The sequence below is a fragment of the Cronobacter condimenti 1330 genome (genome assembly GCF_001277255.1).
Classification (GTDB): Bacteria; Pseudomonadota; Gammaproteobacteria; order Enterobacterales; family Enterobacteriaceae; genus Cronobacter; species Cronobacter condimenti.
This window is the reverse complement of sequence record NZ_CP012265.1, coordinates 57,672-114,088: the sequence shown is the minus strand read 5'-3', so window position 1 is coordinate 114,088 and position 56,417 is coordinate 57,672. Positions and strand designations below refer to the sequence as shown.

At 55.0% G+C, this 56,417-nt stretch carries 58 protein-coding genes and 1 pseudogene (1 of these 59 only partly in view); 26 read left to right on the top strand and 33 right to left on the bottom strand.

Translation table 11 applies throughout. The features are described from left to right. Window positions 1-316: 316 nt before the first annotated feature. The 4 genes from AFK62_RS20465 (at window position 317) to AFK62_RS20445 (ending at window position 4,773) form a co-directional block, all read left to right on the top strand. Window positions 317-577, top strand: a complete 261-nt coding sequence (locus AFK62_RS20465; RefSeq protein ID WP_053532137.1) for a DUF2534 family protein — start codon at window positions 317-319, stop codon at window positions 575-577. Between the two features lie 805 nt (window positions 578-1,382). After that, entirely contained in the window at window positions 1,383-2,138 is a 756-nt protein-coding gene (gene dsbG / locus AFK62_RS20455) for a thiol:disulfide interchange protein DsbG (protein WP_007679785.1), read from the top strand. An 86-nt stretch (window positions 2,139-2,224) separates the two neighbouring features. Beyond that, window positions 2,225-2,617, top strand: coding sequence for a hypothetical protein (locus AFK62_RS22725; RefSeq protein WP_158408830.1), 393 nt, complete (start codon window positions 2,225-2,227; stop codon window positions 2,615-2,617). Window positions 2,618-2,964: 347 nt separating this feature from the next. Continuing rightward, complete coding sequence (locus AFK62_RS20445) at window positions 2,965-4,773, top strand: toxin-antitoxin system YwqK family antitoxin (RefSeq protein ID WP_007679791.1); 1,809 nt, start codon at window positions 2,965-2,967, stop codon at window positions 4,771-4,773. 326 nt (window positions 4,774-5,099) lie between these two features. On the opposite strand, the gene AFK62_RS20440 is transcribed toward AFK62_RS20445, so the two are convergent. From AFK62_RS20440 to AFK62_RS22500, 5 genes are all read right to left on the bottom strand, one after another. Then, on the bottom strand, window positions 5,100-5,672 hold the full coding sequence (locus AFK62_RS20440) for a TetR/AcrR family transcriptional regulator (protein WP_032984844.1): 573 nt from the start codon (window positions 5,670-5,672) through the stop codon (window positions 5,100-5,102). Window positions 5,673-5,758: 86 nt separating this feature from the next. Beyond that, on the bottom strand, window positions 5,759-6,622 hold the full coding sequence (locus AFK62_RS20435; RefSeq protein WP_007679796.1) for an arginase family protein: 864 nt from the start codon (window positions 6,620-6,622) through the stop codon (window positions 5,759-5,761). A 542-nt stretch (window positions 6,623-7,164) separates the two neighbouring features. Continuing rightward, a complete protein-coding gene (locus tag AFK62_RS20430; protein WP_007679798.1) occupies window positions 7,165-8,154 on the bottom strand; it encodes an ABC transporter substrate-binding protein in 990 nt (329 codons plus the stop codon). 9 nt (window positions 8,155-8,163) lie between these two features. Beyond that, window positions 8,164-10,329, bottom strand: coding sequence for a TonB-dependent receptor (locus AFK62_RS20425; protein WP_007679800.1), 2,166 nt, complete (start codon window positions 10,327-10,329; stop codon window positions 8,164-8,166). A gap of 159 nt (window positions 10,330-10,488) precedes the next feature. Then, window positions 10,489-10,707, bottom strand: coding sequence for a hypothetical protein (locus AFK62_RS22500; protein ID WP_032984845.1), 219 nt, complete (start codon window positions 10,705-10,707; stop codon window positions 10,489-10,491). A 29-nt stretch (window positions 10,708-10,736) separates the two neighbouring features. Here AFK62_RS22500 and AFK62_RS20415 point away from each other — a divergent pair, with 29 nt between their 5' ends. The 3 genes from AFK62_RS20415 (at window position 10,737) to arsC (ending at window position 12,898) form a co-directional block, all read left to right on the top strand. After that, on the top strand, window positions 10,737-11,072 hold the full coding sequence (locus AFK62_RS20415; protein ID WP_007679801.1) for a metalloregulator ArsR/SmtB family transcription factor: 336 nt from the start codon (window positions 10,737-10,739) through the stop codon (window positions 11,070-11,072). Between the two features lie 88 nt (window positions 11,073-11,160). Next, a complete protein-coding gene (locus AFK62_RS20410; RefSeq protein ID WP_007679806.1) occupies window positions 11,161-12,444 on the top strand; it encodes an arsenic transporter in 1,284 nt (427 codons plus the stop codon). Window positions 12,445-12,487: 43 nt separating this feature from the next. Continuing rightward, a complete protein-coding gene (gene arsC, locus AFK62_RS20405) occupies window positions 12,488-12,898 on the top strand; it encodes an arsenate reductase (glutaredoxin) (RefSeq protein WP_007679809.1) in 411 nt (136 codons plus the stop codon). 54 nt (window positions 12,899-12,952) lie between these two features. Here the strand turns inward: arsC and AFK62_RS20400 are convergent, their stop codons facing one another. The 4 genes from AFK62_RS20400 to AFK62_RS20385 all read right to left on the bottom strand — a co-directional run bounded on the left by AFK62_RS20400 (window position 12,953) and on the right by AFK62_RS20385 (window position 16,590). Next, window positions 12,953-14,428 carry a TrkH family potassium uptake protein gene (locus AFK62_RS20400; RefSeq protein WP_007679811.1) on the bottom strand — a complete coding sequence of 492 codons (1,476 nt, stop codon included), beginning with the start codon at window positions 14,426-14,428 and terminating at the stop codon, window positions 12,953-12,955. A gap of 182 nt (window positions 14,429-14,610) precedes the next feature. Then, window positions 14,611-14,934, bottom strand: coding sequence for a four-helix bundle copper-binding protein (locus tag AFK62_RS20395; RefSeq protein WP_007679813.1), 324 nt, complete (start codon window positions 14,932-14,934; stop codon window positions 14,611-14,613). 216 nt (window positions 14,935-15,150) lie between these two features. Next, window positions 15,151-16,089, bottom strand: a complete 939-nt coding sequence (locus AFK62_RS20390; protein ID WP_007679816.1) for a hypothetical protein — start codon at window positions 16,087-16,089, stop codon at window positions 15,151-15,153. An 18-nt stretch (window positions 16,090-16,107) separates the two neighbouring features. After that, complete coding sequence (locus AFK62_RS20385; protein WP_053532136.1) at window positions 16,108-16,590, bottom strand: Hcp family type VI secretion system effector; 483 nt, start codon at window positions 16,588-16,590, stop codon at window positions 16,108-16,110. Window positions 16,591-17,261: 671 nt separating this feature from the next. Here AFK62_RS20385 and AFK62_RS22495 point away from each other — a divergent pair. Next, the gene (locus AFK62_RS22495) at window positions 17,262-17,432 is read left to right on the top strand and encodes a hypothetical protein (protein ID WP_007679825.1); all 171 of its coding nucleotides are present in this window, start codon (window positions 17,262-17,264) and stop codon (window positions 17,430-17,432) included. Window positions 17,433-17,489: 57 nt separating this feature from the next. Here the strand turns inward: AFK62_RS22495 and AFK62_RS20380 are convergent, their stop codons facing one another. Beyond that, entirely contained in the window at window positions 17,490-19,067 is a 1,578-nt protein-coding gene (locus AFK62_RS20380; RefSeq protein WP_053532135.1) for a sensor domain-containing diguanylate cyclase, read from the bottom strand. Between the two features lie 150 nt (window positions 19,068-19,217). Beyond that, the gene (locus AFK62_RS20375; RefSeq protein ID WP_007679834.1) at window positions 19,218-19,565 is read right to left on the bottom strand and encodes a nuclear transport factor 2 family protein; all 348 of its coding nucleotides are present in this window, start codon (window positions 19,563-19,565) and stop codon (window positions 19,218-19,220) included. A gap of 140 nt (window positions 19,566-19,705) precedes the next feature. On the opposite strand from AFK62_RS20375, the gene AFK62_RS20370 reads away from it, so the two are divergent. Both AFK62_RS20370 and AFK62_RS20365 read left to right on the top strand, forming a co-directional pair. Beyond that, window positions 19,706-20,002: a TM2 domain-containing protein gene (locus tag AFK62_RS20370; protein WP_007679837.1), complete on the top strand. Its 297-nt coding sequence runs from the start codon at window positions 19,706-19,708 to the stop codon at window positions 20,000-20,002. Window positions 20,003-20,180: 178 nt separating this feature from the next. Next, complete coding sequence (locus tag AFK62_RS20365; RefSeq protein ID WP_007679839.1) at window positions 20,181-20,900, top strand: GntR family transcriptional regulator; 720 nt, start codon at window positions 20,181-20,183, stop codon at window positions 20,898-20,900. On the opposite strand, the gene AFK62_RS20360 is transcribed toward AFK62_RS20365, so the two are convergent. Beyond that, window positions 20,888-22,087 (bottom strand): enolase C-terminal domain-like protein, encoded by a 1,200-nt coding sequence (locus tag AFK62_RS20360; protein ID WP_007679840.1) that lies wholly within the window; start codon window positions 22,085-22,087, stop codon window positions 20,888-20,890. The genes AFK62_RS20365 and AFK62_RS20360 overlap by 13 nt on opposite strands. A 279-nt stretch (window positions 22,088-22,366) precedes the next feature. Between AFK62_RS20360 and AFK62_RS20355 the strand changes: the two genes are divergently transcribed. Further along, the gene (locus tag AFK62_RS20355; RefSeq protein WP_007679842.1) at window positions 22,367-23,746 is read left to right on the top strand and encodes a PTS transporter subunit EIIC; all 1,380 of its coding nucleotides are present in this window, start codon (window positions 22,367-22,369) and stop codon (window positions 23,744-23,746) included. Window positions 23,747-23,807: 61 nt separating this feature from the next. Here the strand turns inward: AFK62_RS20355 and AFK62_RS20350 are convergent, their stop codons facing one another. From AFK62_RS20350 to AFK62_RS20335, 4 genes are read right to left on the bottom strand one after another with little or no spacing between them, the layout of a single operon-like run. Next, the gene (locus AFK62_RS20350; protein ID WP_007679844.1) at window positions 23,808-24,626 is read right to left on the bottom strand and encodes an alpha/beta fold hydrolase; all 819 of its coding nucleotides are present in this window, start codon (window positions 24,624-24,626) and stop codon (window positions 23,808-23,810) included. A 46-nt stretch (window positions 24,627-24,672) separates the two neighbouring features. Continuing rightward, window positions 24,673-26,292, bottom strand: coding sequence for an MFS transporter (locus AFK62_RS20345; RefSeq protein ID WP_007679846.1), 1,620 nt, complete (start codon window positions 26,290-26,292; stop codon window positions 24,673-24,675). Then, window positions 26,279-26,707 (bottom strand): DoxX family protein, encoded by a 429-nt coding sequence (locus tag AFK62_RS20340; RefSeq protein WP_007679847.1) that lies wholly within the window; start codon window positions 26,705-26,707, stop codon window positions 26,279-26,281. The genes AFK62_RS20345 and AFK62_RS20340 overlap by 14 nt, the downstream gene beginning before the upstream one ends. 4 nt (window positions 26,708-26,711) lie before the next feature. After that, the gene (locus AFK62_RS20335) at window positions 26,712-28,586 is read right to left on the bottom strand and encodes an amidohydrolase (protein WP_007679848.1); all 1,875 of its coding nucleotides are present in this window, start codon (window positions 28,584-28,586) and stop codon (window positions 26,712-26,714) included. Between the two features lie 299 nt (window positions 28,587-28,885). Between AFK62_RS20335 and AFK62_RS20330 the strand changes: the two genes are divergently transcribed. The 5 genes from AFK62_RS20330 (at window position 28,886) to AFK62_RS20310 (ending at window position 36,177) form a co-directional block, all read left to right on the top strand. Beyond that, on the top strand, window positions 28,886-29,572 hold the full coding sequence (locus tag AFK62_RS20330; RefSeq protein ID WP_007679849.1) for a hydrolase: 687 nt from the start codon (window positions 28,886-28,888) through the stop codon (window positions 29,570-29,572). Window positions 29,573-29,631: 59 nt separating this feature from the next. After that, a complete protein-coding gene (locus AFK62_RS20325) occupies window positions 29,632-29,874 on the top strand; it encodes a DUF1427 family protein (RefSeq protein WP_007679850.1) in 243 nt (80 codons plus the stop codon). After that, window positions 29,871-30,149 (top strand): DUF1427 family protein, encoded by a 279-nt coding sequence (locus AFK62_RS20320; protein ID WP_007679862.1) that lies wholly within the window; start codon window positions 29,871-29,873, stop codon window positions 30,147-30,149. The genes AFK62_RS20325 and AFK62_RS20320 overlap by 4 nt, the downstream gene beginning before the upstream one ends. An 11-nt stretch (window positions 30,150-30,160) precedes the next feature. Beyond that, window positions 30,161-30,538, top strand: coding sequence for a response regulator transcription factor (locus tag AFK62_RS20315; RefSeq protein ID WP_007679865.1), 378 nt, complete (start codon window positions 30,161-30,163; stop codon window positions 30,536-30,538). Window positions 30,539-30,606: 68 nt separating this feature from the next. Continuing rightward, window positions 30,607-36,177 (top strand): trifunctional serine/threonine-protein kinase/ATP-binding protein/sensor histidine kinase, encoded by a 5,571-nt coding sequence (locus AFK62_RS20310; RefSeq protein WP_053532134.1) that lies wholly within the window; start codon window positions 30,607-30,609, stop codon window positions 36,175-36,177. Between the two features lie 28 nt (window positions 36,178-36,205). Here the strand turns inward: AFK62_RS20310 and AFK62_RS20305 are convergent, their stop codons facing one another. From AFK62_RS20305 to AFK62_RS20290, 4 genes are all read right to left on the bottom strand, one after another. Further along, window positions 36,206-36,820 carry a response regulator transcription factor gene (locus AFK62_RS20305; RefSeq protein WP_007679868.1) on the bottom strand — a complete coding sequence of 205 codons (615 nt, stop codon included), beginning with the start codon at window positions 36,818-36,820 and terminating at the stop codon, window positions 36,206-36,208. Between the two features lie 335 nt (window positions 36,821-37,155). Then, on the bottom strand, window positions 37,156-37,881 hold the full coding sequence (locus AFK62_RS20300; RefSeq protein WP_007679869.1) for an ArsR/SmtB family transcription factor: 726 nt from the start codon (window positions 37,879-37,881) through the stop codon (window positions 37,156-37,158). Next, a complete protein-coding gene (locus AFK62_RS20295) occupies window positions 37,854-38,252 on the bottom strand; it encodes a hypothetical protein (protein WP_007679870.1) in 399 nt (132 codons plus the stop codon). The genes AFK62_RS20300 and AFK62_RS20295 overlap by 28 nt, the downstream gene beginning before the upstream one ends. Then, window positions 38,245-38,568: an antibiotic biosynthesis monooxygenase family protein gene (locus AFK62_RS20290; protein ID WP_007679871.1), complete on the bottom strand. Its 324-nt coding sequence runs from the start codon at window positions 38,566-38,568 to the stop codon at window positions 38,245-38,247. Before AFK62_RS20290 ends, AFK62_RS20295 begins: the two co-directional genes overlap by 8 nt. 102 nt (window positions 38,569-38,670) lie before the next feature. On the opposite strand from AFK62_RS20290, the gene AFK62_RS20285 reads away from it, so the two are divergent. Then, complete coding sequence (locus AFK62_RS20285; RefSeq protein ID WP_007679872.1) at window positions 38,671-39,192, top strand: GNAT family N-acetyltransferase; 522 nt, start codon at window positions 38,671-38,673, stop codon at window positions 39,190-39,192. A 38-nt stretch (window positions 39,193-39,230) separates the two neighbouring features. On the opposite strand, the gene AFK62_RS20280 is transcribed toward AFK62_RS20285, so the two are convergent. Continuing rightward, on the bottom strand, window positions 39,231-39,779 hold the full coding sequence (locus tag AFK62_RS20280; RefSeq protein ID WP_032984846.1) for a thioredoxin fold domain-containing protein: 549 nt from the start codon (window positions 39,777-39,779) through the stop codon (window positions 39,231-39,233). Between the two features lie 140 nt (window positions 39,780-39,919). Further along, complete coding sequence (locus AFK62_RS20275) at window positions 39,920-40,315, bottom strand: hypothetical protein (protein WP_032984847.1); 396 nt, start codon at window positions 40,313-40,315, stop codon at window positions 39,920-39,922. A 445-nt stretch (window positions 40,316-40,760) separates the two neighbouring features. Here AFK62_RS20275 and AFK62_RS20270 point away from each other — a divergent pair, with 445 nt between their 5' ends. Beyond that, window positions 40,761-42,686: a methyl-accepting chemotaxis protein gene (locus AFK62_RS20270; RefSeq protein ID WP_053532133.1), complete on the top strand. Its 1,926-nt coding sequence runs from the start codon at window positions 40,761-40,763 to the stop codon at window positions 42,684-42,686. Window positions 42,687-42,746: 60 nt separating this feature from the next. On the opposite strand, the gene tehA is transcribed toward AFK62_RS20270, so the two are convergent. From tehA to AFK62_RS20255, 3 genes are all read right to left on the bottom strand, one after another. Then, window positions 42,747-43,751, bottom strand: a complete 1,005-nt coding sequence (gene tehA / locus AFK62_RS20265; protein WP_007670528.1) for a dicarboxylate transporter/tellurite-resistance protein TehA — start codon at window positions 43,749-43,751, stop codon at window positions 42,747-42,749. Window positions 43,752-43,972: 221 nt separating this feature from the next. Continuing rightward, the gene (locus AFK62_RS20260; protein ID WP_032984298.1) at window positions 43,973-44,716 is read right to left on the bottom strand and encodes a MerR family transcriptional regulator; all 744 of its coding nucleotides are present in this window, start codon (window positions 44,714-44,716) and stop codon (window positions 43,973-43,975) included. Window positions 44,717-44,951: 235 nt separating this feature from the next. Continuing rightward, window positions 44,952-46,169 carry a diguanylate phosphodiesterase gene (locus AFK62_RS20255; RefSeq protein ID WP_007670525.1) on the bottom strand — a complete coding sequence of 406 codons (1,218 nt, stop codon included), beginning with the start codon at window positions 46,167-46,169 and terminating at the stop codon, window positions 44,952-44,954. A 404-nt stretch (window positions 46,170-46,573) separates the two neighbouring features. Here AFK62_RS20255 and ycgZ point away from each other — a divergent pair, with 404 nt between their 5' ends. The 4 genes from ycgZ (at window position 46,574) to AFK62_RS20230 (ending at window position 48,477) form a co-directional block, all read left to right on the top strand. Beyond that, the gene (gene ycgZ / locus AFK62_RS20245; protein WP_007670514.1) at window positions 46,574-46,813 is read left to right on the top strand and encodes a regulatory protein YcgZ; all 240 of its coding nucleotides are present in this window, start codon (window positions 46,574-46,576) and stop codon (window positions 46,811-46,813) included. Between the two features lie 166 nt (window positions 46,814-46,979). Continuing rightward, window positions 46,980-47,279: a hypothetical protein gene (locus tag AFK62_RS20240; protein ID WP_007670507.1), complete on the top strand. Its 300-nt coding sequence runs from the start codon at window positions 46,980-46,982 to the stop codon at window positions 47,277-47,279. Window positions 47,280-47,331: 52 nt separating this feature from the next. Further along, on the top strand, window positions 47,332-47,598 hold the full coding sequence (locus AFK62_RS20235; RefSeq protein WP_032984304.1) for a biofilm development regulator YmgB/AriR family protein: 267 nt from the start codon (window positions 47,332-47,334) through the stop codon (window positions 47,596-47,598). A 132-nt stretch (window positions 47,599-47,730) separates the two neighbouring features. Next, window positions 47,731-48,477: a metallophosphoesterase gene (locus tag AFK62_RS20230; RefSeq protein ID WP_053532132.1), complete on the top strand. Its 747-nt coding sequence runs from the start codon at window positions 47,731-47,733 to the stop codon at window positions 48,475-48,477. Here the strand turns inward: AFK62_RS20230 and AFK62_RS22970 are convergent. Then, window positions 48,464-48,656: pseudogene (locus tag AFK62_RS22970) on the bottom strand (hypothetical protein); the annotation flags it as partial. The gene AFK62_RS20230 and the pseudogene AFK62_RS22970 sit on opposite strands and share 14 nt — an antisense overlap. Between AFK62_RS22970 and AFK62_RS23115 the strand changes: the two are divergent. The 3 genes from AFK62_RS23115 to AFK62_RS20220 all read left to right on the top strand — a co-directional run bounded on the left by AFK62_RS23115 (window position 48,585) and on the right by AFK62_RS20220 (window position 50,650). Further along, window positions 48,585-48,806, top strand: a complete 222-nt coding sequence (locus AFK62_RS23115) for a darcynin family protein (RefSeq protein ID WP_226991885.1) — start codon at window positions 48,585-48,587, stop codon at window positions 48,804-48,806. The pseudogene AFK62_RS22970 and the gene AFK62_RS23115 sit on opposite strands and share 72 nt — an antisense overlap. Before the next feature lie 265 nt (window positions 48,807-49,071). After that, entirely contained in the window at window positions 49,072-49,518 is a 447-nt protein-coding gene (locus tag AFK62_RS20225; protein WP_007670486.1) for an NUDIX hydrolase, read from the top strand. 241 nt (window positions 49,519-49,759) lie between these two features. Further along, on the top strand, window positions 49,760-50,650 hold the full coding sequence (locus AFK62_RS20220; protein WP_032984295.1) for a GNAT family protein: 891 nt from the start codon (window positions 49,760-49,762) through the stop codon (window positions 50,648-50,650). A gap of 56 nt (window positions 50,651-50,706) precedes the next feature. Here the strand turns inward: AFK62_RS20220 and AFK62_RS20215 are convergent, their stop codons facing one another. From AFK62_RS20215 to AFK62_RS20195, 5 genes are all read right to left on the bottom strand, one after another. Further along, window positions 50,707-51,084: a VOC family protein gene (locus AFK62_RS20215; protein WP_007670483.1), complete on the bottom strand. Its 378-nt coding sequence runs from the start codon at window positions 51,082-51,084 to the stop codon at window positions 50,707-50,709. Window positions 51,085-51,140: 56 nt separating this feature from the next. Beyond that, window positions 51,141-51,836, bottom strand: coding sequence for a helix-turn-helix transcriptional regulator (locus AFK62_RS20210; protein ID WP_007670481.1), 696 nt, complete (start codon window positions 51,834-51,836; stop codon window positions 51,141-51,143). 47 nt (window positions 51,837-51,883) lie between these two features. Beyond that, on the bottom strand, window positions 51,884-52,426 hold the full coding sequence (locus AFK62_RS20205; protein ID WP_007670479.1) for a hypothetical protein: 543 nt from the start codon (window positions 52,424-52,426) through the stop codon (window positions 51,884-51,886). Further along, entirely contained in the window at window positions 52,423-52,965 is a 543-nt protein-coding gene (locus tag AFK62_RS20200; protein ID WP_053532131.1) for a carbapenem self-resistance protein CarG family protein, read from the bottom strand. The genes AFK62_RS20205 and AFK62_RS20200 overlap by 4 nt, the downstream gene beginning before the upstream one ends. 122 nt (window positions 52,966-53,087) lie before the next feature. Then, the gene (locus tag AFK62_RS20195; protein WP_007670465.1) at window positions 53,088-54,293 is read right to left on the bottom strand and encodes an MFS transporter; all 1,206 of its coding nucleotides are present in this window, start codon (window positions 54,291-54,293) and stop codon (window positions 53,088-53,090) included. Window positions 54,294-54,491: 198 nt separating this feature from the next. Between AFK62_RS20195 and AFK62_RS20190 the strand changes: the two genes are divergently transcribed. Further along, a complete protein-coding gene (locus tag AFK62_RS20190; RefSeq protein ID WP_007670461.1) occupies window positions 54,492-55,022 on the top strand; it encodes a GNAT family N-acetyltransferase in 531 nt (176 codons plus the stop codon). 2 nt (window positions 55,023-55,024) lie between these two features. Here the strand turns inward: AFK62_RS20190 and AFK62_RS20185 are convergent, their stop codons facing one another. Together AFK62_RS20185 and AFK62_RS20180 are read right to left on the bottom strand one after the other, a co-directional pair. Then, window positions 55,025-56,083, bottom strand: coding sequence for a ParB/Srx family N-terminal domain-containing protein (locus tag AFK62_RS20185; RefSeq protein ID WP_007670460.1), 1,059 nt, complete (start codon window positions 56,081-56,083; stop codon window positions 55,025-55,027). A gap of 117 nt (window positions 56,084-56,200) precedes the next feature. Then, window positions 56,201-56,417, bottom strand: partial view of a COG4705 family protein gene (locus tag AFK62_RS20180; protein WP_007670458.1) — the 3' end only. It continues 551 nt past the right edge of the window; 217 of the gene's 768 nt are visible here — the last part of the coding sequence; its start codon lies off the right edge, out of view; it ends in the stop codon at window positions 56,201-56,203.

The window sequence follows — 56,417 nt, the reverse complement described above, 5'->3', positions numbered from 1 at the left end:
GGCGAAAGAAAACAATGTGAATGTTATCAAAGGCGACGGACATGCCGGTAAGCGAGTTCTGTAAATATTGCATCCTGATGGCTACGGCGGATATGCGGTATGGGGGAAACAGAATGACATAAAATGATTCAATCAATCAATTATTTAGCTTTGACAGGAAAATACATGCCTTAACGCCCGCACCGTTCATAACATTCACCTCTCAATTACGATACACTTGCGCCACTTTTAGTCTGTAATCGCGTTCGCGAGTGAGCCTTGCCGCGCTCGCGTATTGGCCGCCACCAGGGCGGAAACGTCTTCTCTGGAGAATGACATGCTCGAAAAACTGCGTTCCCGTGACGGGAAAAAATTCCTGACGGCACTGGTGATTGTGTTCGCCACGGTACTGACGGTCGTCTCCCGTGTCACATTTGAAGGCGTTGAAGAACAGTACAACATGCCGATGGAACACTGGAGCGCGTCGATGTTCATCATGCAGGGGGCATGGGTACTCATTTACAGCGTTCCCTTCTCCTTCATTATTTCGCTGCCGTTCGCGTTCTATTTTTTAGGCCCGAAAGACGATCGGGGCTAACTCTGCGCCTGAGGATAAACCCGGCCCGCAGGCAGCGTTTTATAAAAGCCATGAAAGCGGCCGCCTGCCGGCATGTCATGATTGATTTACAAATCAGCGCTTGTCCCCTCTGAGTGCGCTCACTATGCTTTTGCCGATGATGACGACCGCAGGCTCCGCTTACACAAAAAACAGGCCACTGAAAGGCACACTGCTTTTGGTCATTGCCTGCTGCGTAATGCTTATTTGCCTCACTCAACGGGCCAGCATTCTGCATCAGATGCAGGTCAAGGCTTCGGCGCTGAGCCTTACGACACAAAGCAGCACTTATAAGGCCACGCCCCCCTCCCTCTCGCCTTGTGAACTCAGCGCACATTCACTGCTTTGCGCACAACCCCTGCATTTCGACACGATAATCGTTCTCCCGGGTCTGCTGGTATTAGTGCTGGCGGTACTGGTTAAGATTAACGTCCGCGCCCTGCCGGACGCGATCCCTCGTCCTCCGCTTTTACGAATACACCTTAAAAACTGCGTCTTCCGTGAATGACTGACCGTGCTTGTCTTGTTCGGTTAATGATTTATGGGGAATAAAGATGAAAACGTGTTACGGACGCCTGTCAGCGCGGCAAACCGCAACGGGCGGCTACCGGCTACGCATGCGCAGATTCAGGTGCGCCAGGATACAAGCGGTATCGTTTAACGCCGGATTCGGGCCATCAGCGCCTGGTGGCAACGTGCTTTCGTCCCTGCTTAATAAAAATGACGTGCTTAGCGCGCTGGATAACGCTGGCGCAGCCGCGACTCAAACTATGAAAAAGGATCGATGATGAAAAAAATGCTGATGGCCTGCGCCCTTCTCGCAAGCGTCAACGCACAAGCGCAGACCGATAACTTGCCGGAGCCGGTTAAACAGATGGAAAAACAAGGAATAGAGATCATTAAGCCTTTTACCGCGCCAGGCGGCGTTCAGGGCTGGCTTGGTAAATATCAGGATACGGGCGTGACGCTCTACCTGACGCCCGACAAACAACATGTCATTTCTGGCTATATGTATGATGCCCAGGGCAATAACCTCAGCGAGAAAATCATCCATGAGGAGATTTATATCCCGGCGGGTCGCGAGATGTGGAAAACCCTGGACAAGGCGGCGGGCATTCAGGAAGGCAGCGACAAGGCCGCCTGTAAAGTGGTGGTGTTTGCCGATCCGTTCTGCCCCTACTGCCATAAATTCTGGCAACAGGCGCAGCCCTATCTGAAGGACAACAGCATCAGCCTGAAAACACTGTTAGTCGGCGTGCTCCGCCCGGAGAGCGGACGTTACGCCGCCGCAGTGCTCGCCTCTAAGGCGCCTCTCGCCACCTGGCAGGTCATGCAAAGCTCGAATGGCAAAAATAAACCGGCGCAGCCGGAAAAAACCGCGCCCGCCGCGTTCAGGCAGATCCAGTACAATCAGTATTTGATGGAGCAACTGGGCGCGAACGGCACACCGGCCATTTATTATCTGAATAAAGATAAAGCGCTTCAGCAGATAGTCGGGCTACCAAATGCTGAACAGATGGCCGATCTCGTGGCGTGTAAATAACCTGAGCTGACGCAATCATCGCCCGGGGCGCTATCCTCGACCACGACCGGAAGCTGTCTTAAGCCACGAGCCAGCACACGAAAGGCATGGTGCGCATGGTCAGCCAGAAGTGGCTGACCATCGTGCTGGTTTCCGTGCTGCTGAATGCCGTGGGCGCGGGTATTCTGTGGTGGCAGGGGCAGCAGATGCTCGACACTTACGCGAGCATCCGGGAGCAGAAGGACGCGCTGGAGGCGTCTGAAGGGGGGGCGGCAAACGGTCATAGTGGAAAGAATATCATTATCCGTGATGTTGCCAATCCCGAGCTGGATCGCCAACCGCAGCACTTCCACCTCTTCATTTACTTTTTTCTGCGCGGACCCGAAACAAGGCAATGTCGGATCTGGGCTGCGTCAGCACATGTAAGGGTGAAGGAGAGACGGCAGGAGGGAGTCCAAAGCAAAATGCGAACGGAAGCTATGCTGAGAGCGAATAGCTGACCTTTACCCCATGATGGCTGAGTATATCAATTACAATGAATATAATATCTCGGTAGCAAATTTTGATAATCCACTCGATATATGCCTGGTCTATCAATAAAAGATAAAAAAATTCATTGTAAGAGCGAACACTAAGTTTAAGTGTAAATCATGGTGCGCACGTACGTTATCCTATGCGCAATGCATGGACAGGATCGTCTACCACACCCGGGTCAGTCCAAAAAAATCAAAGCCGTCAATGAAAATTCAGGTAGTTGTCCCTACCTCAACCTAACGGTGATAATAGAAAAAATGCAACGACGTATGACACTCGCTTCAGGTGTTAAATATGAATTTCAGGAGCAGGAATGAAACGAGCGATATATTTACTGTCTGTCATTACTCTGGCGCATTCAGCCTGGGCGGAAACACGCAATGTAACCAGTGAATGGCAACTTGCTATAGAAGGGCAAAAGACTGCCTGGTTACTGGACTGGCCAGCAAAACCCGGAGATAAATTCACACTGCGCTACCCTGATGGTAAGCCCTATCTTCAGGCCACCTTACAAGATATTAACCATGAAGATTTGCTCGCAAGCGAAAATATGACTGGAAAATACCGCTTCTATTATCCTGATGGAAAAATAAAAAAAGAAGGTGAGTGGGATAAAGAGGGAACCTCCATTGGTTTAGAAACGACCAATAATGAGGATGGCTCTCCCAAAGAAGTAAAACGATATCTCGACGGCGGATGGTCCATCATTGAGAGAACGTATTATAAAAATGGCCAGCTTAGTTACGAGGGTCTTAATTATGATGGTGAGAAATATAAAGAATCAAAATATTATTATGATGATGGCAAGCTTAAACAAAAAAATCACACCAAAACCATAAAAAACATCGAAAAAGAGATGGACGATTATTTCGATGAAAATGGGAAATTAATAAAACGCATTGAGAAATATGGCAATGATCCCTCGATAACGATCACCTATGGCGCAGATGGCAAAATTGTAGAACGAAAAACTCTGATGACTGACATGGCCCGTAGCAAAACTGAAACTTTTAACAGTGATGGGCAACTAACTGGTTTAGTACAATATATTACCAATGACCGCTTACAGAGAGAGGGGGAGCAAATCAGTAGCCATGAGGGACAAACTACCTATTCCACCTATAAAAATGGGGTAAAAGAAGGGGAAGAAAAAACGGTAAAAGATGGCAAGGTCGTTCGTTACTCTCAATTTAAGGCGGGTAAGGAAACTGGAGACAGTTTCGCATTTGACGACATTGCGAATGTTATTTTTTTCGAGAAGCACGCTTCGGACAAGCAGAAAACCGCTAGTTATAGCGTAGGACTTGATTACATTACGTATGATGACAAGGGAATGCCGCACGTTAAGATCCCTTTTAATATCGATTCACGGGTTCTGCCGAAACTTGGCACCGTATGGGAATATAGTTCAGATGGCAAACACAGCAGCGCACTGAAATTAATCACATCGGATGATAAGACGGCAACCTGGCGGACAGACCATGGTGAAATAAAAGAAAATCTCGATACCTACACCTGGATCATGCCGAATCAGCCACAGCAGGATCGACACATTCTCTCATTTCCGTTGACGCCGGGTAAGGAGTGGAAGAACAGCTACCAGACCCGGGTAACCGTGCCATGGGATAAGGGGCAGAAGTGGGGATATACCTATAAAGCGACGTCGTTATCAAAAATTGCAGGTATTGAGAAAATCACGGTTGCTGGTGGGACCTTTGATACGCTGCTGATTACCCGTAATATCCACTGGACTAAATCCAGTCCACATCATACTGGCACGCTGGCGTCGGAAATGACCTGTGATACAAAAGCATGCGACGTGTCGGGATATACCGCTGAGAAAATATGGTACGCGCCTGAAACTGGTCGTGCGGTGATGAAAGCTGTTGAAATTAGCGGCTCGCCTCAGGTGCTTATGAACGATGCAGGCAGCATGCTGAATAGCGGTAACGTGCTCATTTCTGAACTGACCTCGTTTGGTCCCGCGTCCGTTAAAGATAAACCTGTCCCAGAAATCCATTATGCGCATCAGGTTTCAGAGAATGCATTCAGCCAGGGGTTCCCGCTGATGCCGAATAATACCTGGGAGTTCTTAATGATCCATAGTCCAATGATTGAGTAGAGTGGTGCTGCACTCAGGACCGCTATGGCAGGGAGGCCATTCACTCCTCGAGTAGAACGACAGGACAACCCCCTGCCCGTATCAATTATTTCTGTAGTCTCGCTCTCTGATATTCTTCACGTTTACCGGGCAGTATTGGAGTTCGACGCGCCGATAATCTCAGAAGATATCACTCACTTGAGCTGCTACCCCCGGATCAGCTTGACATGGAGTTAGCAATGTCCGCTTGTGGCACAAAGCGGACATACGTGCTGCAAGGTCCGCTATGAGCGAAAAGCGGACATTTGCGCTTCGAGCGATATCGTTTTGACTGAACCGGTGTAGCATTATTTCAATAATTTTGACATTAGCTCTAAAAACATAGGCAAATCGCGACTGAAAGAGAAGGATGCGTTAATAGCCTTGCGCGCGATTAAACCGTCAATAAAGGCAAAAAGAATTATCGTGACTTCCTCAAGGTTAATATCCCTGCGAAACTCTCCCGCCGCAATACCGTCCGCGATGATTCCCGCAATACTTTGCCGCATGATGGTATCACTGGAAATGTACGTTTTCTGCAATTCAGGGTTCCGCGCAGACTCCGCCATGATTTCAACCCATAGTTGATGGGTAACCGGATAACCTACATCGCTTACGCACAAAGTAACCTGCGCGCAAAGGCGCTCGTAATAAGTGCCGTCAGACGGAGCACTATGAGCGGTCAACGCAGAATTTTGCTCTTCAAGAACGATTGCCTTGATAAGGTCATCTTTGCTTTTGAAGTACGTGTACATCGCTCCCTGGCTGATTCCTGCCCGAGTAGAAATCTCACGTACGCTTGTCGCATTAAAGCCTTTCTCTGCAAAGCAGGCTGCGGCAGCGGTAATCAGCTTATGGTAGGTTTCGGTTTTCTTTAACATGTTCACTACTATTTTTAATCCACGGCACCGGCGTAAACGCGTTTTTTTCTGGAGCCAGCATTGAACTCTGACCCCAGAATCAGATATTACTTCATAAGCGGTAACGCACTGAGCATATTCTTCAGATTCAGCATATCCCAGGGTAAATGCTCTGCAAGTGTAAGGCCGACAGGTTCCGCTTTTGAGTTTGCCTGAGCTATCAGATTTAGAACATCGTCAATGGATAGTTTACCTTCTGCGACGTCACCAAAGTCATGTTCTCCTCTGCCGGGCTTGGCGAAAAGAACCGAACGGAACAGTGACGGATCGAGAACGTCCAGATCCAAGTGTATCGCCAGATACTCAATGCTTTCCCTGTGAATCCACTCCAAAACTTCTTTCCCACCATTTTTGACTTGTTCAGGGCCGATAGTCGCAATGTCATGACGAGCAAGGTATTCAGCTTCATAAGCCAGTGGATCGTGGATGCCTGCAATCATTATTTTTGAGGGATTAAGCCTGGTGGTTACGTGAGCAACTAAATCTTTATCACCCGTTCCAATTAGTGTTCCAAGAACATGGGCATGAGCGTTTGGATACTGTTTAGCAGTCTGTACGTCAGGGTGAGAGTCAATCCATAGCACCCCCAATTTATCACCGTATTTATTGAGCAGATGTGAAAAAGGAGCCAGTGATACCAGGCAATCGCCACCAAAAACGACAATTGAATCGGGATTATGTTTCTCAATCAAAGTAGCTGCATCGTTGAGCTGCCTGATAATTTGAGGTTTTGCGGTAATGCCATCTACTTCCGCCAGTGACTCCGTTGTGGGCTCATCGACCGGAACAGACTCAAGAGGGCCATCCGATTCGGGGGAAAGATACGAGAGAAGAAGCGACCCAAGGTGATAGGGTGGGTTATTGCCGCCTTGCCATTGGGGAAATAAAAGTCTGAGCGTTTTACTGGTCATAATTTGCCTTTGCTTGTTTTGACAACAGACTGATTTGAAAGAATCACAGATCAGTCATGAATGAACGTTCATTCATTTTTACGTTATTATCGCTTCATTGCAAACAGCACAGCACGTTAAGTTAAAACAAAAGGAAAAAATCATTTTTGCAGCCAGGTTCAATCTGTGTCCGCTTCTGGCACAAAGCGGACGTTCTTCGTTCACGTCCGGGCGATGCACCGTATTTGCTGGTAATCCGCAGAACCACCCGGATTGAACATTACATCTGGGCTGTGCATCGTGGTTAGTAGGCTGCGGTTCCAGATACATGATTCGTATGACCGCCTACGATAGCGGCTACTGTCAGGACACGCGTTTAAGCAGATGGATTGCTAAGCCGCCATTTCGTTCTTCAGTGCGTTCAACTTCATAACCTAATGATGCGTAGGGGTGAAGGTTCACTGCAAACAAAGCGTTCGTATAGGGTCGGACGACATCTAAAGATAGCGGTTTTCGACTGACAGCGTACTTTCCATTACAGTCATGGTTTTTCTCACCCTCCGTTAGCGTGGTGGGTTGAGCACATCGCTCACCTGCGCATCGCTTAACGTCAGGCCAAAGAACTGCTGATAAAACTCACGCGTCTCTTTACGCATATCCACATCAGCAAAGCGCTCGGGATAAAGCGTTTTCGCCAGCCACAAAAATTGCAGCGCCTCTTCGCTGGTTTCGCGACACCACCAGAACATCCCTTTCGGGTTAACGTACACGCGATGATGAATGACCGCGTCCACACTTGCCCACTGCGGAGAACGCAGAATGGTATCCGCGTCGCGCTTGTTCATCGCGACGATAACCGACGGATTAGCCGCCACAATTTTCTCTAGCGCGACCTCACCCGAACGGTTTTGTTGATGACCGCCAAACCAGTTTTCAGCAATATTTTTACCTCCGGCCAGGTCAATCCAGTCCTGGTTGAGCGATGGCCTGCCGGTGGTAGTCAGCGGATTTCCCATACTGTGATAGAGCGTCACGCGTCGGGAAGTGGGAAGCTCTTTCAGGCGTCCAGTGACCAGGGCCACATTACGATCAAAGTAGCGTTGATAGGCGAGCGCTTTCTGCTGCGCATCCGGCCCCAGCACCACCGCCGTTTGCTGTACGCGTTGGGTTAACGCCCGCAGTGAATCCGCTTCAAACGCCAGCACCTGCACGCTTGCCTGTTTCAGCAGATCCTGCTGAGGGACCACCATGTCCTGCGGCACAAAAAGCATATCGACCCCCAGCGCGATAATCTGCTCAGGGTTGATTTCATGCCCGTTGTTTACGCTTACCACTGCGACATTTTCAATGCGCGGCAGGATCTGGCGAAACAGAGGGATCTTTTGGGCAATCATCGACGTTCCGACGATGTTATTGCCATACCCCAGCATGGCGATAATGGTATTTTGCGCCGGCCACGGTGAAGCGATACGCACCTTCTTGTGCGTATTTTCTGCATGCAGGCTGGCCGCCAGCAGCAGCGCCATTAGCGGGAATAAACGGGAGAATTTCATCATTATCCCTTAGAAATCGAAGGTGACGGAAGCACGCACTTCGCGTCCGCTGCCGATGAACGCACTCGGGGAACCGTTATCGCCATCGGTTCCTGATGGGAAGATAGAAGCCCAGTAACGTTTATCAAACACGTTGTTTACCACTACGCGGAAAGTGGTTGGGACGTTACTCACTTTAGTGGTGTAACGCGCTCCCAAATCCCATGTGGTGTAGCTGCTGGCGTAAGACGTATTCGTGTCGTTCGCCGCGCGTTTGCCGGTATAGTGAACGTTAGCGCTGTAAATCCATTCCGGCATAGACGGCAGACTGTATTCCGCCAACAGGTTCGCCTGCACTTTCGGCACGCCGACAACCTGTTTATCACTGGTTGAAGCATTCGCCGTATCGTTCAGTTTCGGATCGAGGAAGGTCACGCCGCTGTAAATATTCAGACGCTGCCAGACATTTCCGGTAGCGGTTAATTCGAGGCCGTTGTTAACCTGATTACCCTGTTCTTTATACACGTTATCCGTATCAAGATAGGCAAACGGACGCTCCAGGCGGAACAGCGCTGCGCCCAGATTCATCCCGCCGACGTCCGCTTTCAGCCCCATTTCATACTGCTTGCTGCGATAAGGATCGAGCGTTTGACCGGCATTTTTTACGCTGTCATCCGACGGTGCTGTGCCGCCCTGTTCCAGCGAATCGGCATAGCTGACGTAGGCCATCGTGTCAGGGGTGATTTTGTACATCAGCGCTACGTTCGGGCTTAAACCATTTTCATCAACCTGGTTGGTTTGATTGCCGTACTTGTCGTAGTTTTTAGTCTGCAGCCAGCTCTGGCTCAGATAGAACATCGCCGACCATTGCGGTGTAAAGGTCACCGTATCACCAAGCGTAATGCTCTGTTGAGTGTTTACGCTGGAGCGATAGCGTGGCCCAGCGGTACTGATTTTGCCATTGCCCTGCTCATCTATCGCATCCGGGTGATAGATATTCGTAGTCCCCCAGCTATAACTGGCCCCCGTCCCCTTCGCACTATAAAGCGACCAGACATATCCCGTGGTTGAAAGCGACAGATCATGGCCGACAGCGCCGGTATCAACGTGGCCGTTCAGCCCGGCCGTGTTGCTCAGCACGCGGAAACGCCCGGCAGCGGTGGAGTCCTTCATCGAGCGCGAAATATCGTCTTGATTATTAAGTATTTTGCTGGAAACGCTGCGCATCGCGCGGTCAGCCTGCTGCCAGCCCACACCCGCGTTCATAGACCAGTCTTCGTTAAAGTAATGGGTCAGGTGGGTGCTGATGGTATCGGTAGTTAAGTCGTTACCCGCTGTACTGAGCGCCAGATTTTTGTCCTTCGGATTCGGCGCAGATGGCAGTTTGACGTTCGGGCCATAGCTAAAGCTGCCGACATAGCCTTTCTGGATAAATTCATAATGGCTGGCGTCGAGCTGTAACTGAGTTCCCGGCTGAATATTCCAGTCGAGCGCCACTGAAATCAGTTTGCGGCGCAGCGTGCTGTCATCAACATTGCCTTCGCCTTCCTGATCGAGCAAATTCAGGCGATAGCCAAACCGTTTGTCCTCGTCAAAATGCCCGCCTAGATCGGCATGGCCGGTAAATGCACTGCGGCTTTGATAGCCCAGCGTCACTTTTCGCAGCGCCTCTTCGGTTGGACGCTTCGCCACGAAGTTAAACTGCCCGGCCGGACTTGCCGGGCCGTACAACGCTCCGGTCAAACTATTAAGTACATCCATGCGTTGAAGCATTTCCACCGGAAACGCGGTGGTAGAAACGATGTTCAACCCATCAAGACGGCTGTTGGCCACCACGCTTCCCTGCATACCACGGCTTTGTGGCCGTCCAACATCCATCCCACCGCGGGCCTGCATTTGCGTACTGGGAGCGTATTTCAGCATTTCGCTCACGCTTTGCGCCTGCTGATTTTCAACCATTTCTTTGGTAACAGTAGTGCTGGAATAAGGCGTTTCAACCCAGGATTTTGTGCCAAGCGGACCGACATTAATATCCGTAGTTTTGAATCCGGCACCGGCGGCGGAATCCGAGGTGTCGGTAGTGGTGCTGCGGGTGACAATGATTTCATCTTCAGAAGTGGGCGCGGCATGCGCATGAAGAGGTGCCAGAGACGCTAAGGCTGGCAAAAGCGCAGCGAAAGTTATTTGAGTTTTCATGTATCAATGATCGTTATATAAAAATTTATATTACGATCATTATGCAGGCAAACTTATGATAGAGATCACACAAAAATGTAAGATATTTACAAATTACGGTAACCGCTGGGTTCCGCTCTTTGCCACATCAAAGTATGACGGCGGGTAACTGAAGCGGTATCAGCTGGGTTGCCAGAACGCGGGTTTGCGCAGGTGTGCTGACGGAGGATCCTGCCAGGGTGCGTCACGGCCCCTTGCCTGCCGGAAGTGCTGTGCGGTCTGCAAGGCGACGCGCGCGACCAACTGCAACGCGTACTCGCGCAACAACGCTATCAGTAACCCGCCACACATATTCGAAAAAATGAATATGTAATTGACGGTGTACGCGTTGCGATCCACACTGCCCTCCTTTGTTCCAGGAGGGCCACATGACGCCAGTGACGCCGTTACAACTGTTTAAACTCCTTGCCGACGATACCCGTCTGCATCTGACGCTGTTGCTGCGGGCGCAAGGAGAATTATGCGTTTGCGAACTTTCGGCCACGTTAAATCTCTCGCAGCCTAAAATTTCCCGCCATCTTGCGCCGCTGCGTGACAGCGGTTTGCTCAGCGATCGCCGCGACGGTAAATGGATCTACTATCGTCTGTCACCGCATATGCCTGCCTGGGCCGCCGCCGTTATCGAACAGGCGTATTTATGCGAGCGGGAAACTCTCGAACGCCTGGTGGCACAGAATGCTCCGCGCACCGGGGTATGCGGTTAAAAATGCAGTCTTACACATATGAAATTTCGTATGCATAAGGGTATTTACCTGCTGGCGTGACGGCGGGTTTTCAGTGAAGGAGAACGGTATGTTTCTGGCGGGTGCAATTTTCATCCTGACCCTGGTGATGGTTATCTGGCAGCCGAAAGGGCTTGGTATCGGCTGGAGCGCAACGGGCGGCGCAGCGCTGGCATTGCTGACCGGCGTCGTGCAGATTAGCGATATTCCTGTGGTCTGGGAGATAGTCTGGAACGCGACTGCAACATTTATCGCCGTAATCATCATCAGCCTGCTGCTGGATGAAAGTGGGTTTTTCGAGTGGGCCGCGCTGCATGTCGCCCGCTGGGGTAAGGGGAAAGGGCGGCGGCTGTTCACCTGGATACTGTTGCTGGGTGCGATGGTTGCGGCGCTCTTTGCCAACGACGGTGCCGCGCTGATCCTGACCCCAATTGTGATTGCAATGCTGCTGGCGCTTGGTTTCAGCCGCGGCGCCACGCTGGCTTTTGTTATGGCAGCCGGATTTATCGCCGATACCGCCAGCCTGCCGCTGATTGTCTCTAATCTGGTGAATATCGTCACAGCGGATTTCTTCTCGCTCGGCTTTAGTGAGTACGCCGCCGTGATGGTGCCGGTGAATATCGCCTCGGTACTTGCCTCGCTGGTCATGCTGCATCTCTTTTTCCGCAACGAAATACCGGCAAGCTATGACCGCGCCCGGCTCCATACACCGCAGGAGGCCATCCGCGATCGCCGCACGTTTGCCACAGGCTGGCTGGTGCTGGTGCTATTGCTGGTGGGCTTCTTCGCGCTGGAGCCGCTCGGCGTTCCCGTCAGCCTGGTGGCCGCCAGCGCAGCGGCACTGCTCTGGCTGGTGGCGCGTCAGGGGCGCGTTATCGATACGCGCAAAGTACTGAAAGGCGCGCCGTGGCAGATAGTGGTTTTCTCGCTGGGGATGTATCTGGTGGTATATGGCCTGCGTAACGCCGGGCTGACGGATTATCTCTCTGCACTGCTTAACACCTTTGCGCAGCACGGGATCTGGGGCGCGACGCTCGGGACCGGTGTTATCACCGCCGCACTCTCATCCGTGATGAATAACATGCCCACGGTGCTTATCGGCGCGCTGTCCATTGACGCCAGCAGTGCTACCGGCGTGATTAAATCGGCAATGGTGTACGCCAATATTATTGGCTGCGATTTAGGCCCGAAAATTACGCCTGTTGGTAGCCTCGCCACCCTGCTCTGGCTGCATGTGCTGGCCCAAAAGAATATTTCCATCAGCTGGGGCTATTACTTCCGGGTGGGCATTGTGATGACAGTGCCGGTTCTGCTGGTAACGCTTGCCGCCCTTGCCCTGCGTCTCTCTTTTTAACCTCAACCCGGGCGCGGCCAACGCGCCCTGACGGAGTTCTGCGATGACCCCGATTACGATTTACCACAACCCCGACTGCGGCACCTCGCGCAACACATTGGGGCTTATCCGCAACAGCGGTGTGGAGCCAACCGTGATTCTTTATCTGGAAACACCGCCCACGCGCGCTGAGCTTGTACAACGCATCACTGAGATGGGCATCAGCGTACGCGACTTGCTACGCAAGAATGTCGAGCCATATCAAACGCTCGGGCTGGATGCGGACACCTTCAGTGATGATACGCTGCTGGACGCGATGCTGGCGCATCCGATTTTGATTAATCGCCCTGTCGTGGTGACTCCGCTCGGCACGCGTCTGTGCCGCCCGTCCGAAGTGGTCCTCACCATCCTGCCCGACCCGCAGCAAGAGCCCTTTACGAAAGAGGACGGCGATATCGTCATTCCACCGGCGTGATGATGAGCCAATAAAAAGGCGCCTTCTGATGAAGGCACCTGGTACCAGCGAATATCAGGAGCGCCAGAAAAAGCGTGAGAGAAGGATAAGGAACGGGTAAATCTCAAGGCGGCCCAGGATCATCGCCAGACACATCAGATATTTCGCGCCGTCATTAAGCGTATCGAAGCTCGCCGCCGTCACGCCGAACCCCAGCCCCATATTGTTAATGCAGGCCGCCACGGTGCCAAAAGCACTCAGCAAGTCATAACCCATTGACGTGAGTGCCCAGATAAACCCGATGCTGACCAGCATATACAGGAAGAAAAAACTGCACACCGAGCGCAGCACTCTTTCATTCACCACGCTTTTACCGACATGCAGGCTGAGTATGGCCCGCGGGTGCGCCAGTTGATGCACTTCATTACGGCTCTGTTTAAAGAGGATAAGAAAGCGCAGCGCTTTAATGCCACCGCAGGTCGACCCTACGCAGCCGCCAAAAAAACTCGCAAGCAGCAACAGGACTATCGTATGTGAGGGCCAGCTCGCGTAATCCCCGGTCGTCAGGCCATTATCGGTGATCATTGAACTTGCGAGAAAGAAAGCGTGCACCAGGCTGCCGGTCAGATCGTACATGCCTTTGTGCCATACCTGCCAGGCCGTCAGCAGAACCACAATCAGCGTAACCAGAAGGAAAAAATGCAGTTCGGCATTGCGGCGAAAGGGTTTTAGTGTGCGCCGGGTAAAGGCAACGAACCAGACGGTGAAGTTGACTGCCGAGAGCAAGGAAAACAGTCCGGCCACCAGTTCGATGGGGTAGCTGTTATAAAAGCCGATGCTTTCGTTACGCGTGGAAAATCCGCCAAGCGAGACGGTAGAAAGCCCGTGACATAAAGCATCAAACCAGGGCATGCCGGCCAGCATGTAAGCGGCGCAACAGGCGATACCCAGCATCAGGTAGGTGAGCCATAACGTGCGGGAAGTATCTGCAAGGCGCGGCGTCAGGCGCTCTTCCTTAAACGGGCCTGGCATCTCCGACTGATAGAGCTTCATACCGCCAATTCCCAGCAACGGCAGTACCGCAACGGCCAGCACGATAACGCCTAACCCCCCAATGAAATTCAGCTGCGCGCGATAATAGAGAAAAGGTTTTGGTAACCCACTGACATCATTAATGATGGTGGCGCCGGTGGTGGTTATCCCGGATACCCCTTCAAACAGGGCCTGTGCGGCATTCAGACCAAGCGCCTTATCAAGCCAGAACGGCATAGCGCTGATGAGAGAAAACAGCAGCCAAAACAGGACGATAATCAGAAAACCATCACGGGTTTTGAGCGGCGCGATATGCCGTCGCGTGGCAAGCCAGGCGGTACAACCGGGAATAAAAAACGTGATAAACGTGACCAGAAACGAAAAGTAGCTGCGATCTTTACAAAACAGCGCCACCACCATCGGCGGCAACATTGAAAAACTGTAGAGAAAGACTAAAAAACCGCAAAGATGAATAACGATAGCTGGACGCGAAACATGCGCGGGAGCGTGACGTAGCAAAACCAGGCCTCAAGAGAGTATTCGCAAGTTATGTCATTAAACCGCGTCACGTATAAAAATGTTGTAAAAAAGGGGAACAAGCTCTGTCAAACGGTGATTTTCAGCGCAACGCCCTGGGCTACGTACATCCCTGTACGGCGTGATAACGATCCTCTCGCACAACGGTCATACAGAGGTTGTGCTTAATTCATGCTGCGGCAGACTTGCGCGCAGTGCAGGCAGGCACGCGAACAGGCCTGGCAGTGATCCGCCTGGTGTTTACCACACGTTTCGCCACATTTCTGACAAATATCGGCGCAGATCTGGCAAAGTGCGCGGGCAAATTCGCTGTCCAGCGCCATAAATTGTGCGGCGAGGCGGCATAAGCTGGCGCACTGCATATCCAGCCGAATGCATTCACGCATCATGTCGAGATCGCTTTCTTTCAGGCAGGATGCTGCGCAATTGTCGCAGGCGGTCGCACAGGCGTAACAGGCTTCAATACATTCCGAATACTGTAATGACATCTTGATTCTCCTGTATCTGTTGAACACAGGCCAAGTGTGGACGCCACACTGGCGTCATGCCATTTTTAAGGGGCGTTATGCGAAATTCATATAAAAATGGGCCGGGTATGATGCAGGGTAATAGAACGGTTGAAGACAGGGTGATGTGGCGGGGCTGACGCCGCCGCCTGATAACGCGCGGGAGATTGCGCCGTGACGGCACCGCAATAGGCGGTGTTACAACCGGCTTGCGATATTCTGCAGAATGGTCATCTCTTCCTGAGTGAACTGCTTAGTGCCGCCGCGAAGCGTAGTGAGCGTGATGTGCCACGGGTTGCCACGACTGATAACCACTTTTGAGCGGATATCATAGTGCTGCGCCGCGAAATCCTCGGTGATGAGCTTTTCGACCGGCGACAAATCGGCGTAAACCGTCGTGCCGCCTGGGCCTGCCGCAAAACGGGCCGGGTGTGAGGCAATACCGGATTCAAGCTGTGTTTTCGCTTTCGCCGGATCTTTCACCACCTTGTTATTGGTCTCTTCGAAAAACTTATTCACTTTATTACGCACTTTCACGGCTTTTTTTACGGTTTCCAGAAAGCGTTTGTTATTCGCCGTCTGCCGGTCTGACAACGTATTGCGCAGGAGCACCAGTACCCCGCCCACGACGCCGCAAACACCCCCTGCGGCCAGAAAGGCAGTGCGCACGCCCAGAGAGGAAGCCGCGTTTGCCGCGGCGGTACCGGATGTGACCGTCGCGGCAACCCCCGCGGAAGCGCCAAACATCCCACCAATCCCTGTGATAATTTTACCGGCAAAATCATAGCTGATTTTAGTGGCCTCATTATAAATGTTGCCCCCACGTCCGCCCATGCGAGGAACGCGAGTATTATACCGGTCAAAGAACTGGCGGTTATTCTGAATAGTATTATTCGTTCCGGAATTGAGTAATCCCATTTCCAGATCGCGCCCGCCGTTATTGATTCCAACAGGTCGGGAGCTGGCCAGTAATTGCTCATAGCTATACATTACGCTGCGTTCTTCAGCATTTTCAAACTGATACAGCATATCATCATCGAGTTCATTCACGAAGTCGATAATGGTATGTATTTCTTGTTCATTAAAGTAAGACCGATCGGAAAGAAGGGCATTTATCATGGAGTTAATTTCTGCCATCTTGCCACTCCTTTCTTATCAGAGTTCTTTATTCTGTTTGATATCCCAACCGGCTTTCGTTTCAGCGCCTTTGGTACCCTGGTTTGACTGTTCCCAGTAATGGAAGTTAACTTTCGCCGCCTGGAAGTAATAATTCACCATTACGGTATCGGTTTGCCCCACGCCGGTAAATTCCGTGCGGGTGACCAACACATCTTCCAGAACGATTTTTGAATATTCCACCTGCTGCCCGCCCGCTTTACAAACGGAAAGCTCAACTTTATTCACGTGCTTACCGCCTGCACAGAATTTCAAAATAGCAGGCGTGCCTTTATCGACAATGGCCTGCACGGCTAAATCCTGAAAGTTAACTTTGCCGGCGCCGCCGCCGCCACCTACCGCCATATTTCCCGGCTGTGCCGCGCCCCAGTTAAAAGAAAGCACGTCGATCCAGTTGGAATGGTTAGCATCTTTGGATTCGCCAGTAACGCCTTCCACTTTCAGGAACATATCAATAGCCATGTAATACTCCTTGTTATCAGATAGCAGGTGAGAATAAGCAGAGCCCGTGGGCAAATAATTCGGATTCACTCTAAGTTTATTCAAATCGCTTAACAATACCGCCCCGGAAATTAAGACGAATCTCATTCGAATTAATTCAGCGTATATCCTGTATCTGTTTCATTTTTATTGCCGATACATGACGACTTTCTGGATAAGGGTGTGTTAATGATCACAAAAATAAAGCTATGGATTTCGGCAAGTTCAAAACAGAAACTTATTACGCGGCAAAATAAAAAATTCTCATAACGTTTGCAGAATACTGGCCACCGAAAATAATACGTTATAAAACAAACCGTTTTTATTAATCGGAATGTTTTGAATAAAACACCGAACCTGCGATTTATCCTAAATGCTGAATTATCCTTCGAATATGAAATATTAGCGTGGTGATTAGTTACGAAGTAAACCGCCCTGGCAGTAATTCAGCCTAATCTTAATCGCCGCGTTTTCCGCATACGCTCACCTGAGGCACGAAGGCACAACGCGGAAAAATCTTTTAATAAAGAACACATAGGTATTGAGCGAGAACCGCTCTGGAGCACAAAAGACGGATGAATACAGTGACCACAAGAAAGCCCTGCGCTCAGGAAATGCATGACGCTCATGGATTTCCTGAGAGCAGGGCTTTCTTGTGGTTACCGCACAGAGCAGCGGCGCGCGCGTGGTTTGCGGGGTTCACCAGCCAGGTACGCGCGGGCAGCGATCCGACCTCGCTCATTGCGCTTAAGAAAACGCATATCGACATGCTGAAATCACAGTGGAATACGTTTCTTGCCCGCATCGCTAATCTGACCCGCTAGCCTGCGTGACCGCACGTGTTGACTGTCTGGCGGTCACGCCTCGTACTCCCCTGCCCGCTACGCGGCATAAATGGATTTGTCATTGCCGGTCGCAATAGTGTTAGGCAGCCGGAACGCCTGATTACGCCCACGATTTTTCGCAAGGTACAGCGCCGTATCCGCACCCCGGATCAGTGCGCTGAAGGCGTCTTCCCGCCCGTTTCCCCAGACGGTATGACAGCCTGCGCTGATAGTCACCACCTGTTCGGGCAGTTCCGTTGATGGATGCGGCAGATGTTTTTCACGGATCATACTGACCGCGCGCGTCGCCAGCACCAGCGCCTCTTCACCGGAGGTATCCGGCAATACAATCGCGAATTCCTCACCGCCATAACGCGCCACCAGATCGCTCGTGCGCAGCGTCACCATTTGCAGGGTATTGCCGATAAGCCGCAGGCAGGCATCGCCAGCCGCATGGCCGCGGCTGTCGTTGTAGCGTTTGAAGAAATCGATATCGAGCATAATCAGCGAGACCGGTTTGCCGGAGAGCGCCGAATCCGCCAGCTCTTTCGCAAGCGTCGTATCGAATTTGCGGCGGTTGGCAAGCCCTGTCAGGCTGTCGGCCATCGCCATCGATTTAAACGTCTGGTTCGCTTTCAGGAGTTCATCGCGCAACTGCTTCAGCTCCTGCTGGTCGCGAATACTGCTGCGCACCTTACGAAACACCACGGAGCTGAACAGCAGAAACCCGACTAACAGCATCAGGTTCGATAACATGCCCGGCAGATTATTACGAAGCCAGTGCATACACACCTCGGCGCGGTCGTAACCGGCTACCACCACCAGCGGCAGTTTTTCAGTGCGGGCAAACCCAAATACCCTTTCCACGTGATCGAGCGAGGCCACCCAGGTGCCGGTGCCGCGATCGGCGCGGAGCAGTTCGCGGGTAAAGAGCGGGCTGCTGGCGATATTGACGTCAATTTTTGCTTCATTGTAGGGGCGCACGCAGAGGACCGAGCCGTCGGTCAGCAGCAGCGCCAGCATATCGCGCGGCCCCAGCTCGAAGTAACTGTAAAAGCGCTGAAAATACTCAAGTTTTACAGTAGCAAGCACGACACCGGCAAAACCACCGCTCAGATCGTTTACCCGCATGGAAACCGGGATCACCCGTTCATCGGTGTTCTGGCTGCGGATGACGCGCCCGATGTGAAGGCCAGTCTGGCGATTCTCATAATGGAACCGGAAATAATCCTGCTGCGTAATGTCGTTCTGCATACCGGCGATGCCGAACGACGAGCCCTTAATGACGCCCTGCGCGTCATAGAAGTAAAGCCCGTCCAGCTGTGGCTGACGCCCTTTCAGGCGCACAAGGAAACTGTGATAGGTCGCGGACTGCCCGGCGGCGACGGCGGCGCGCACATCATCAAGCGTCTGGCCGACCGCCATAAAAGTATCTTCCGCCTGCCGCACCTGGGCGACAGAGAGGTTAACCGCTTTATTCGCGGCCTGGGCAATTTCATCATCAAAGGAGTGTAAGAATACCAGTACGTTCGTGCTGATCCCGCCCACCAGGAGGAACAGAAGTAAGACAGCCAGACTTCGACCCAGCGATGTGCTAAGCCCAAGACGATAAGAAATGAACTGCCTGAGAGTCACGGAACGGTTTCCCCGGAATAACCAATTTTGCTTTAGGGGTTATCGGTACTCCCGGCCGTTTCTGGAGGGCCCAGCCCCCGTCTGATGACAATAATTTAACAGGCTGTGACAAGTCTTCACGGCGTTAACGGTAACATGACAGATCCCGCCTCAGCCCGCCGGTGTTCCCTGATGAAAAATGAGCTGCCAGCGCGACTCGCCGTCTTTTACCCAGTGCGACGAACGCCAGGCGGCGCGACGGCCATCCGGCGCGCAGGTGTGGTAGCGCAAAATCACACTCTCTTCACTCACAGGCAGGAGGGTAAAGTCGCTGCTGACCATCGCCGGCGCGGAAGTCTCCTGTGTCAGCGCCTTGATAGTCTCGTGCCGGCTCACAACGGATCCTGAGCGCGTGATTTCACAAAAGCGTGGATGGAGCACCGCCTCCAGCCACGCCTGGTCGCGCCGTTTTGCCTCATGCAGACTACATTCCAGCGCAATGAGTATCGCCTGTAACATGGTGTCGCCCTTACTCGTCAGCCTGAATAAACGCTATTCACTGCCTTAATTTGGGATATGCCCCGTCTCGCTTAAACGGTATCATTAACAGGAACAGCAATAATTAATTTGAAATTAATAACGACAATAAGGATACAAAAATGTCGATGGTTTTTTGTCGCGGGTGTGGGAAAGAAATTCATGAATCAGCGAAAGCCTGCCCGCAGTGCGGCGCGACGCAGGGTACGCCAGCCGGAAATAAAAACCGGATCAGCGCAGCGTTACTCGCCTTTTTCCTGGGCGGTATCGGCGTGCATAAATTTTATTTAGGCAAAGTCGGACAGGGTTTTCTGTATCTGATTTTCTTCTGGACTTTTATTCCGGCCGTTATCTCGTTTGTCGAATTCATCATTTATCTGTGCGATACCGATGAGAACTTCGCGCGTAAATATGGCTGATTTACGCTGACGCCAGGGCCATTCTTTACGTAATACAATGCGGAATGGCTCTTCTCCCTTTTTCTCTCCCCCGCTTTACGCACCGCGGCTCTGCCTGCGCGAAGACGCTGAAAAAACGCCCCAATGAATGATACCCTTACCGCATGCGGCGGTGAGCAATATCATTCAGGTAAACCTCATGAAGAAAAAAGAGTTTGTGACGCAGGATCTGCTCAGCAAAATTTATCAGGACACGACGCCCGGCCCACGGAAGTTACCGCCCGAAAGACAGCTTGCCGGAGAGTATGGCGTGTCGCGGTTTACTATCCGTCAGGCGCTGGAAAAGCTGGTGAGCATCGGCGTCGTGCGCATCGTGCAGGGGTCAGGCGCGTGGATCAACGAGCAGGCGCGTAATAATCCGCTGGTTTATAACTCCATCACCGAAAAGCGCTTCGACCAAATCCGCTACCGCATGATAAGCCTGCATAAAACGCGCCCGGATCGCGCCGCACAGCAAATTTTCGGTATCGGTGAAGAGAGTTTTATCTGGCATTTCTGTCGCCTGCGCTTTGTCGATGACGCGCCGGTACAGCTTGAAATCTCACGTATGCCGGTGACAGATTTTCCCGATCTGAACCAGCAGGCCATTGAGCGTTCCATTCAGCAATATGTCCTGAGCAAAGGGCTGACGATTTCGCATATGCTGACCACCTACCGCGCCGTGAGCGTCGGCCGTGAACAGGCGGCGTTACTGGGCTGCAAGAAAGGCAGCCCGGCCATGCACATTCATAATCGCGGTATTCTTGAAGGCGGGCGGGTCTTTGAGGTAAGCGATATTATTGATATCAATTATACCTGCACCTACGTTATCCCCCATAACCGCGATAATTTGGCCCTGCGCCAGTCTCAGGGCGTATGAATAGCGCCATCAGGCAGGCGGCTTTGCGTCCATTCATGGGGGCGATAAACGACGGGATGCGCCAGCGCCAGCTCCTCATCGAAACCCACCCCGATCCCGGCATTCACCGGCGGATAAATAAACCCGTCTTTCGCTTCCGGTGCGCCCGGGAACACCGCGTCGGTCAGTGCTGAACGCGGAATAAATTCCTGAATGGCCGCGTTATGCAGGTGAATATTCAGATGCGTATTCACCGCCACACCAATCGGCGTCATATCGCCAGGGCCATGCCAGGCAAGGCGCACGCCAAAAGCCTGACAGAAATGCGCGAGTTTAAGCGCAGGTGTAATACCGCCAATTTGCGAAACGTGGCAGCGGATAAAGTCGATACGGCGATTGACTATCAGATCATGCCATTCAGCGGGGTTATTAAATAGTTCACCCATCGCTAGCGGTACGCAGCTTTGCTGACGCACCTGCTCAAGCCAGGCGCTCTGCTGGGGCGGTAAGATATCTTCAATAAAGTAAGGTTGATAAGGTTCAAGCTGTTTAGCCAGTTGCACAGCCTGCTGCGGGAATAACCGCTCGTGAACGTCATGTAAAATATGCAGCCCCCAGCCATATTTCTCACGCAACGCGCGGAACATATCGACGGTATTGCGCATGTACTCTTGCTGATCGAACCACGCGCCTGGGGTCGGATTTTCCGGCGCGTGAAGCGCCGACGGCGTGCCGCCATAAAAGCCAAGCTGGCAACGAACATGGCGATACCCCTGTGCTATCAGCGCATCGACAGAGGCAAAGAGATCTTCCAGCGTTTCGCCGCTGGCGTGACTGTACGCCGGGATCGCATCGCGGGATTTCCCCCCCAGAAGCTGATACAGAGGCATCTGCGCAAGCTGGCTTTTAATGTCCCACAGTGCCATATCAACACCCGCGATGGCGTTATTCATGACCGGGCCGTTTCGCCAGTAGGCGTTAACGTTCATCATTTGCCACAGATCTTCGATATTATTCGCATCGCGCCCCACCAGCAGCGGGTGTAAATACTCATCCACCAGTGTCTTAACGGCCAGCGGACGCTGCTGAAACGTAGCGCAGCCATGCCCTGTGATGCCCTGCGCGGTCGTCACGCGCACCGTCACAAGGTTATGTCTGTCCGGGCGGGTAATAAAACATTCGATATTTTTGATAATCACAGGCGTCACGAGACAACTCCTTTGCAGCGCTGTGGAATACGTAATAGCAAATATCATCGCCCTAAAAATATTGTCGGGTAAACCCTTTTTTTGACTATTTATTTTGGTCAGTTATCCGGCCGGAATATTATTATAAAACCAGACCAATTCAGGCCGCACACCACAAAATGGCCTCTACTCCCTTAAACCTGTGAACCGTATCAACATTTATTGGTTTGTTTTGTTATCAGGGTTTACTTATGCTTCAGGGCAACATTAAAACGACAACAACATTCGGCGGGAGTCATTATGGGGACGCAAGAAGCCATTACCAAGATTATTCGGCTGGTCGGCGGCCAGGGGAATATTAATAACGTCTGGCACTGCATGACGCGACTGCGCTTCGATTTAATTGATGATGATAAAGTCGATCAGAATGAGATAAAAAAAGTGCCCGGCGTGCTGGGCGCGCAACTGCAAAGCGACCAGTTTCAGGTCATCATCGGGCCAAAGGTGAGCAGCTGGTACGAACAGATCCTCCACGCGCTGGGTGATAACGCGCCTGCCGCTCCCGTCGAGAAAAAAGGCCGTAAAGGGTTAATTTCACTCTTTATGGATACGGTTTCTGGCGTGTTTGGCCCGATCGTTCCGGCCATTGCCGGGGCTGGTATGATCAAAGGGTTGCTGGCGGGGTTGATTGCGCTAAAGGTGATTTCCGCGAAAAGCGATACGGTGATGATTATCGACCTTATCGCCAGCGGCGTGTTTTATTTCCTGCCGTTTTTCCTTGCGGTTTCCGCCGCGAAAATCTTTAAAGTGAATGAATATCTGGCGGCAGCCGTCGCTGCGTGTCTGATGTATCCGTCGCTGATTGATGCCGCCAAAGCGCTGGCTACCCATCAGGAGGGCGCGGTCAGCGCGCTGTGGCTGCTTAATACCATTCCGGTATCGGTCTTTAATTATTCCGCCAGCGTCATTCCGGTCATTTTCTCTATTCTGGCGCTCAGCTATATCTATCGCTGGGTAGACCGCATCATGCCTGATGTGCTGAAAACCGTGTTTACGCCCACGCTGACGCTCTTTCTCGGCGCGCTGGCCGCGCTGGTGGTCATTGGCCCGATTGGGATTTGGTTAGGTAAGGGGCTGGCGCTGTTTGTCGAAGGGCTGTTTGGCGTGTCGGCGAGCTTTGCGGGCTTAATCGTGGGCGCGATCCGCCCCGTCGCGGTGCTGACCGGTATGCACCACGCCATGACGCCGATTGCGCTGCAAAACTTTAGCGAGCGCGGCTATGACATGCTAATGCCAATGATGTTTATGGCGAATATGGCCATTGCCGGTTCAACGTTCGCCATCTGGCGGTTAAGCAAAGAGCGTCACGAGAAAACCGTCACGCTGTCAGCAGCGATTTCGGCGTTGCTTGGCATTACGGAACCCGCGCTGTTTGGTGTCCTGACGCGTTATAAAAAAGCATTTATCTCCGCGACAATTGCCAGCTCACTGGCCTCGGCGTTTATCGCGTTCTTTGGCGTGCGTCTTTACGGCTACATTCTGTCGAGCATTTTCAGCCTGCCCGCGTATATCGGCCCGTACTTTGTTTTTGCCCTTGCCGGTGTGGCGATGGCGCTGGTGCTCTCATTTGCATTAACCACGCTGCTGGTAGGCAAAGACCAGGCCATGCAGAAGTTATAAACGAGGCGCGAAGGGGTAAGGGAAGCGCTGGCCGGGCTGACCGGCCAGCGGTAAGGCAGGGTTAGAGCGTTTTCAGAAACGCCAGCAGATCCTCATTGAGCTGATCCTGATGCGTGACGGCAAAACCGTGCGGGCCGTTGTCATACACTTTCAGTTCAGCATTCAACATTTCCGCGGCGACTTTACCGGTGGATTCAAACGGCACCACTTGATCGTTGCTGCCGTGGATAACCAGCGCTGGCACGTTCGCTTTTTGCAGATCCGCGCGGAAGTCGGTTTCCGAGAACGCGGTCACGCAGTCGAGCGTGCCTTTAAGTGAAGCCATCAGCGCAATATTCAGCGTCTGGGTCAGTACACCGTCAGAGACGGTCTGGCCCGCGTTGGTGCCGTAAAAAGTGGCGGCAAAATCGCTGATAAACTGCGCGCGATCTTTACGCAGCCCTTCGCGGATACCTTCAAAAACAGAGAGATCCACACCCTGGCTGTAGTCGCCAATTTTGCCGAAGACCGGCGTGACCGCGCCCAGCAGCACCAGCGCCGCGATGCGTGAGGTGCCATATTTACCGATGTAGCGCGCCACATCGCCGCCGCCCATTGAGAAGCCCACCAGCGTGACGTCCTGGAGGTCCAGCGTCTCAATCAGATCATTGATATCAGAGGCAAACGTGTCGTAGTTATAGCCATTCCACGGCTGATCGGAACGGCCAAAGCCGCGACGGTCAAACGCAATCACGCGGTAGCCGCGCTCCGCGAGGAAATTCATCTGGCTGTCCCACATATCCGCATCCAGCGGCCAGCCGTGACTGAACAGCACCGGTTTGCCCGCGCCCCAGTCTTTGTAATAGATCTGCGTACCGTCCTGCGTCTTGATTGTGCTCATCCGTCATTCCTCTTTTAGCGATGGTTCAGGTTGATAAGTATAGTGTTTACATTACGGGTGCGATGAAATAGCGCGCCTGGGGAAGCTGCCCGCCCCGGTGGAAGGCCTGCACGCGGCTTTGAATAAGCAGGTCATTGACCGTATGGCGCTCCTGCTGACGCAGGTGTTCAATCCAGGTGCCGACCACAAACGATTCGACAAACACGCCGGGGCGTTGAATATCTTCATACACCGACCAGCTCAGCGCGCCGCCGCGCTGGCGTACCCGGCGGATCTCCTGCACGCACACGACAAAGTCATACACGTCGTCCGGGTCTATCTGATATTTGTACATCACCATGACCGGGCCGCGCTCGTGGGAAATATTCAGCGCCTGCGCGCGGCTGTCGATATCGCGAATGTCCAGGTTCAGGTCAGGATCTTTATTGAGTTGCCAGCGGCGCGCCGTCAGGCTTGCGAGTAACATGCCGAGCGTCGCGACGCACAGGGCCGTCGCGATACTAAAATGCGATGCCAGTTGTCCCCAGAGGGCGCTGCCGGCGGTCATCGAGCCGAAGAAGAACGTCAAATAAACCGCGAGCGCCCGCGCCTTCACCCATTTTGCCGCGCTGCGCTGCGCGCCCATGTTGAGCGTTGAGAGCACCGCAATCCAGGCGAAACCGGTAAGAAACAGAAACGCATTCAGCAGCCAGACGTGCCGGATAAACGCCAGCGCCAGCATGCTGACAGCAAACATCACGCTGTTAAGCGCCATCAGGCGATCCGGGTTGAAGCGCTTACGCAGCCGCGGCAACACTACCGCCCCGCAGATAGCGCCGATCCCGATGCAGGCCAACATAATGCCGTAGCCACCCGGCCCGAGCCCCAGCTCGCGGCGTGCCACCAGCGGCAGCAGCGCCCAGCCTGCGCTCGCGAAGGTGAAAAACGCCACGGTACGCACCAGTACGTAACGCAACACCGGCGCGGCGTGTACATAGCGCAGCCCGGCGCGCACCGCCGGGAAAAAATGCTCCGGCGGCAGGCGCTGGATGGCAGGCTGCGTCTTCCAGCGATACAACACCCAGGCGACGCCGAGCACCGACAGCGCGTTGAGCGCAAACACCACCCATGGCCCCGCAAACGAGAGCACCAGACCGCCCAGCGCCGGGCCAATGGCGCGACTGATGTTAATGCCGAGCGAGTTGAGCGCGACGGCGGGCGCCAGTTCATGCTTATCGACCAGATCCGGCACGATGGCCTGAAACGGCGGCGAGCTCATGGCCGCGCCCGCGCTTAAGAGAAACGCCGCCACCAGCAGCACGCCGGGCGTAACGAGCCCGGCAAACGACAGCAGCGTCAAACCCGCTGCTGCGATAAACACCCACAGCTGCGAAAACAGCAGATATTTACGTCGGTCGACAATATCGGCCATCACGCCGGAGGGCAGCGCGAACAGAAACATCGGCAAACTGCTCGCCGCCTGCACCAGCGCCACCGCCAGCGGATCGGCGCTGAGCGTCAGCATGGTCCAGTTGATCCCCACATCGTTCATCCATGAACCGATGTTTGAGACCACCGTGGCTATCCACAGCATACGGAACACCGGCTGGCGCAGCGGTGCCCAGGAAGAAGCGGCTACCGGCGGGGTGGCGGCAGACGCCGTGTGGACGTCGTTAACCTGCGCCATGCCTGAACTCCTGTTTGCCCGGCACGTTAACTCGCCATCTGCCGGGCCCGGTTAATGTAAGCGTGGTGAAGATAATCAGCAGCAGCCAGCCGAACTGCCCTTCGGCAATGCTCCAGCCGGGGTGTACCGCCAGCATCGCCACCAGCAGCACGCCGATAATCGGCAGGCAGGCGAGCCGGGTAGCGATGCCGAGAATAATGAAAATCGGGCAAATGACCTCGGCCAGAATGGCGGGCAGAAGGCTCATGTACGGCCCCATGCCGAACGGATCTTCGATGCGTCCGAGCTCTGTGGTGAAATGCAGCACTTTCGGCAGCCCATGGACATACAGCAACAGCAGGCTGCCCGTCAGACGCAGGAAGAACAGCCCCGCGTCAGGACGGGGCGTGGTGTGAGAAAACGAGGCACTTTTCATAGGATCAGAACGCAAAGCAGCTGCAACCGAGCGCGCCCCAGAAGGCGTTATCGTCGGCAACCGGGACGGAAGAGAGGCGCGCCACGTCATGCTGATGACGGTGTACGCCGCATGGGCCACTGCACTGGTGTACGGCAGGGCGAAGCCCGACGCGGGCGGCCTGCGGCGGCGCGCTGCGGTAATGACCCGGTACGTTGACTACCGGCGACCACTCCGGCAATACCGGGATCGTCGGCGGCGAAAGAGGGCCAAACGCGCCCGCGGCGTAGACGATATCGCCATCCACTACCGTCAGCACTGACTCAATGCCCTTGATCTCCTCTTCCGGCACGCGAAAGTAGTCTTTGCTCAGTACCGCGAGATCCGCAAGCTGCCCTGCCTTGATCTGCCCTTTTTTGCCCTGCTCGCTGGAGAACCAGGCGCTGCCCTGTGTCCAGAGCATCAGCGCGGTGTCGCGACCGAGCCGCGCGCTGTGGTCATACATCTGCATCCCGCCGACAGTGCGCCCGGAGACCAGCCAGTACAGCGCCGTCCACGGGTTATAGCTCGCGACGCGGGTAGCGTCGGTGCCAAGCCCTACCGGCACGCCGGTTTCCAGCATTTGTGCCACTGGCGGCGTGTGGCGGGTTGCCTCTATGCCGTAGCGCTCAGCAAAGTATTCTCCCTGGAAGGCCATACGGTGTTGCACCGCGATGCCGCCGCCCAGCGCCTTAATGCGGTCGATATTGTGCTGGGTTACCGTTTCGGCGTGATCGAAGAACCAGTGCAGGCCGTTGAACGGAATGTCGCGATCGACACGCTCGAACACATCCAGCATCCGGCTTATCGATTCGTTATAGGTGGCGTGCAGGCGGAACGGCCAGCGATGCTCGACTAAGTGGCGCACAACGCGCTCCAGCTCATCTTCCATGCCCGGCGCAAGATCGGGCCGCGGCTCAAGGAAATCTTCGAAATCCGCGGCAGAAAAGACCAGCATTTCGCCTGCGCCGTTATGGCGGAAGAAATCATTGCCCTGCCCTGGCGTGAGCATATCAGTCCACTTCTCGAAATCCTCAAGCTCGTGACCGGGGCGCTGGGTAAAGAGGTTATAGGCGATACGAATAGTCATCTGCTGATTATCATTAAGCGTTTTGATGACCTCATAATCTTCCGGGTAGTTCTGGAAACCGCCGCCTGCATCAATCGCGCTGGTCAGCCCAAGTCGATTCAGCTCACGCATAAACTGGCGGGTGGAATTCACCTGGTGTTCCAGCGGCAGTGTCGGCCCTTTGGCAAGGGTGGCGTAGAGGATCATGGCGTTCGGGCGCGCAATCAATATCCCGGTCGGGTTGCCGTTGCTGTCGCGCTGGATCTCGCCGCCCGGCGGGTTTGGCGTATCTTTGGTATACCCGACCACCTTCAGTGCGGCGCGGTTCAGCAGCGCGCGATCGTAAAGGTGAAGAATAAACACCGGGGTATCCGGCGCGGCCTCGTTTATCTCATCAAGCGTCGGCATCCGGCGTTCGGCAAACTGAAATTCTGTCCAGCCGCCCACAACGCGAACCCACTGCGGCGAGGGTGTGCGCAGCGCCTGTTCTTTGAGCATACGCAGGGCGTCTGCAAGCGAGGGCACGCCTTCCCAGCGCAGTTCAAGGTTGTAATTCAGACCGCCGCGGATCAGGTGAAGGTGCGAGTCATTCAGGCCGGGAATCGCGGTATGGCCTTTCAGATCCACCACCTTCGTGGCCTCACAGTGATGCTGCATGACGTCGGCCACGGTTCCGACTTCCAGAAATTTACCGTCGCGGATAGCCACCGCCTCGGCGTGCGGATTTTCACGATCGACCGTATGAAACTGGCCGTTCACCAGAATCAGATCTGCCTTACCAAGGGAAACCATACATCCTCCTGTCTGAGTGCCCGTACAGGACGCCTGCGGCGCGGGCTTTATCGACGCCGCCCGAAGGACGACATCATGTTGTTGCCAGGATTATGGGAACCGTGTGCAGGAAAAAACCAGTTATACGAAGGGATAGGTATACCTGAGTATAGGTATACGAAAGGATAGTTATACGAAGAGATAATTACGCGATCCAGAGGGGAGCGCCAGTATAAAGCCCGAATGATAACGGCCTCGCCGTCGACGTCTGTGTCTGTGACGCGGCGGGCCTGTAACCTCTAACCTCACTGGATGATTTTATGACAACCTCTAAGCTCGAACTGCTCACCCCTTCCAACTGCCAGATGATTTTTATCGACCAGCAGCCGCAGATGGCGTTTGGCGTGCAGTCTATTGACCGTCAGGTGCTGAAAAACAACACCGTCGCGCTCGCGAAAGCGGCGAAAGTCTTCAACATCCCGACCATTATCACGACCGTTGAAACCGAAAGTTTCTCCGGCAATACCTACCCGGAGCTGCTGGATGTGTTCCCGGGTCAGGACATTCTTGAGCGCACCTCCATGAACTCCTGGGACGACCAGAAAGTGCGTGACGCGCTGGCCGCCAACGGGAAACGCAAAATCGTGGTGTCCGGCCTGTGGACCGAAGTGTGCAATAACAGCTTTGCGCTGTGCGCCATGCTGGAAGGCGACTATGAAATCTACATGGTGTCAGACGCCTCCGGCGGCACCTCGAAAGAAGCGCACGATTTCGCGATGCAGCGCATGATCCAGGCGGGCGTCGTACCGGTAACCTGGCAGCAGGTGATGCTGGAGTGGCAGCGTGACTGGGCGCGCAAAGAAACATACAACGCAGTGATGGATATTGTGAAAGAACACTCTGGCGCATATGGTATGGGCGTGGATTATGCCTACACCATGGTGCACAAAGCGCCGTCCCGTCAGAAGAGCGAGCACCGCACGCTGGCGCCGGTTCCGGCCCGCTAAGCGGCCATCGCAGGTGGGTCTGATGCCTGCCTGCGTATCGCCTCTGACTGGAGAGCGTCATGAGCACCGCAGTTATATCCTTCGCCGCCGGGTTGCTGATTGGGCTGATTTACGGCCTGCTGAAAGTAAAATCGCCCGCGCCGCCCGCTATCGCGCTGCTGGGTCTGCTTGGCATGTTAACGGGCGATTATGTCACCCGTGAGGCGCTAAACCGCCATGAGGTCGCCCTGCGGCCCGTCGCGCAGGCCCCACACATTGACACCGCGCCGCCGTTACGCGCGCCGAACAGGGAAGCATCATGAAAGCCTGGCTGGTTTCTCTCGCGGTCGGCGTGCTGGCTGGCGCGATTTACGCAACACTTGATGTGCATTCGCCCGCACCACCGCTCGTCGCGCTGCTGGGGCTGCTCGGGATGCTGGCAGGCGAGCAGGTGATCCCGGTCTGCCGCAGACTGCTTCGCGGCGAACCCGTCACCTTTCATTGGTTTCGCCAGGAGTGCGTGCCGAAAATCAGCGGCACATCGCCGCCGCCCGCAAGTGAGAGAGGCAAGCCGCCCCGCTCGGGCGACGCATTTTGAGGACAGACAGCATGACGCTGCCGCAGCGCATCGCCATCGTTGACGATGAGCGTTCTGTACGCAACGGGCTTTGTAACCTGCTGCAATCGGATGGATACCTGACCGACGCTTTCGACTCCGCCGAAGCGTTTCTCAGCAGTGAAACCGCACTCGACACCGCGTGCGTGATTATTGTCGACATTAAACTCAAGGGGATGAACGGCCTCACGCTGTTCGAAAAATTAAAAATCCTCCCCACACCGCCACCGCCCGTGATTTTTATCACCGGTCATGGCGATGAAAACATGCAACGGTACGCCGAATCCCTCGGCGCCGTTGCTTTTTTGCGTAAGCCGATAAATGTTGATGTGCTTCTCGGCCACATACAGCGCGTGTTGTCCGGCGGCTGAATAGCCTGCCTGTTAAGAAACCGCCCGCGGACCGGCGCGGGCGACGTCCTGAAAACCGGGGATGATGGATGAGTCAAGCGTCAGAGCCAGTGATCTGGCCGCTGCAGGGTAACCTCAGCGAAAACCGGGCCTTTGTGCTCAAAGAAGATGTTATTTTTACCCTCCTGGCCCAGGAGGGCGGGGTCTCCTGGCTTAAAGGCCGTCATCATCACTCCGGCGGCGCGTTTTTTATCGCCACCGCCGTGAGCGACGAAGAAGAGTCGAGCGCTACGCGCCTTTTGCGCAATGAATTCGCGCTGCGCGACGCGCTCAACAGCGCCTGGGCGGTAAAACCCGCCGCCAGCACGCAGTTTCGTGGCCGTTTCGCGCTGGTTTACTCGCCATTTGCCTTCAAATTACTGACCGGTATGACCGGCAAACCAATGGCCAGTCTCGCCAGTTTCCTGGAGCTGGCCCTGCGGATCTGCGCTCCTCTTCAGCAGATGCATTTGCGCAATCTGATCCACGGCGATATCAAACCAGGCCATATATTCCTGTATGACGACGCCTCCTGCCGCCTCGGCGGATTCGGGCTTTCAACGCTTATCTGTGATGAAAGCCGCCAGGCGCAGCTACCCGTTACAGGCGGCACGCCGGCCTATATGTCGCCGGAACATACCGCTCATACCCGGCGCGCTGTCGACAGCCGCAGCGATCTCTATAGCCTCGGCGTAGTGCTGTACGAACTGCTGACCGGCAGTCTGCCCTTTGCGCTGAGCGGTAACAGCCAGGCGGAATGGGCACATCACCATGTGGCGTCCGAGCCGCGCGCGCCGCATGAGATGCGCCCTGGGCTTCCGCCGGTGCTATCCGACATCATCCTCAGGCTGCTCGCAAAAACGCCCGAAGGCCGCTATCAAACCGTGGATGGGCTCATCGCCGACCTGCGGCGCTGTCAGGCAACGCTCATTGACGGACGCGACATCGCCACGTTCCCGCCGGGGTTACAGGATCGCGCATTCGCGTTTCAGCTCACGGACACGCTGTATACGACGCATCCGCAGACGCTTGACCTGATTAACGCTTTTGACGAAGTGAGCCGCAGCGGGCTGTCGCGACTGGTGACGGTGAGCGGGCCGTCGGGTATTGGCAAATCCGCGCTGCTCGCCTCGGGCCTCAAGGCGCTGCAACAGCGCAATGCGCTCCTGGCGGTCGGCAAGGTCGATCAGTTTGCGCCCGCCCTGCCCTGGGCGGTGCTAAGCGCGGCGTTTCGCGCCCTTACGTTGCATCTGCTTGGTCGGCAAAGCGAAGAGGTCGCCCACTGGCGCGCGCGGCTCTCACGCGCCCTGGAAGGCTATGAAGAACTGGCCGTAAGCCTGGTGCCGGAGCTGCGTTTATTGCTGGAGATCCGCCAGGGCTTTTCGGCGGACACCTTCGCCATCGACACCCGCGCGCGTTTCAACCATATGGTGCTGGCGCTGGTCAAAACCTTCGCCACGCCTGGCCGCCCGCTGGTGCTGTTATTAGATGATTTGCAGTGGGCCGATGCCGCGAGTCTGGACATTCTGGATTATCTGCTGCAAAACTGCGCCGCCGTACCGCTTTTAATGGTGGTGGCGTACCGCGATGAGCATCGTCATCGCGACGCATTCGCTGGTCTTGCCGCCAGCGCGCAACATACGACCGCCCTTCATCCGACGCCGTTGCCGGTCAAAGCCGTGGCGCGCTGGCTGGCGACGCTACTGCACACCACGCCGGCCTGCACGGCCGATCTCGCCGCGCTTATCCATGAGAAAACCGGCGGCAATCCGCTCTTCATGCATGAGTTTTTCCGGCGAATTGTTGATGACGGGCTGGTGACGTATAACGCGTATCAGGAGCGCTGGAGCTATTCCCTCCAGACCATTCGCACGCACCATTACACCGAAAATGTCCTGGCGCTGGTGCTGCAACAGCTTGAAGGGTTACCCCCGGAGACACAAAAGCTGCTGGGCGGCATGGCGTGTCTCGGCTGCACCGGCGAACTAAGCACGGTCAGCGGCGTGGTAGGGATGTCGACCGCCGAGATTGTCTACCGGCTGCATCCGGCTATCGTCGCGCAACTGGTCACCCTGAATAATGATGACTACGCCTTCACGCACGATCGCGTACAGGAGGCCGCGTTCGCGCTGCTGGAACCTGGTGAGAAAAGCCGCATTCATCTGGCCACAGCGAGCCTGCTTGCTCAGTCCGCGCGCCAGGCGGCAGGCAACGAGCTGCTGTTTCGCGCTGTGCATCACGTCACCGCGGCGATAGGCAGCATCGAACCTGCCTCGCAGCGCCAGATGTTTCGTGAGCTGAGCATGCTGGCGGCGCGGCGGGCCCGCTTTACCGGTGATTATCTCTCGGCGCTAAATTACCTTAAGACCGCCCGTGCGCTCGGTCATGACGCCGCCTCGCCAGATTTCACGCTGGATACCGAAGAGGCAGAATGCCATCTGGCGCTCGGCCATTTCGATAACACCCGCGCGCTGTGCGAAGGGTTGTTGATTGCACCCGGTGCGCTCACGGAAAAAGCGCTGGCGGCGTTGCTGCTGGCGGAAGTGTATATGCGCCAGTCCAATCCGCGCCTGGCGCTGGAAACCGCGCTGCGCTGGCTTGGCGTGTTCGGTATTCATATTAACCGCGAACCGACCGCTGACGAATGCGCGCAGGCGTGGGCGCACGTTCGCCACCGCGCCGGCGACGCGCCCGCCGCCACCTTTGGCACGCTTTCGCCGATGGACAATCCCGAAGTGGACGCGGTGATGAACCTGCTGAACAGCGCGAGCCTGTTTGCGAGCTTCAGTTGCCCGCGCCTGCACTTTCTGCTGCTCTGTCGCATGATGCACCTCACGCTTGATAACGGCGTTTGCGGCGCATCGACCACCGCGATGGCCTGGTTTGGGGTGCTGGTCGGTCACCGTTATGGTGAATATCAACTGGGCTTTGAATACGGCACGCTTGCCCGCGAACAGGTGACGCGCTACGGCTACAGTGCGTTTGAGGCAAAGACGCTGCTGGCGCTCGATCAGCTAAGTGTCTGGACACAGCCATTGTCATTCACCGTCGATTGCGCCCGCGCCTCGTTTACTTCCGCTGTCACTTACGGCGATATGACCGTGGCCTGTTTCGCGGCCTGTCACCAGATAATCAATTTTTTAAGCCGGGGCGACCATCTGGATGTCGTACTGACGACCATCGAACGTAGCCTGGCCTTTGTGCGCCGAACGCAATTTCGCGATGTAGAAAATACGCTGTTAATTCAGCGGTATTACGTACAGCACCTGCGCACGCCCGCAGGCCCGGAGTGGCATGCCGATGAGCATTTCCCGCACGCGTTGCTGCCGTCGGCTTCCGGTCACGCGCCAGAGCAAATGTCTACGCTGGGATTCTGGTTCTGGCTCTATCGTGCGATGGCGCATTTCGCGTGTGGCGACTACGCACAGGCCGCAGAAAACCTGGAGCACGCAGGCGCGCTGGCATGGTCGGCGCCGGGGCATATTCATTTGCTGGACTATCACGTTTACAGCGCGCTGTCGTTGTCGCTGCAACTGACGCCAGAGACGTTCTCCGCCGAATACCGCCGCCGCATTCACCAGCATTATGACAAAATCGCGCTTTGGGCGCGGGTCAATCCCGGCACGTTCGCGGATAAAGAGGCGCTGGTTTATGCCGAGATTGTGCGGCTCGACGGCATGAACAGCATCGCGCTGGAGCAGTACGAGCGCGCAATCACGCTGTCGCGCGACGCCGGGTTTACACCGTACCACGCGCTGGCCCATGAACTTGCCGGGCGTTTCGCGCGCTCGTGCGGCTACACCACTACAGCGGATGCGCACTATCGTGGCGCCATCGCCGCCTGGGGCCGCGCCGGGGCGCAGGCCAAAGTGCGCCAGCTGGAACTCGCGTTCCCTCACCTGCTGGCGCCCGGACAGGCGAGCGCGTATGACACGGTCGCGTTTGCGCAAAATGAAGAGATCCGCGACCTGCAAAGTGTGATTAAAGCCTCAAGGGCGTTATCTGAAGAGATAAACCTTGAACGGCTGATTGAAATTCTGATGACGATTGTGCTTGAGCGCGCCGGGGCGCAGCGCGGGCTGCTCATCCGCGTGTCGGAAAATCACGTGCCGGAGATTGAAGCCAGCGCCACCACCAGTACCGACGGCGTGCACGTGCGCACGCTGCATGAGCTGCCCATGGAAAGCGACCTGCCGCTTTCGGTGCTCTCCGCCGTCATTCGCACCGGTCAGGAGATCCGTACCGGCAAGCCCGAAGAGTTTCATCCGTTTAGCCAGGATCCCTATCTGGTCGCCTCCGGTGCTGCCGTTATGTGCGTGCCGATGTTCAAACAGGCGCGGCTCGTGGGCGTGCTTTATCTCGAAAACCGACTGGTGCCGGACGTGTTCACCGCCGAGCATTCGCGCGTGGTGAGCCTCCTCGGCGCGCAGGCGGCAGTGTCGCTTGAAACCGCGCGTCTTTATGCCGAGCTTCTGGAAGAAAACATCCAGCGCCGTCGCGTGGAAAAAGAGCTGCGCGCCAGCCAGACCTCGCTGATGCTGGGCGAGCAGATAAGCAACACCGGCAGCTGGCGCTGGGAGCTGCAACAGGATCTGATGTTTATGTCAGAGGAGTACGCGCGCATTCTCGGCCTGCCGGAAAAACAGAAAATGATTTCGATGGCGGAGTTTCTGACCTTTGTGCACCCGGATGACTACCCGCGCATCAGCACGCTGGTGACCGAAAGCGTGCGCGACGGGCTGACCATGCGCGCGGAGTTTCGCATTATCCGCGCCGATGGCGTGATGCGTTATCTGCTGGGGATTGGCGACCCGGTAGGCGTGGGGAGCGAAGTGAATGAGTATTACGGCATCATTACAGATATCACGACACAACGTCTGGCTGAAGATGCGATGCGTGTCGCGCAGGCCGACCTGGCGCGCGTCTCCCGCGCCACAACGGTTGGTCAACTGACCTCGTCCATTGCCCATGAAATTAACCAGCCGCTGATGTCCATTGTCGCTAACGCGGGTGCAAGCCTGCGCTGGCTGGATCGCGACCCGGCGCAACTGGAGAAAGTACGCGACGGGCTGCGCGAAATTGTTACTGAAGGGGAGCGCGCCGGAGAAATCATCCGCAGCCTCCAGTCGCTTACCCGCAAACAGGCTCCGGTGTTCGCCGCTATCGATCTGCACGCGTTGATTCGCCATATTCTGTCACTCTCGCGCAGCGAACTGGAGCAGCGCAATATTCAGGTCGAGTATGCGCTGGCTGCGGCAGACAGCGTGATTGATGGTGACAGCGTGCAGATCCAGCAGGTGTTGCTGAACCTGGTGATGAACGCGGTAGAGGCGATGGCCGAGGTGCAGGGGCGACCACGCGTGCTGACGCTCTCAACCTGCACGCCAGCGCACGGCACAGTGCGCTGCGACATTGAAGATACCGGCACGGGCATTGACGCGGCGCTCACCGGGCGGATTTTCGAATCGTTTTATTCAACCAAAGCGCAGGGTATGGGGATGGGGCTGACCATTTGCCACACCATCATCGAGCATCATCAGGGCAAACTCACGGTCGCCGCCCGGCAACCGTGCGGCAGTTGCTTTACGTTTACCCTGCCGCTGGCACGCCAGGCACAGTAATAGTCCGGCGCAAGGACGCGGCCGGGGGTTACACGGCGGAGCGAATGGAGAGTCGCTCCGCCGCCCGAACTAAATCCGCAAGCGATCGTGCCTGCATTTTTTCCATCACCCGTTTGCGGTGAACCTTAACGGTGATTTCGCTGACACCCAGCTCGTGGGCTATCTGTTTATTCAACAGACCGCTAATGGCCAGTTGTAATACTTCCTGCTCGCGCGGGGTCAGCGATAAATGACGCTGTTTCAAATCATAATGCTGGCGTGAATGTTGTGCGTTTTCTTCGGCAAAACGCAGCGCCGCTTCCACCGAGGCAATTAATTCGTCCGGTACGACCGGTTTGGTGAGAAATTCATACGCGCCGCTTTTCATCGCCTGGACCGACAGGGGAATGGTGCCGTAGCCCGTCAGGAAAATAACGGGCAGATCGCGCCCGCGCGCTTTCAGCGTCTGCGCGACCTCAAAGCCAGAAATGCCAGGCATTTGCATATCCAGAATGACACAGGCGGGAATAGCCTCAAACGCATGATCCAGAAAGGACTCCGCGGTAGCGAAATCCCGTACTTCAAGCCCGGCGGAGCCCAGCAGCGAGACGATGGCGTGCCTGACGGCACTGTCATCATCCACAACATAGACAATATGTTCCATAAAAGCCTCGGCGATGGTCAGTCATTATATATTTTACGCAGGTGATGTTTATTTCATGAAAGCATCACGCTTTCTCTATACCGCAGAAAAATGACAATTTTACGATAATAGTAATCCTACCACGCCCTGGTGACTTATTCTCTTATACGATTAATGCGTGGCATATCAAATTTCAATTATAAATAGCAGCAGTGATTATAGGGTTATCTGCAATTTCTCATGCAATTCGGTTATGAGGAAATTCCTGGTATGAATAATAAGCGAAGCGGTGTTTTTATAGACGTGTTATTACATCGCGGCGCACAGAAACGGGCGCGTTAAATAACGCGCAGCCTTCAGTCTGGATAAACCGTATCAATCCCGAAATAACGGTGTAGCGCGGTACGCCCGGCAGGGGTGACGAGGATCTCACGGTAACCGGGGGTGCGGACAAACCAGCCCTGTTCAACAAACCGCGTCAGGAGTGCCGCGCCCGCCTCCCCGCCCAGGTGATATCGTCTTTCACTCCAGTCGAGACACGGGCAGCACACTTTACGTCTGGGTTTCAGAGCCAGCGGCACGCCGAGCGCCGCAAAATGCTGTCTTCCTTCGACGGTCAGCGCGTCGCCCTCCGGCGTAAGCCACTGTTGCGCCAACATAAACGCGTACATCTTCACGGCGAGTTCCCCGGCGAGATGGTCATAACAGGTACGGGCCTGTCGCAAATGCACAGGCGTGCCGGGCTCAGGCACCCGACGAGGGCTCATGGAAACCCCCATTAGATTTTCCAGCAATCCGGCAATCTCATGGCCCGCCAGCCGGTAATAGCGATGCCTGCCCTGCGAAAGACAGACAATTAGCCCGTGCTGCATCAGCCGCGAGAGATGGCCGCTCGCGGTCGACGGCGCAATATCGGCCACGGTGCTAAGTTCAGTGGCGGTCCACGCGCGCCCGTCCATCAGCGCGCAGAGGATAGCGACACGTGACGGATCGGCGATAGCCGCCGCCACGCCGGACATAGCCTGCTCCAGACGCGGAACCGGCGCCTCGTCATTCAGGGGGTGACGCTGGGAACTGCCCATGGTCGGGTTACCTTTTCAGCCTGCTTGTCGTTATCGGTTAAAAGAATCAACCGGTTACTGTGATCGCTGTACTGTACAAGAATATTCACGCCGGCGCTGGCAAGCGCCTGGGCAATGTCGCCGAGTTCGCCCGGGCGCGCCTGCGGCAGTTTGCGGATAAGCGGGCGAGCAACCCGTTGCACCTGAAATCCGGCGTCCACCAGTACCCGCTGCGCCGTTTCACCCGCTTCTACCAGAAAATGCGCGTGGCTCTTATCTGCGACGGTAAACACACCGCCGCCCTCAAGGCCTACACCGCTGCGACCGAGTAGCGTCCCGAGCGCCGCCAGCGCACCGGGGGTATTGTTCAGCACCACGTGAATATCATACATGTGAGTTATCCTTTGTATCTGATGAATAATCGCGAAGCACATGGGCAACGCGGATCCGGTACCAGGCAAAAATGCTGTCCTGCCCTTCTTGCTGGGCAGCCTGATGCATAAGGTTGCTTTTCCAGGCGCGTACGGCCTCTTCACTCTCCCACCAGGAGAGCGACAGTAATTTCCCGGGTGTCGTCAGGCTCTGGAAACGGTCGATATCAATAAACCCCGGCGCGGTCGCCAGCAGCGGTCTGAGCCCGGCGGCAAGATCGAAATAACGTTGCTGCGCTGCGGGCAGCGCCTGTGCTTCAAATAAAACGGCTATCATTGGCCTTCTCCTTCACTGAATGCGTATTGCAGTGTAAGGATCTAAAAAACGGATGCTTCGCCCGCGGGCGAAATATGGATAGCGCAGCCACAGGGAGCCAGAATGACATTTCGTATCAGAAAGACCGCAGATGAAGAGATTACGCAGCTTGGGGTAATTGAGCGCTCAGCGGACAGCGCATTCACGACAATCCCCGGCCTGGAATGGGTTGCGACGGCTGGCGTGCAGTCAGATACCCTGCATCATCGTCTCCTGGCTGAGGGGTATTCTGCTGTCGCGGTGGATGAACATGATATTCCTGTCGGGTTTATCAATGGCGACTACGTGGATGACACGCTGCATATTCTGGGCGTGGCGGTCACGCGGGAATATCAGGGCCAGGGAATGGGGAAATTACTGATGGCGGATGCAATTCGTTGCGCCCGTGAGCGCGCGCTTCATGCCGTCACCCTTACCACCTTCAGGACGGTCCCGTGGAATCAGCCGTTTTATGAGCGTCTCGGCTTTGATGTCATCGCCCAAGCCGACTTGCCGGCACATCTGATACGGGTGCTCGATGACGAAGCGGCGCACGGCTTCTGCCGCGCGGCGCGATGCGCGATGCGCCTTAAACTCAGAAAGTGAAACCGCGCCCGGTCATCGCAGCGCGCTGGAAGGCGTATTTATTTTTGCGGGGCGTGAAGGCTCGCCAGAATAGCGTCCGGTGGCTGGCTGCCGATAATCACCTGCGGCGGGTTATCCAGCACGACCATGGTTGGCGTCACGTTCACGCCATTTTTTACGGCGAAATCCGACTGCGCTTTAACCAGGTTTTCGCAGGCGGGGGTGGCGTCGTTATTCGGCAAAAAGCCCACCATCGCATTCTTCAGGCTTTTTTGTTTGTCCGCAGAACACCAGACGCGGGCCATATCGCTAATTACGGAATCCCGGATGGAATCGGGCGCGACGGTTAAAAACGACATGGTCAGTCCGGCATCGGTATATTTATCAACATTCTTAACAACATAGGTGCAATAACTGCACTGGTTATCGATAAATACCAACACCTGGTGTTTTTCATGGGCCGCTTTGAATGTCAGCGGCTGTAAACCCGATATTGTTTTCATCATTTCCGGATAACTGAGCTCGGGTGAGGTTGTCGGTGTCGCAGATAACGCATGGCCAGTGCTAAGACATAACATCCCAAACGCCAGTAACGCTGAATACTTCATTTTATGCCCCTGTATTCCCTCACAAACCGGGATTAATTTATTATTATTTTGCGAAAATTCGCGCAACGAGTGTATCTGCTCGCGCCGCAACTGACATGATCTTTATCAGGATTTGCTGATAGCGCGACAGTTTTTATTGTTCAGTCACCACGCCACGCCCGGTTCTGAATGACCACACGATACCCGTCGTGATCGCGGTAAGTGCGCCCGTTCACGTCCCAGTAAGGATTAAACGCACGAACGCGGGTGAAGCCTACCGTTTCAAGCGTGCGGCAAACCTGCTGCCATTCGGCGTGGTCCGGGTAGTAAAGCACCAGCAGGTCTTCATCACCGGGCGACGGCGTGACGGGATGATCCACGCACACCGTGAATTCCAGATGCCAGGGGAGATCGTCACGACCAAGCATGATGCCGCTAAAGCCCGCATGATCGGTAAAACCGGCGAGCCGCATGAGGCCAAGTCCCTGAGACCAGAGCTGAAAAGAGGCCTGCAAGTCACTGACCGGCCTGGCAATACGCATATGAGTAAACACTATTTACACCTCGATATATTGTCATGCACCCCTTTATGTTTAGTCTACCCGTACCGTTTACCGGCATTTGTCCGCAAAAGCCTTTTTAATCGTTCATCAAAAGAATACTGAATGAACAGGCTAATAAATATATTCTCTTATTAAGAATCTGATCAGGCTTATGGTTTTGATGCAAAGTATTAATTTTTATACCCTACGTTTTGCTTTTGTTAATAAGATCACAACTATCCGTTTCTGTAAAAAGACTAACACCGTGATTTCTATGAGCATGCCAGTTTGATGTAAAAAAGCCCTCTTAATATATTCCTACACCCTGCCGATAACCCTTTTGGATTAATTTAACAAAGAATGGTCTGCCGCTTTTATTATTCGCTCGCAAATATTGCGACGTGAGAAAAGTGGCGGCACGTGTGTGGTAACGGCAGGGTGAGTAACCGAGGAATGAGCAATGACAGGTAAACCCGGTATTTTTAAAAATCTTTCTGTAGCAACGAAGCTATTCGGCGGCTTTTCACTTTTAGTCGCCGTTATTATCATTTCCTCTGGGATCAGCATCACTCAGCTTTTAGCTATCAGCGAACATGCTGAAAAAGAGCAGTTGCTTAATCAGATCAATAACGATTTAAGTGCCGCCAGACGTAACCGCCTGGTGTACCAGTCCACCCATGACGAAAAAGCCGCCCAGGAAAACCTTAACGCGATTAATCAAATGGCGGAGAAGATTGAAAGCGGTAAACAATTTTCCTGGGAGGACGATACCGGTGTGCTGTTTGAAGAACTCGGCGTAACGGTAAAAGCCTACAGAGAAGTGCGTAACAACTTTATTGCTCAGGAAAGCGCGAGCATTGCGCAAGGCAAAAACGTACTGGACGCTGCAAACCAGCCAGCTTTTAGCGAAGCGAGCCAGGCCCTGCGCAACAGCGATACACTGACCAAAGCCAGCGTTAACCTGCTCTACTACGTTGAAAAATTACGAGCGGATGCCACATCGATTGTGGGCTCGCGTGGTAAAGAGGGGCAGCAGCAATTCAGCGCCGATATGCAGCAGGCCACCGCGCAGCTGAACGCCATTAAAAACGAGAACAGCACGGCCGTGGTCAGCTCGGCAGACGCTATCCAGTCAGCACTGAATACGCTCGCAAGCCAGGTTGATGCCTACGTTCTGGCGCTGAAAAACGCCAAAGCGGCTTCCGATGCAATGCCTCCCGTGTCGGACAAGCTTAATAACACCACCAGTGAACTGGCGCAGTTGCAGGCGGATAAAAGTAAAACCAAAATTAGCCACGTGATGTATATCGTCGTGATCGTGGCCCTTTGTTCTGTGGTGATCGGGCTCTTTATCGCCTGGCTTATCACCCGCCAGATGACCTCGCAGATCCGCTATAACCTGAATGTGGCGGAGCGCATCGCCGCAGGCGACCTGACGGCGGTGATTGAAGCGAGCTCGAATGACGAGCTGGGCCGCCTGAGTATCGCAATGGCGACCATGAACCAGAAACTGCGTGAGCTTATCACCCAAATTAAGGAATCGGTTGTTTATGTGGCCTCCGCCTCCTCGCAGATTTCTATCGGCAACACCGATCTGGCGTCACGTACCGAAGAACAGTCCGCCGCTGTGGTTGAAACAGCAGCCAGTATGGAAGAGTTAACCTCGACCGTGAAACGCAACGCCGATAACGCCCGCGAAGCCAGTACGCTTGCCCATACGGCGGCTGAAAACGCACGCAGCGGTGGTCAGATTGTCTGGGGTGTCGTGGATACGATGAAAACTATCACCGACAGCTCAAACAAAATTAAAGACATTATCAGCGTCATTAACGGTATTTCGTTCCAGACAAACATTCTGGCGCTCAACGCTGCGGTAGAAGCCGCGCGTGCAGGCGAACAGGGCCGCGGTTTCGCCGTAGTTGCCGGTGAAGTAAGAACGCTGGCGCAACGCAGCGCGCAGGCGGCAAAAGAGATAGAAGGTCTGATTCAGGAATCGGTTGACCGCGTGAATTCTGGCTCGGCGATGGTCAATAAAGCGGGCGACACGATGAAAGATATCGTCTCTTCCGTAGAGGGTGTCAGCGGGATCATGACGGAAATCTCACATGCTTCTGACGAACAGAGCCGTGGCATCGACCAGATCAGCAAAGCCGTCAGTGAGCTCGATTCCACTACCCAGCAGAACGCCGCGCTGGTGCAGGAATCTTCCGCCGCCGCCGCGTCGCTGGAGCAGCAGGCAGGCGAGCTGTCGCAGCTGATTTCACTGTTCAAGCTGGGCGATGCCATTTCGAAAAAACCGTCTGCGAAACCCGCTTTTGCGGCCGCACCGGCCAGCGCAAGCCGCACGCTTGCAGCAGACGGCGCGGGAGACTGGGAAACCTTCTGACAAGTTCCCCTGGAGGAATGCTAAAAAAGCCCGGCACTGCCGGGCTTTTTGCTGTCTGTTTTACTCCGCGTTCTGCGGCCCCGGCGTGGGAAGACGCTCCACGCGCAGCAGTAATTTTCCCTGAATCAACAGCACGACGGTCCTGATAAGCAGCGTGGCAATGATGAGGTTCGTGAAAATAAACAGCGGCACCGCGAGCGTATGGAAAAAACCGCTGGCGCTGTGATGACCGAGATGCAGCCCGGTGCTGGCTAACGCCGAGATGCCGAATGAGAAGCTCCAGAACGAAGCGTTAAACGGCTGCGCCAGATACCAGGGCATCAGGCGCAGCATAAACAGTAACTGTAACAGCCCATAGCCAAAGAGCATTTTGGCGAAGACATCCGCCTCCCCGCCGTTGACGGCAAGCCAGGCGTTGCAGGCAACCAGCGCGGGGGCAAGCTGAATCCCAAGCGAGGTTCGAAGCGCCGTGGGCAACTCCCCTGCGCTGCGCAGCCGCTGTAAAATTACCGGCTCCAGACTCAACCATGAAAAAACGCCTGCCCCGAGAAACACGTAACCTGCATCATGAAATCCCAGCGCTCCGCAGGCCATCGCGCTGATAAAGTTGTTCGCAACCGTAGGCAGATAAAGTCCGGGCGTGGTGGCTTCAGCGGGGTGGCTCCCGCGCCACAGCCCCGCCGACTGCCAGGCGCCGTAGCCCAGCTGCGCGGCAACGCCTGCGAAGAACAGCACCAGCGCCGCCGGCCGACACCAGGGCGTCATGCCAATAGCCACCAGCATCGTGGTCGCCGGGAACAGACTGATAAAACTGCTCTGCACCGGGTGGCGCAATTCAGCCGCCACGCTTTGCCAGAAGGTCACAGCACGATAAATAAACGCCATACTCAGCAGCAGCCAGACGACCATTGCCAGCAGCACCAGACTATTGCCGATAACCGGACTGACGGGCCAGATGGTGCTGGCATAACGCCAGGCAAGCCCCATGCCGATTATCCCTAACACCATGCCGTAGTAGCCCGCCGGCAGGTTAAGCACCGTCCGGGAACCCAGGTTTTTATGCATAATTTGCTCACGAAAAACGCGCCGGCGCGAAGCCCGGACGCCAGAAAGTCACTCTGAGCGGCGTATGATATCCCTGATAAGCGCCTTCAGCTATTAGCCGCAAGGGGCAGCGGATAACGAGGGCTGAAAAAAGCGCCAGGAAGGAAAGGGAAAGAGACAGCGAAGGGTGAGGCGCGCGGCACAGGTGACCACCTGCGCCCCGCAATGCCGCGAAGGCGCGGTTATGCGTGGTCAGGATTGGTTAAAAAGGTAATAGCGAAGCCCTGGGCCTGCCAGTGCGACACGCGCTCTTTTTGTCCCTCGGACAGCGGTTCATCGGTCCAGACGAAAAAGTGCTGGTTTGGGAACAGCTCCGGGTGCGGCAGATCGAGCGGTTCCGCAAGCAGGTCGATGTGCCAGCCCTGATGCGCGAGGCGGCAGGCTTCAAGCCAAAGACGAGCGCGATCAACCGTTCCCCAGCCCATCAGCAAGGCTTCTTTGGTGGTTTTTTTGCGTGCCTCGGCAAGAAACAGCGTGGCGTACTCAATCAGCGCGCCGTCCATCAGGCTACGCATTGACGGCGCGGTGTATTGATCAAGGCTGAGACGACGACGAACCGGTAAAAACACATGATCGATGAGACCGTCGACGGCATTTTCGCGCACCAGCGCAGTGATTTTCGCACGCAATGTCGCCGGGCGCGCCTGACGCACCACGGTCATCATCTCTTCCTGCAATACGCCCCAGGTCTCAGGGGCCACCACCATGTCTTTATCCAGCAGCGCTTTCACTTTGCCCACGGGCACGCCACTTTTCACCAGACGTTTGATCTCTTCAATACGCTGGATATCGTCTTCATCGAACTGGCGGTGCCCGCCTTCGCTGCGTTGAGGTTTAAGCAGGCCATAGCGCCGCTGCCAGGCTCGCAGCGTCACGGGGTTTATCCCGCACCGTTCTGCTATCTCGCCAATGCTGTAAAACGCCATAGGATCTTCACTCACGCTTAAAACCGACACGGGAATCTCTCTAATCATTAACTCTCCCTAGCTTGTACAATTTTTGTTAATTGTACAACCATGAAGTTAACTTTAGAGGCATCTGGATGTTAAGGGTATGAAGTCAAAGCGTCATGAGCAATAAAAAAGTGTACGTAAAAGGCGTTAAATCACAGGAAGTGCGCGCATGCGGTGCAAGCATGCGCGATTTAAGAGAAATTCGCCTTCAGAGGCCGAATTTTTTCTCCGGCCACGCCACACCCGGAATGCCGCCAAGCGCGGGTTTTGCGAAAAGGTGCCCCTGAAAGAGCGTGATACCGGCGGATTCCAGCCACATCCACTCTTCGGCTTTCTCCACACCCACTGCGGAAATGGCTATCTCCAGCGAAGCGCAGCACTTGATGAGCGCCTGTACAATCGCCTGACGTGGGCCGCTTTTATGCACATCGCGAATCAGGTCGTGGTTAATCTTGATGCAATCCGGCTGGAACTGTGCGAGCAGCAACAGCCCGGCAAACCCGGCACCAAAGTGATCAATAGCCACCCGCAACCCCGCCGCTTTGAGCTGGCGAATGGCGCCGGTAAATTCATCCAGACGTGAGATCACCTCACTTTCGGTAAATTCCACGATGACCTGGTCTGGCACCAGCCCGTTGGCCTGAATTTCCTGCACCAGGAAATCTACCGCGCCTGGAATTTTCACAAGCGTCATGGGTAACAGGTTCACACACAGGGTTTGCTTGCCGATATTGAGCGCGCCCGCCATCGCAAAAGCGGTTTTCTTGCTTTTCAGATCAGTCTCATACAACGCCTCACCCTGAAGCCCTTCAAAAAAGGTCTGCGGCGGGGCGCCGTCAGGGGTACGCAGCAGCGCTTCCAGCGAGACCACTTCACGGGAGAGCGGGTCGATAATTGGCTGGAAGGCAAAACTGCATTCGGTGTGCGCCCTGAACGTGTCAGGTGCCTGAACACCGTCATCTTCGGTAATAAAATCCCAGCTATCGCCAGGCGGAATTTCGAAATAGTTTTCTTTTTCTGTCGCTTCCACGAAGGTCTGGAAGAACTGCAGCGCGCGGTCGCCATAGACCAGCTGATATTTTGAGGTGCCTTTATCCAGTACATGCTGAAGCACTTCGTCGCGCTCATAATCCCGCAAATCAAACAACTCCATGCCCGATTTGCCAAAGCGGCGTGACGGCGCGTAGTCGCATAACAGTTCCACGAGATTGTAATGACGGGTATCGGCGCAGATAGCGCGATAAATGGACTGCACGCCCTCTTCCGGGCCTTCCAGCAACTGGAAGAAGTGCCTGCCATTGAAAAGCAAAATGCCGGTAACGTCGGCCTGACCGTTTTTGTTATTTGCTGCATCCACCATTTCTTCCAGTACCGTGACCGGAACGTCGTCGCAGATATGGCTGCGATAAATTATGGTTGTGAGCATCATGCATCCTGTGAATAGGTGAATAAGCCGCCACCTTAACAGATGACCCAACAGGCGTCTTGTAATGAATGCGTTAAAAACAAAGGGAAAGTGAGAGACAGGAAGGGTTTTCTTTGTACAGGTTCAGGCATGATCCCATGCCGATTTTCACAAAACCATTACGATTCGACTGGCTTGTACAACCTTTTTCTTCAGTTTTTCCGTAAAAAACGCCTGTTCAGTACAGAATTATCTGCAAAAGCAAAAATTAAATTTAGCTTTAAATGCATGAAACAAAGCGATTTAATGGATTTTTCACTCAATACGGCGCGCTAAGTTATACAAAAGCGGTGTACAAGATTCCTGTGATTAGTATACTGCTAACTATTCCGTGAGTAGTTACGAAATTTTAACAGGAGTGACATATGCGTCAGAACGGTTACATTCCGGATACAGCTAATGCCATTGCCCGATACTTTGACAAAGCGGCGCTGCCCACTCAGCAAGAAACCTTAGGGCAAATCGTTGTAGAAATTCTGCGCGACGGTCGTCTCCTGAACAAGAAAAGTATCTGCACCAAATTGCTTAGTCGTCTCGAAATGGCTTCCAGCGTTGAAGAAGAGAGTCACTATCAGACGCTGATCGGTCTGCTTTTTGATCGCTAACGCCAGGGCGTTCTTACCGAACAGGTTCCTGATGATTAAGACAATGATGGCGGAGGGATATTGCAGGCCTTAGCAAAGCCTGACAATTTTCAGTGGCAGGATGCCACCGGAAAAAGTTGTATCCCGCGCGTGTGGCGCGGGACATGCGGCATTCAGAGACGCATTTATGAACAGAAGTGAAAAAGACCAACTGACAGATGAAATCATCGGAGAGGCAGTACTGTCTCTTCTGAGAGAAAAAGGCCCCATTAATATGCGGGTCCTGATTGCGCGACTGCGCTCGATGGAGACCAGTGAGTCTGATCCTCAGCGACGCGAGGCGATAGCCCGTGTGATAACCGAGATCAGCGCCTCAAGGGTGTCCGGACAGCGTAATGGCACGCGTGAGCGAAAAGAATGGAACGGCGATAACATTCATTCCCTGTTTGGTGAAAAGACGCCGCCTGACAGCAGTAAAAAACACTGACTACATTCAGCAACTTTTAACAATATAACGGTGCCAGTTAATGAGCCAGGTGATGCTTAAGCCCACAGATTTGCAGGCAGAATTTGCCGATACAGCGCTGTCTGAATACTTCCGTAACGCAGGCGATATGCTCGCACAGGAATCCGCTCTGCTGGGCGCGGTTGTGAGCAATATTCTCGCCACCGAAGGTCACCTGACCCATAAAGCGATTATCCTGCACCTGATCGGTGTGCTGGAAACCACGGATGACGTGGTGATGGCTGACGTCATTCGCAAAACGCTGGAAATCGTTGTCGACCATACGCTCGATGATATCTGACGCGTAATTGATTCCTTCAAAAGCCAGTCCGTCTCTCACCCGGCTGGCTTTTTTCATTTTAGCCCCCGCGCTCACCGCGGTTTCCCTATACTAACTGGCATCTCACGGTCAATGTGCCCCACTGAGAACCTCATGCTGATTGCGCAACTTTCCGATATTCACGCCGCCCCGGATAATCTCAATCTGACGCGTCTGGACAATGCGCTGACGTGGCTTACGCCACTCAACCCGGATGTGCTGGTTTTAAGCGGCGATCTTATCGACAACGGCTGGTACGAGGGCTATCAACGCATCGCCGAACGGCTCGCTACCTTCAACTGCCGCATAATCATCCTGCCCGGCAATGCAGACGATCGCGGCGCGATGCGTGCTGTATGGGGCCCGTCAATGTGGCCAGAGGCGCCCGACAACGGGCCGCTGCATGCCGTGGTTGACACCCCAGCGCTTCGGATTATCGGCCTTGATTCGACCCTTGAAGGTCGCGCGGCGGGCAGCGTTGACGCACATCTTTCATGGCTTTCACAGCAGCTTAACGGTGCCTGCGGACGGCAGACGCTGCTCTTTTTACACCATCACGTTTTTGAAAGTGGCATTCCGACAATGGATGCGCTGATGTGTCAGGGGCGCGACGCGCTGGGTGTTTTGCTGGGCGCGCACCCGGCAAGACCGCTTGCGATAGCCACCGGTCACGTCCATCGCCCGGCGGCGGGAATGCTTGCCGGTATCCCGGCTTATATCTGTGGGTCGATTTGTCCTGCTAATCCGCTCTGGCTCGGCGAGGCTTATGTGCCTGAGGCAGGCGATCTGCCCGCATTGATTGTGCACCGGTATGCGCATGATGCCCTCGCGAGCCACTTTATTTCTGTTACAGCGGTGTGATGCCCTGCACTTCATGCTGAAAAACGTAATGGTCTGAGAGCGTTCAAACTGTTCATCGTCCGGGCAGATCACCGCGCGCAAATCATCCCAGTATGCTGCGAGAAAAAATGCCCCCATGCGCCCGGGCTTTCCTGGCGAACCAACGCGTCACGGTTGCCCGGCGTGCCTGCAAGGCAGTCAGGGGGCGCTTACGCTGCGCTATTTTGATACCCTTGAGCTCTGTTCACATTACGGATGTGTGGATGTGGCAGGGCGCCAGCCACGGCGTCTGGCAGACATTTATCGAAGCGCTACGTGACATCCGGTTCTGGAATGATTTTTTGAGATAAAAGCGATCTTACATCGCGTGGAGGCGCAGCATTTTGAATGCGCGCGGCAGGGCCAGTCATCGTCTGGAAAAAGTGGGGGATTCTGTGAGCCGTCTTGCGCTTCAGGATTGCCACAGCCTGCCGCCATCAATGCGGGTAGCTTTTTTACCGCTGACATTGCTCCCTGACACACCGTTTTCGATATACTTCGGGCTCGACGATAAGCCTGAATCAAAGCGCAGCCGCGGATACGGCCGCGCGACATCGAGCCCATAAGGAAACCGCCATGCGCACACGCCCTGCTTCGCGTTTACTGATCCTGAGCCCTGAAAAGCGACTGCTGTTATTTCGTTTTTCGCATCACGACGATGCGCTGGCGGGCCGTGCATACTGGGCGACGCCGGGCGGCGGCGTAGAAGAAGGCGAAACGTTCACCGAGGCGGCTCTACGTGAGTTGCAGGAAGAAACCGGCATCGTGCGCACCTCCCCCGGTGCGGAAGTGGCGCAACGCACCTTTACCATGCTGTTGCCGAGCGGCGAGACGGTGATCGCCGACGAGCGCTTTTTTATTATTCATGCCGCGAGCGAAGAAACGGATTTCTCCCGCTGGACAGCCAATGAAAAACGCGTCATTCACCATCACCGCTGGTGGTCGCTCGAGGAACTCACGACCGCCACCGCGACGATTTACCCGCAGGCGCTACTGCTGGACATCCTGTCCGCGCAACCGTAACGCGGCGCGCTCTTATTTCTCACTAAGCGGCAGGCCTGTCTGCTCGCGCTGTTCACGCACAATTATAAAAACCTGACGGTGAAGGTACACCCGCAGATAATCCTCATGATTTATTCCTCTGCGGATGCCCCTAATGTTCTCTTAATAAAGTCAGACGACAATGGCGGGAAATTTTCACGCATAACACGTTGACGGACTTTTTTATTTATCGTCGGCAATGAATTCATACAGGTGTGGCATGATGCAGTTTAAAAAACTTATTGGGGATCTGGCTGGCTGGAAGAAATGTGACGCGGGTGATTATCAACGTATTTACTATCAGTTTGGCGGTTCCGTTTGTACTCACCCTGATGTGCTGCGTTTTTTAAGCGATGAGCTTAATCTGAAGCCCGATTATTTTGCGCTGAACGTGAACGGTGAAGATGCGGGCGCCTGTTTTTCGCTTCAGGGTAAAAGCAGTCTGCACCATAAACGCTTTCCTTTTGTGTTTGATGATGTCTGGTTCCCACTGCGCCAGCCTGCACGCACCTATTTACCCGTCACCACCAAGCGCCTCTCGCCGTCGCATAAGGGCGCGTTTATCAATACGCTCTTCTCCGGGCGACTCAAACATAAGGTCGCGTATATCAAACAAAAAATCTCGAATACGTCCGAGAAAAAGCGGCGCAAAGAGTTTGAGAAATTCTGCGCGCTCGGCGGTGTGGTCCGCGAGGCCAGCAGCTTTTCCTCCGCCGAGCTGGCCACCTTTTATACCGAGCTGTTTACCCAGCGCTGGCAGGGTAAACTGTATTGTTTCACCCATGACGATTTAGTGCGCACCTTTGACGCGCTGCGTCATATGATTTTTGGCAGCGTCCTGTTTATTGAAGGGCGGCCCTGCGCCTTCGATATTATTTTTATGTGCCAGAATGCGTCATACATCTATTTTGATGACATCAATGGCGGCTACGACACGCAGTATACGTCGCTAAATCTCGGCAGTATTTTATTGTGGCTCAATACCAATAATGCCCGCGCGCTGTGTGCGAAAGAAAATAAAGCGATGTGTTTTTCACTTGGGGTTTATATAGGACACTGGGGCTATAAAAAGCAGTGGTGCGATATCGTCCCGCTCGGCAGAACCTTTTTCTGACCTCTGCACAGGGGAAAAGGGGCTATTCCCCGTTTTCCCTGATTTTTCAGTAACGGTTACATATCCAGAAAGCAGACGCGCAGGCGATGACCATCCGGATCAATAACTGAGAATGTATAACCAAAATCCAGCTCGACCGGGCTCTGGATAACCGTCGCGTGACGCTCCATACACCAGAGCGTATAGAAATGATCAACCTCAGCGCGCTCCTGCACCTTAAACACAATTTCGCCCGACGGCACCGGGGCGCGTTGATTCACCGCCGGCTCAACGGTATAGCAGGACCATAATCCGAGTTTGAAACCGTTATCCAGTACGAATAACGCGAACGTAGGCTGTTTCTCGACTGGCTCGCAGCCAAGCAGCGTGGAATAAAATTCAGCGCTTTTAAGGACGTTCTGAACATAAAGAATAGACATATCGGCCGTTAACATAATGCTCTCCTTTTGAGGTGAACCATGACAGTAACAGCCGGGCGTGACAGTTTTTGTCAGTAGGTTTTTGCCTGAGCAATGCCTTGCGCATTCTTCCACTCTTTCAGCAACTTAAAACGGGATTGCGGGCACGGCTGCGCGCTGACGGTCACCTGCTGCATGCGATCGATACGAAAATGCCGGAACGCCTGGCGCAGCTCGCACCAGCACGCCAGCACCCTCACCGCCTCGAAAAAACCGAGCGCTATCGGCCAGACCACACGCGAGGACGCCACGCCGTCTTTATCGGCATACACCAGCTCGAGCTTTCGGCGCTGATGAATGGCCTGACGAATATCCGCCAGAAACCGCAGGCTGCTGTCGCTTGCAGCCGGGGCGACCATCAGTGAAGGATAATGAATATGCTGTGCGAGGTTATCCGGCAGGATGGCGCGTATTTTCGCGACCGCATTGCGGGCCGCCGCTTCCAGTTGCGGGTCGGTATGGCGCATCACCCAGTGCAGGCCGAGCATCAGCGCATCGACCTCGTGAGTGTCAAACATCAACGGCGGCAGATGGTAATCGGACTGCAAAATGTACCCAATCCCCGCGCTGCCTTCGATCTCAACACCCTGCGTCTTCAGCGTATCAATATCACGGTAAACGCTGCGCACGCTAACGCCTAACCGCTCTGCAAGCGTCGCCGCGGTGACCGGGTAGCGATGAGACCGTAAAAGCTGCAGCAATTCCAGAAGCCGTTGTGTGCGGGTCATGTCGGTTCTCGGGTTACGTGCCTGTCGCAGGCGGAAATGTGATGACGTCAGTAGAGCAGATCGAGCGGCTCGGGGCTGCGCGTCAGCCTGAGTTTGCCATGCACATCGCGCGTAAAAAAGGCCTGGTAACGCACGTTTTTGTTGCCGCTGATGAGATTATCGAGTTCTGCGTCGGCCATGCGCAGCGAAGCAGTCTTAGCCCACTCAGGCAAGGCCGACAGCGTATAGGTAAACGTCACCTGGACGCCATCGTGCTGCGAGTGGATCTCGCTTATCGTGCCGACCCGCATTCTCCCGTAGCAAAAATCGTGATGACGGTGATATTCCGCGCGGCCCTGGTGGCTCAGCGTCCAGACTTTCTGGTGGCCTTCCTGATGCGTAACGACAAGCCCGGCATCGACCAGCGCCTCCATGCGGGCGTTCAGCCACGGCTCGGTCCCGGCGCGACTGGTCACAGGCCAGGTAGTTTCCCCAAGACAAAGCGGCCGTTCGTCCAGCGCCTGCTGAATAAGCGCACGGTATGGCTCGTCCTGCTGCGCGGCGCTGCTGACGCTGCTAAAAAACAGGGCCAGCGCCGCCCATGCTTTCACGAAAATTTATCCATGTTCAGCGTGCGGAACGCGTCGTCGATATCGTTAAAGGACGTGTCGGTGGTATACGCCCCGGCGGGTTGCCAGAAAAACGCGGAGACGCCTGGGTCCTGCGTGTTACTGGCTATCCGGTAGCGCGTGAATTTTACGGCGGTGGCATCGGTCAAATCAGTACTTTCTGATGCGTCGGCTACTTTCACCGCGCTGACCAGATAAAAAATATGGTTCGCCTGATAGAGTTCGTAACCGCTGATTTTGGTCGTTGAAGCAGAGAGACGGAAATCGCTCCAGGTAAAGCCCTCGCCGTCCGGCACCGGCACAATTAACCACGCGTGGTCTTTCTGGATATATATCGTCAGCGTGCTGCTGGGGTGCGAGGTATTATTATCGTACGTGGCGGATAAAAGCAGATCGGCGATGCCATCCTGATTCAGATCGAGCGTATTCGGGCCATCTTTCAGCGCAACAGGCGTTATCTGTTCAGCATGGACGCAGGCGCTTGTCAGCAGCAAAGCGAAAAACAGCGCGCTCAGTTTCATCTTAATCGTTCCCTTTAAAATAGATGATTATGGTTATTATCTGTTGCGGTGCGCTGGCTTGACCAGACCCGCGCACTACGATAACGGCTGCGAAAAATTAATCCAGCGCAACCGCTGCCGCTTTAATTGTTTAACGAGGCCGGGGCGGCGCGTTTATCGGTTATTAACGCCAGCAACGCGACCACGAGCGGCACCAGCGAACACCACAGCACCGCATTCCAGCCCACCAGGCTTAGCAGCGCGCCGGAAGAAAACGAGCCCACCATCATCACGCCAAACACCACAAAATCGTTCAACGACTGCACCTGCGTTTTCTCCTCCGGGCGGTGATAGTCAATGATTTGCGCCGACGCGCCGGTAAAGCCGAAGTTCCAGCCGATGCCAAGCAGGATCAATGACAGCCAGTAATGCCCGACCGCCGTGCCGGCCAGGCCCGCCGCGACCGAAAGTGCGGTGATCGCAAGCCCGGCGGCGGCGATGCGCGTCGCGCCGAAACGGGTGATAAGTTTGCCGGTAAAGAAACCAGGGGCGTACATCGCGATGACGTGCCACTGAATGCCCAGATTAGAATCGTGTGCCGACAGGCCGTGCATGTGCATGGAGAGCGGTGCGGCCGTCATCAGAAAATTCATCACCATATACGCCACCGCCCCGCTAAAGACGGTTCGGCTGAAGCCAGGCTGACGCACAATTTCGCGAAGCGGCCGTCCGCGCACCTGCTGCGCGTGCGCAACCGGCGCAGGCGCTTTCACGCCCCAGAGCACCAGCGCGGATACTACAGCTACCAGCGCCTGCGCGAGATACGTGACGGCAAAGGTGTACGGCGGCCAGAGATCCATCGTGCTGTTCAAAAGCGTCGGCCCGACAATGCCTGCCACCACACCGCCGCCCATGACCAGCGAGAGCGCGCGTGCGCGTCGCTCACGCGCGACGCCGTCCGTCGCCGCAAAACGAAATGACACCGCGACGGCGGCATACGCGCCGCTCATAAACCCGGCGAGGCAAAACAGCCAGAAAGAACTGAGCACCACAGCGAGCGCAGCTGTCAGGCCAGTCAGCACGCCGGTGCTGGTACCTGCGAGAAACGCCGCACGGCGTCCGTACCGGCGCGCCACCGCGCCAAAGGGGAGGATCAGCGCCGCCATTCCGACAACAAAAATGGTCAGCGGCAGGGTCGCCAGCGCCGGGTCTGGCGCGATGGTATCGCCGACAATCGCGCCGGTCGCGTAAAACACAACCGAGTTAGCGCCCGCCAGCGCCTGCGCCGTCGCCAGACGGACAATATTCTTATTCTGTTGCCCGACGGGCAGCGTCACTTCCGCACTCATTACAGCTCCTTTAATAATAAGCGCCGGGTAACGCGCTTCAGTGTGGCTAAATTATCAACCATACCTGTAAATTGATACTTTGTTTTTTTATATTCATCATTGAAATACTTGGGATATATGCCTTTTCAGCGCCACGCGCCGTCGCGTTCTGTCGTGCAGGCGTTATCACAATAACGACACAATCCACAGGAAATGCTTATGTTTTTGCAGACGACGCGTTTACTTCTTCGCCCGGTTTCAGCAACGGATGTAGACGATTTATTCCGTATTTATGGCGATCCGGCGACCAACGCCTTTAACCCTGCCGGCCCCTACCCGAACCGGCACCATGCAGAAGGGGTGATGGGCCGCTGGCTGGCGCACTGGCAGGCAAATGGTTTCGGCAACTGGCGCATCGCGCTGAGAGCGGCCCCCGAGGAGACGATTGGTTTCGGTGGCCTGAGCCTCAGCCGCTATGCGGGCACTGAGATGAATAATCTCGGGTATCGTTTTGCCACTCAGGCCTGGGGAAAGGGGCTTGCGACAGAGTTCGCACAGCGTGCGGTGCGCTACGGGTTTGAGATCCTGGAGCTTGGCGAGATATCCGCCGTAGTGCGCAGTAATCACCTGGCGTCGCGCAAAGTGTTGACCCACGCCGGATTGCAGTATGTGCGGGAAATTCATGACGTTAAAAACGCGCCGCCAAGCCTGCTGTATACGCTCACGCGTGACGGCTGGCGCGTCAGTTAACGTTACCCGGCGCTCTCCGTCGGGCTTTCCGTGCCGTTCAGCACGTTATCGAGATGCATCTCTTGCCCATGGCGGCGCAGATAAGCGGTCACCTCGCGCGCCCAGCCTTCACCGTTACCAAGAATGGCGCGACTGTGGGTTTCGGCATAGAGATAGCGCCGGTCCCAGAGGTTGATTAACGTCTGATTGACGCCATCAATATTGCAGCCGGGGTTTTTCGCCTGCTGCAATGCCAGCGCGCGGTTAACCCGCTCGCGTTGTTCTTCATTCGCCGGAAATTCGCGCTCGGCGAATTCGCTCAGCACCAGGAATGTCGGTGGAATGCCCTCTTCCATCGCCGCATGCAGACGATAATGGCCGTCCAGCACCACATAGGATGACAGCCCGGCGATATACCAGACCAGCACCGGTGGCAGCGCGCCCTCGCGGCATTTTTTACGCCACCATTTGAGCCGCCCGGCATCCGGATCGACCGGATAACGGCCCATCAGCAGATGACCGCCCCACCACCAGTCCACCAGCCGGACAAGCTCCGGGTCAGTGAGTGAGCGAAAATCTTCCCCATACAGCGACCAGTCGAGCCCCCCGTGGCCCGCGCTGGCAGGCGTTTTAAAGCGCCACTGGTCAATGGCAGGCGTCGCACTGAGAGCACGGGGCGCCTTCGTCTGCACGGGCAGCATCGGGCGCAGCAGCCAGTCGCGCGGCGCCAGCAGCGGCGTGGGCGCGTCCATCAACTGGCGCGCGAAATAGCGGCACCATTCGCCCGTCCAGGCGGCCTCGCCTTTGCGTTTAATGGCTTCGATATCCTCGGAGCGCACCGGCGGCAGCAGGTTTTGCTGATCGGGATGTTCGCGGTTGGTCACCAGCCAGACGCCGGAGTAATCCTTCAGGACCGCGCCCCAGAAGAGCGTCTCGCCGCGCAGCTGGAGCGCCATACGTCCGCGATTGCCGCTCAGCATCTCCAGCGCCAGACCGGCGGGCGTTTCGCCCTTTACGGTCAGCGCCAGCCCCAGCCAGGCGTCGTTGCGATCGTGTAAGTCTTTCCACCAGTAATGTGTCATGCAAGCTCCGTGCGTGTGTAATAACAGACAGTGTACGGCACAAGGACGTGAGGGCAAAACCGGCGTGCGGAGAGAAAGCAGCTGACCCGCGGCGTGCGCCGCGGGGAGCAGGAGGGATCAGAACACCGGCGTGCGTTTTTTCAGCGCCGCGCGGTGCGGGAACACCCACAGGCAGAGCAGGATCAGGCCAATCAGCGTGGCTGATGCGCCATAACGACTAAGCTCAAGACCGCCGTTCGCGACCGGTTTATCAAGGAAATCGCCTACCACCGCGCCAAGCGGCCGGGTGAGGATAAACGCGGCCCAGAACAGCACGGTGCGTGAGACCGTCGTA

Coding starts and splice junctions, on each gene's coding strand:
- AFK62_RS20335 (WP_007679848.1), bottom strand. CDS start 28,586: ATGGTTTCCCTTGGTAAGGCAGATCTGATTCTGGTGAACGGCCAGTTT.
- AFK62_RS20365 (WP_007679839.1), top strand. CDS start 20,181: ATGAAGAAAAAAGAGTTTGTGACGCAGGATCTGCTCAGCAAAATTTAT.
- AFK62_RS20385 (WP_053532136.1), bottom strand. CDS start 16,590: ATGGCTATTGATATGTTCCTGAAAGTGGAAGGCGTTACTGGCGAATCC.
- AFK62_RS20430 (WP_007679798.1), bottom strand. CDS start 8,154: ATGAAATTCTCCCGTTTATTCCCGCTAATGGCGCTGCTGCTGGCGGCC.
- AFK62_RS20230 (WP_053532132.1), top strand. CDS start 47,731: ATGCTGATTGCGCAACTTTCCGATATTCACGCCGCCCCGGATAATCTC.
- AFK62_RS20340 (WP_007679847.1), bottom strand. CDS start 26,707: ATGAAAAGTGCCTCGTTTTCTCACACCACGCCCCGTCCTGACGCGGGG.
- AFK62_RS20210 (WP_007670481.1), bottom strand. CDS start 51,836: ATGACCCGCACACAACGGCTTCTGGAATTGCTGCAGCTTTTACGGTCT.
- AFK62_RS20425 (WP_007679800.1), bottom strand. CDS start 10,329: ATGAAAACTCAAATAACTTTCGCTGCGCTTTTGCCAGCCTTAGCGTCT.
- AFK62_RS20190 (WP_007670461.1), top strand. CDS start 54,492: ATGTTTTTGCAGACGACGCGTTTACTTCTTCGCCCGGTTTCAGCAACG.
- AFK62_RS20435 (WP_007679796.1), bottom strand. CDS start 6,622: ATGACCAGTAAAACGCTCAGACTTTTATTTCCCCAATGGCAAGGCGGC.
- ycgZ (WP_007670514.1), top strand. CDS start 46,574: ATGCGTCAGAACGGTTACATTCCGGATACAGCTAATGCCATTGCCCGA.
- AFK62_RS20370 (WP_007679837.1), top strand. CDS start 19,706: ATGTCGATGGTTTTTTGTCGCGGGTGTGGGAAAGAAATTCATGAATCA.
- AFK62_RS20330 (WP_007679849.1), top strand. CDS start 28,886: ATGACAACCTCTAAGCTCGAACTGCTCACCCCTTCCAACTGCCAGATG.
- AFK62_RS20445 (WP_007679791.1), top strand. CDS start 2,965: ATGAAACGAGCGATATATTTACTGTCTGTCATTACTCTGGCGCATTCA.
- AFK62_RS20295 (WP_007679870.1), bottom strand. CDS start 38,252: ATGTATGATATTCACGTGGTGCTGAACAATACCCCCGGTGCGCTGGCG.
- AFK62_RS20350 (WP_007679844.1), bottom strand. CDS start 24,626: ATGAGCACAATCAAGACGCAGGACGGTACGCAGATCTATTACAAAGAC.
- AFK62_RS20255 (WP_007670525.1), bottom strand. CDS start 46,169: ATGCTCACAACCATAATTTATCGCAGCCATATCTGCGACGACGTTCCG.
- AFK62_RS20185 (WP_007670460.1), bottom strand. CDS start 56,083: ATGACACATTACTGGTGGAAAGACTTACACGATCGCAACGACGCCTGG.
- AFK62_RS23115 (WP_226991885.1), top strand. CDS start 48,585: ATGCCCCCATGCGCCCGGGCTTTCCTGGCGAACCAACGCGTCACGGTT.
- AFK62_RS20375 (WP_007679834.1), bottom strand. CDS start 19,565: ATGTTACAGGCGATACTCATTGCGCTGGAATGTAGTCTGCATGAGGCA.
- AFK62_RS20390 (WP_007679816.1), bottom strand. CDS start 16,089: ATGGCAGAAATTAACTCCATGATAAATGCCCTTCTTTCCGATCGGTCT.
- AFK62_RS20260 (WP_032984298.1), bottom strand. CDS start 44,716: ATGGCGTTTTACAGCATTGGCGAGATAGCAGAACGGTGCGGGATAAAC.
- AFK62_RS20290 (WP_007679871.1), bottom strand. CDS start 38,568: ATGATAGCCGTTTTATTTGAAGCACAGGCGCTGCCCGCAGCGCAGCAA.
- dsbG (WP_007679785.1), top strand. CDS start 1,383: ATGAAAAAAATGCTGATGGCCTGCGCCCTTCTCGCAAGCGTCAACGCA.
- AFK62_RS20235 (WP_032984304.1), top strand. CDS start 47,332: ATGCTTAAGCCCACAGATTTGCAGGCAGAATTTGCCGATACAGCGCTG.
- AFK62_RS20195 (WP_007670465.1), bottom strand. CDS start 54,293: ATGAGTGCGGAAGTGACGCTGCCCGTCGGGCAACAGAATAAGAATATT.
- AFK62_RS20305 (WP_007679868.1), bottom strand. CDS start 36,820: ATGGAACATATTGTCTATGTTGTGGATGATGACAGTGCCGTCAGGCAC.
- AFK62_RS20240 (WP_007670507.1), top strand. CDS start 46,980: ATGAACAGAAGTGAAAAAGACCAACTGACAGATGAAATCATCGGAGAG.
- AFK62_RS20215 (WP_007670483.1), bottom strand. CDS start 51,084: ATGTTAACGGCCGATATGTCTATTCTTTATGTTCAGAACGTCCTTAAA.
- AFK62_RS20300 (WP_007679869.1), bottom strand. CDS start 37,881: ATGGGCAGTTCCCAGCGTCACCCCCTGAATGACGAGGCGCCGGTTCCG.
- AFK62_RS20220 (WP_032984295.1), top strand. CDS start 49,760: ATGCAGTTTAAAAAACTTATTGGGGATCTGGCTGGCTGGAAGAAATGT.
- AFK62_RS22725 (WP_158408830.1), top strand. CDS start 2,225: ATGGTGCGCATGGTCAGCCAGAAGTGGCTGACCATCGTGCTGGTTTCC.
- AFK62_RS20270 (WP_053532133.1), top strand. CDS start 40,761: ATGACAGGTAAACCCGGTATTTTTAAAAATCTTTCTGTAGCAACGAAG.
- AFK62_RS20310 (WP_053532134.1), top strand. CDS start 30,607: ATGAGTCAAGCGTCAGAGCCAGTGATCTGGCCGCTGCAGGGTAACCTC.
- tehA (WP_007670528.1), bottom strand. CDS start 43,751: ATGCATAAAAACCTGGGTTCCCGGACGGTGCTTAACCTGCCGGCGGGC.
- AFK62_RS20440 (WP_032984844.1), bottom strand. CDS start 5,672: ATGTTAAAGAAAACCGAAACCTACCATAAGCTGATTACCGCTGCCGCA.
- AFK62_RS20415 (WP_007679801.1), top strand. CDS start 10,737: ATGACGCCAGTGACGCCGTTACAACTGTTTAAACTCCTTGCCGACGAT.
- AFK62_RS20315 (WP_007679865.1), top strand. CDS start 30,161: ATGACGCTGCCGCAGCGCATCGCCATCGTTGACGATGAGCGTTCTGTA.
- AFK62_RS20225 (WP_007670486.1), top strand. CDS start 49,072: ATGCGCACACGCCCTGCTTCGCGTTTACTGATCCTGAGCCCTGAAAAG.
- AFK62_RS20465 (WP_053532137.1), top strand. CDS start 317: ATGCTCGAAAAACTGCGTTCCCGTGACGGGAAAAAATTCCTGACGGCA.
- AFK62_RS20280 (WP_032984846.1), bottom strand. CDS start 39,779: ATGAAGTATTCAGCGTTACTGGCGTTTGGGATGTTATGTCTTAGCACT.
- AFK62_RS20395 (WP_007679813.1), bottom strand. CDS start 14,934: ATGTCATTACAGTATTCGGAATGTATTGAAGCCTGTTACGCCTGTGCG.
- AFK62_RS20320 (WP_007679862.1), top strand. CDS start 29,871: ATGAAAGCCTGGCTGGTTTCTCTCGCGGTCGGCGTGCTGGCTGGCGCG.
- arsC (WP_007679809.1), top strand. CDS start 12,488: ATGACCCCGATTACGATTTACCACAACCCCGACTGCGGCACCTCGCGC.
- AFK62_RS20285 (WP_007679872.1), top strand. CDS start 38,671: ATGACATTTCGTATCAGAAAGACCGCAGATGAAGAGATTACGCAGCTT.
- AFK62_RS20200 (WP_053532131.1), bottom strand. CDS start 52,965: ATGAAACTGAGCGCGCTGTTTTTCGCTTTGCTGCTGACAAGCGCCTGC.
- AFK62_RS20325 (WP_007679850.1), top strand. CDS start 29,632: ATGAGCACCGCAGTTATATCCTTCGCCGCCGGGTTGCTGATTGGGCTG.
- AFK62_RS20355 (WP_007679842.1), top strand. CDS start 22,367: ATGGGGACGCAAGAAGCCATTACCAAGATTATTCGGCTGGTCGGCGGC.
- AFK62_RS20345 (WP_007679846.1), bottom strand. CDS start 26,292: ATGGCGCAGGTTAACGACGTCCACACGGCGTCTGCCGCCACCCCGCCG.
- AFK62_RS20410 (WP_007679806.1), top strand. CDS start 11,161: ATGTTTCTGGCGGGTGCAATTTTCATCCTGACCCTGGTGATGGTTATC.